Here is a 56,320-nt window from a genome sequence, read left to right as displayed (position 1 = left end):
CGGTCCAGTGCCGCTTGAATTGGCTCTGGATCTTCGGTACGCATCAGCCTACCAATGTACTGGAGCTGACGGCGTCGAGCTTCGTTTTTAAAGCGCTGGGCATCGGCGACCGCTTCTCTCAGATCTTCACTAAGAGGAAACTTGTCCAACACAGCTGGCTTTAGTCCAACTAACTCTTCACCGAGTTTTTGCAACTCTTCCATGTCGTTCTTCATTTCGGTTCTGCTCACCCAAATGATTTCTTCTTCCTCTTCCCAAGGCGCTTTCTGATTTTTGCGGGCCATGTTTATTGCCTATATCACTATCTCATTACGAATATCGGCTATTTTAGCAAGAAATCTGGGGAGAATGCGAAAACCTTGTTATTCTAGACTCAATTAAACGACAAAAGTTAGATGAATTATGGATGTTAGAGAGCAAGTTGCTCAGCAGCAAGCTGAGCTAGAGGCCGCAGTTGCAAAAGCACTAGATATGGCTTCTGAAAATTCAGATGCAGCTGAAGTCGCCATCACTAAAAGCACTGGCTTAAGTGTTTCTACGCGTATGTGTGAAGTGGAAAACGTTGAGTTTAATAGTGATGGAGCCCTTGGAATTACCGTCTACCGAGGGCAACGTAAGGGCAGTGCATCGACTTCAGATTTAAGCGAAAAGGCGATTGCTCAAACGGTGGCAGCAGCACTTGATATCGCTCAGTACACGTCAGAGGACCCTTTTGCAGGCCCTGCTCCTAAAGAGCTGTTGGTCAAAAATATTCCTGATCTTGATCTCTTCCATCCTGATGAGCCTAATCCAGATGTTGCAGCGCAAAAAGCGATCTCCGCAGAGAGAGCGGCGTTAGCGTATAGCGGCAAAATCAAACAAAGTGATGGTGCGAGCTACGACAGCCATTATGGCGTAAAAGTTTACGGTAACTCTCATGGTCTCCTGGCTGGTTATGCGTCTAGCCGTCATAGCATCAGCTGTAGCGTGATTGGTCAAGGTCAAAACGGTGATATGGAACGTGACTACAGCTATACCTTAGCGCGTCACCGTGATGACTTATGGACGCCAGAATCGGTTGGTGATCAAGCTGCAATGAAAACCGTTCAGCGTCTAGATCCGAGAAAGGTAAAAACAGGTAAGTACCCAGTGCTGTTTGCGAACGATGTTGCAACGGGCTTGATGGGGCACTTAGTAATGGGAATTAGTGGTGGCAATTTATACCGTAAGTCTTCATTCTTGTTAGATAAGCTAGGTGAGCAGATTCTTCCAGATTGGTTTGCTATCGAAGAAAAACCTCATGTATTAAAAGGCTTGGCGTCTAGTCCGTTTGATAACGAAGGAGTAGCGACGCAAGATATGGACATTATCACCGACGGTAAATTAGCGACGTATTTGCTAACGAGCTACGCCGCTCGCAAACTGAACATGACGCCAACAGGACACGCTGGTGGTATTCATAACTGGTTCGTTAAGTCGACGGGGCAGGATTTTGATGCCATGTTGAAAACACTGGGTACTGGCTTGTTAGTCACGGAAGTGATGGGGCAAGGGGTAAACATCGTGACCGGTGACTACTCTCGCGGCGCCGCTGGATTCTGGGTCGAAAATGGTGAGATTCAATACCCTGTCTCAGAACTTACTGTTGCAGGTAATCTGGCGCAAATGTTCAAGCAGATTGTGGCAGTTGGTAGTGATGTTGAAACGCGCTCACAAATCCAAACAGGGTCTATCTTATTAGAATCCATGAAAGTGGCGGGCGAGTAAGTCGAGAATATAGCGAAAGGGCGTACCCTCATGGTTACGCCCTTTTGTATGTCTTAGCTGAACATTATAGTGGCTAAGCCCAGGAATACCGAAAGACCAACCACATCGGTAATGGTTGTCAGCGCCATTCCACCTGCCAAGGCGGGGTCGATATTCATTTTCTTAAGTAGAATCGGAATGGTCACGCCAGCAATACCGGCCACCAGTAGATTGGTCATCATCGCAGCAGAGATAATGCCCCCAAGCATCCAATCGCCTTTCCAAGCCACGACGATACCACCGATGATTAATGCCCAAAGGATACCATTGAGAAATCCGATAGCGGCTTCTTTGAGTAGCAGTTCTCGGCGGTTACTTTCACCGATATGACCTAAGGCTAAGCCCCGAATAACCAGTGCAACGGTTTGGTTACCCGCAACCCCTCCCATAGAAGGAACAATGGTCATCAAAACGGCTATCGCCGCCATCTGTTCTAGCGTTGCTTCAAACATATTAGAGACTGAAGCGGCTGCCAAAGCCGCGAGTACGTTGGCACCTAGCCAAACGCTGCGTCGACGAGCCGACTTGACCACAGGTGCAAAGGTGTCTTCGTCATCGTCCATACCAGCCATACTCATCATTGAGTGCTCGGCATCTTCACGGATAATGTCGACCACGTCATCGATGGTAATACGGCCCACTAGGTGGTGTTCACTATCGACAACCGGCGCTGAAACCCAGTCGCGTCGTTCAAATAGTGAGGCCACGTCGGAATCGCTGGTTTCAACGTGGATCGCTTCATCGGCATCGTCCATCACGTCGACGACTTTGACATCGGGCTGAGTGGTTAAAAGTGTGGTCAAAGAAAGGTGACCAATCAGCATGTCTTCTTCGTCAATCACATACAGTGCGTCTGTCGCTTCTGGCAATTCACCTTTCATGCGCAGGTAACGCAAAACCACATCGACATCGACATCACCACGTATGGTGATCACGTCGGTATTCATAATACCGCCAGCGGTGTCTTCGGGATAAGAAAGCGCGGTTTCTACCCGCAAGCGGTCAGCGCTGTCCATCTGTGACAGAACTTCGCGTGATACGGTGTCAGGCAGACTACGTAGGACATAAGCTACGTCATCGGTATCCATCCCTTCCGTGGCTTCCGCCAGCTTTTCAGGTGCCATTTTGGAGACAAGGCTATCTTTGACGTCCTCATTGAGTTCATCAAGGATTTCACCATAATCTTCCGGGTCGGTGAGCTGCCACAAGACTTCACGGCTTTTGCGAGGTGAGGCTTCTAGAAGATGGGCGATATCTTCAGGTTCCATGTCCTGAAGTTGTCTTCTTACGTAAACGAAGCGGCCATTCTCAAGCGCTTCACTAACTTCTTGGAGGGTTTGGTGAGCTTGATCGAATTCTATTTGCTCTGCCATGGAGGCCCCTACACTCAACTGCTTTTTAATGTACTGAATAGTAGCTTAATTTTAGGTTCAAGTAACCTAAAGGCCACGAAGAAGTTATCGGAGAGTGGAAATAAAACAGAAATGAGTGCGGAAATTATTCGTCTTCGTCAAAGCGATGTTCAACCAGGTCACATACCGCTTGTAGCGCATCTTCAGCTTGGTGACCGGATGCTTTAATCGTGATGTTTTCTCCTTGCGCCGACTCAAGCATGAGTAGCCCCATAACGCTATCTGCGGTTGCTTCTTTCTGTTCGTGATTGCAAATCGTCACGGTTGCCTCGAAGCTCTGTGCTAATTCAACTAACTTTACGGCGGCACGAGCATGCAAACCAAGGCGATTTTGAATAAGAACCGTGCGAGAGAGTGACATATAAGTTCCTGTTAGCTGTTTTTTTCTAGCGATGTATGGCGAATTTTGACTTGATGGCCCAGTTGCTCAAAGTACTCTCCAATTTGTTGAGTAATATAAACTGAGCGATGTTTACCGCCGGTACAACCAATAGCAACAGTAAGGTAACTACGATTATTCTTTTCTAGCAGCGGTAACCAACGTTCCACAAAACCTTGGATCTGTTGTTTGAGCTCGATGACGTCGGGGTAGCTTTCTAAGAACGATTTGATTGGGGCATCCAAGCCTGTCATAGGTCTAAGCTCAGGTTGCCAATGTGGATTGGGGAGAAATCGCACATCAAACACATAATCGGCATCACTTGGCATACCATATTTAAAACCAAACGATTGAAACACCATGACAAGATCTTTCTTCTCTTGGCCTTCTAAGTCAAAACGAATGGTTTCACTTAAGTCGTGTATGGATTGTTCACTAGAGTCGATGATGTAGTCGGCATGCTCTTTAATTGGCTTAAGCAATGAGTGCTCTAAATCAATGGCTTGCTCTAGTGACAGTTTATCTTTGCGCTGTGAGAGAGGGTGAATACGACGAGTTTCACTGTAGCGCTTTAGCAACACAGGCTTTGAAGCATCAAGGAACAGTACTTTGACGTCGTGGTGTTTAGACAGTTGTTGTAACTTAGCGGTTAAACTACCCAGATTCTCCGGCAAGTTGCGGATATCAATACTGACAGCGACACTTTGTTGGGAATCTTTTGATGAATCCACAAAGGCTTCCAGTAAATCAATAGGTAGGTTATCGACGCAGTAGTAGCCAGAATCTTCCAGTACTCGTAGCGCTACGCTCTTACCTGCGCCTGAATGTCCACTCACAACGACTAATCGCATTTTTCTCTCAGTTGGCTTTAATGACTAACTATAATATCGTAAAGCTCTTGATCAGATTGAGCGTTACGAAGTTGCTTTAAGACAGTTTTATCATTTAATCGCTCCGCCATACATGACAATGTCTTTAAATGTTCTTTACATTGCGCATCTGGAACCAGCAGAGCGAACATTAAGTCAACCGGGCGGTTATCAATAGAGTCGAAGTCAACGGGCGCTTGGCACTGAAGTAGTACGGCCACGGCTTTATCGCTGTCATGCATTCTTGCATGAGGAATAGCAATCCCATTGCCAATACCAGTACTGCCTACTTTTTCACGACTTAGCATGCACTCAAACAATTCGGTAGAGTTTTGACCGGTATGCTCTGCAGCGATTTCGCTAATAATTTCTAAGGCGCGCTTTTTACTCGTACAAGGGACTGCACTTTTGGTGCAGTCCAGAGTTAATACTTCACTTATTTGCATTTTAGTGATTACTTAATTTTTCTTTATGCTTGTTCAATTGTCTGACGAGCTTATCGACGAGCGCGTCAATGGCGGCATACATACTTTCATCATTTGCCGCCGCATGAATTTCAGCTTGATTAACGTGGAGCGTAGCTTCTGCGATCTGGTTTAATTTTTCAACTTTTAATATGACGTTAATGCTATTTATATGATCGAAAAAACGTTCCAGTTTTTGGAATTTACTCTGAACATAGTCCTGCATTGACTCAGTGACATCGACGTGGTGGCCTTCAATTTGAATTTGCATAGACTTTCCTTCTTAGTTAATGGCCTTAAAGTAGGCGTTTACGCTGACTGGAAGGGGCAATGCCCAACGACTCACGGTATTTCGCTATTGTTCGTCTAGCAACCTGAATTCCTTGGTCAGCTAGTTGCGCTGCGATTTTACTATCGCTCAATGGCTTGGCTGGGTTTTCAGCAGCGACAAGCTTCTTGATTAGTGCTCGAATGGCGGTCGAGGAACACTCACCGCCATTGTCAGTCGATACATGGCTTGAGAAGAAATATTTCAGCTCAAAAATGCCGCGAGGGGTATGCATATATTTCTGAGTCGTGACTCGAGAAATGGTCGATTCATGCATATCGACAGCAAGGGCAACATCGTTGAGAACCATAGGTTTCATTGCTTCTTCACCGTATTCAAAAAAGTCGTGTTGATGTTCGACAATGCACTTCGCGACCTTGAGCAAAGTTTCATTACGACTTTCTAGGCTTTTTATTAGCCATTTCGCTTCTTGCAAATTAGAGCGAATATATTGGCTGTCTGCACTGTTACCAGTGCCCAACTTGGCATACTGCTGATTCACTTTCAGCCTTGGGACACTGTCAGGATTAATCTGAACAACCCACTTCCCGCAGTCTTTGAATACAGAGACATCAGGGACGACGTACTCAGTTTCATCGGGCGTAATTTTACTGCCTGGCCGAGGATCCAGCTGTTGGATGAGCTTCAAGACTTCTCGAAGATCCGCCTCTCTAAGCTTAGTCTCTTTTATCACCAGTTTGTAGTCGCGATTACCTAACTGATCGATGTGATTAGATAACACTAATTTCGCCTCAGCAAGCCACGGCGTGTCTTCTGGGAATGTAGCGAGTTGCAGTAGCAAACAATCTTGTAAGTTCAGTGAAGCGACACCTAGGGGATCAAATTGCTGAACGCGTTTTCTTACTGCTTCAATTTCATCGAGTTCGACGTCTTCAATATCGACACTCTCTAGAATGTCTTCACAGGATAGAGTCAAATAACCGTAATCATCGACGGCATCGATAATCGCGAGAGCAATAGCGCGATCGGTTTCTGTGAATGGAGTCAGATCGAGCTGCCAGATTAAATAATCTTGCAATGACTGGGTGGTTTCACCTTGATAAATAGGCATGTCATCGTCAACGGCAATACCTGTGTTACCCGTATTGGCACTGTAGACATCGTCCCATGTGGTGTCCATTTCCAGTTCCGTAGATATTTCAGAACTTTCGATTTGTTCAGAGCTATCTTTAGGCTCAGCTTCAATATTGGGTTCTGCAGAAGCGTCATCTTTACTTTCAGGGCTCGACTTTTCCTCATTCGACGGCGGGGCTTCTTCCGCGGCTTCTTCTACGTCAAGTAATGGATTTGAGTCTAGGGCCTCTTGAATCTCTTGTTGCAGATCGAGCGTCGACAATTGCAGTAAGCGAATGGCTTGTTGCAACTGAGGCGTCATTGCTAATTGTTGACCTAGCTTGAGTTGTAATGAGGGTTTCATGCAGTATTGCTAGCCTATTATTAAAATTGTATCCAAGCCTATTAAATCATAGTCTGAATTGTTCACCGAGATAAACCTGTTTTACGTGTTCATTATTGAGAACATCTTCAGGACTTCCTTCAGCAATCAGGTGGCCTTGGCTCACAATGTACGCTTTTTCACACACATCTAAGGTTTCTCGGACGTTATGGTCAGTGATCAATACGCCCAATCCTCTATCACGAAGATGCTCAATGATTTTCTTAATATCAATGACTGAAATTGGGTCAACACCGGCAAAGGGCTCGTCCAACAAAATGAATTGTGGATTGGCCGCTAGTGCTCGGGCAATTTCGACACGTCGACGTTCACCACCAGATAGCGCCATCCCCGCGCTTTTGCGAATGTGCTGAATATTAAACTCATCCAACAAGTCTTCGAGTTTATCTTGGCGCTGTTCTTGAGTGATTTCATTACGGGTTTCCAGAACCGCCATAATGTTATTCTCAACACTCAGTTTTCTGAAAATAGACGCTTCTTGTGGTAGGTATCCGATGCCCATTTTAGCTCGGCTATGCATGGGTAGAATACTGATGTCCTCACCATCGATAGTAATGCTACCTTCATCACGAGCCACTAGGCCGACAATCATATAAAACGATGTGGTTTTACCTGCACCATTAGGGCCGAGTAATCCGACAATTTGACCGGATTCTACCGAAAGGCTAACGTCGGAGACGACCTTGCGGTTTTTATAGCTCTTTGCTAAATGAGTCGCTTTCAATAACGCCATAAATACAATTACTTCTCTTGAACCTGTTGTGGCTGTAGTACGGTAGATACTCGACCTTTCGAGTCTCCGTCAGCGATAAGCTTCTGTGATGATATTCGGTATCGGATCACCGAACCGCGAATGATACTGTCATCTTGAGAAAGCATGGCTTTGTTCGTCATCGTCAACTGGTCATTTTTCAGTGAGTAATGCAGTTCTTTTGCTTCACCATAGAGCGTTTTTCCGTCATCGGTAAGCTGAGAGAACGTCGCTACATCACCAAATCCCTCGATGATTTGAATTGTGCCTGTTTCTGCTTCGCGCGTAACAATCACTTTGTCTGCATTGATGTTGATGCTGCCTTGTTTGAGCTTTACGTCGCCCTCGAAGGTCACTTTATTGCTTTTCATATCTAGCTGTTGGGAGTCAGAGTCAATATACACCGGTTGTTCTGAGTCCGTTGATAATGCCATTGCTGATATAGGTAAAAGTAAGCAAATACCTAAACTAAGGTGTGAGAGTTTCATATCTACTATTCACTTTGTTATAAACTTCGGCGATATTGTCAGCGAAATTTCCTTTCATTGCTTCACCGTGAGTTTCAAATTGAGGGCCGAGCATAATGACTTTGGTATCAGTCCAAAAGTCTCTGTTGGTTAGCTTAATACTCATTTTCTGTGATGATAGTGTATCAAATCCTGAGTCGGGTAATAGGTTCTGAGCCAGTACATTATCATATAGGGTGAGCACTTCATCTTTATCTAAAATGGCTTTGTCTGCAGAAATTTCCCACTCTTTCGTCGTCCCATTAGCATAAATAGATAACACCGGACTGTCGAAGACCGTACTCCCTTGTTGAGCGAAATGTTCTAAATGTACTGAGTTGATGGTATAGCTTCGGATACCAGTATCAGCATAGGAAATATTATGAACATTCACACCGCTGAAAGCAGGCAATTCAATATCAGGAACGATCTGGATTGTGCTCGACTCATCCTTGGTGTATAGGTAAATCGCACACCCGATAGATATCATGGCAAGTAAACTATAAAGAATACGAGACACACTCATATACTCAGACCTTTGTGATGCTCCAGTTCTCCTTTTGATTCTAGGATGAGATCACAAATTTCCCTAACTGCACCACGTCCTCCAGGAATCGTTGTGATGTGATCGGCTTTTTTTGCTAGTAACGGATGTCCATCTGCAACACAGACACTTAATCCAACCTGCTCCATAACAGGCCAGTCAATAAGGTCATCGCCGATGTAAGCGGTTTGAGCAGCTGGTACACCAAGCTTTTGGCAAATATCTTGGTAAGCAGCGACTTTGTCATCTTGGCCTTGATAAATCAAAGAAATGCCCAACGCTGTCATGCGATTTTCTACAATTTGCGAACGACGTCCGGTGATAATTGCAACGTCAATTCCGGCGCTCATTAGCGCCTTGATACCGTAACCGTCACGAGTATGAAAGGTTTTCAGTTCCTCTCCTTGGTTCCCCATATAAATCAGGCCGTCTGAGAAAACACCGTCGACGTCGCAAATCAGGAGTTTAATGTCTGCAGCTTTATTGTAGGTAGACGAAGCCACTGGGCCATAGAGCGTTTCAACTTGTTTAGACACTACATTACTCCTGCTTTTAATAGGTCATGCATATTGAGTGCGCCCACGACTTTACTGTCATCAAGAAGAACAAGACCGTTAATGTTCTTTGATTGCATTAAGTTTAAGCCTTCGGCAGCAAGCATGTTAGGGGCTGCGGTGGTCGGGTTGAGTGTCATGACTTCACCAATGGTGGTGTCATGAATATCGACTCGTTTATCAAGAATACGACGCAAGTCTCCATCGGTAAAGATACCAAGCAAGGTCATATTGTGGTCAACGATAGTCGTCATGCCGAGTCCTTTGTCGGAGATCTCTAATAGTGCATCACGAACTAAAGTTTGCGGACCCACAACGGGAAGGGCGTTGCCCGTGTGCATAATGTCACTGAGTTTCAGGAGTAGCTTACGACCTAACGCACCACCAGGATGAGAAAGGGCAAAATCTTCTTCACCAAAACCACGAGCCTCAAGTAAAGCAATAGCGAGAGCATCACCCATAACTAAAGTGGCTGTAGAGCTTGACGTTGGTGCCAGGCCAAGAGGGCATGCCTCTTTGGGTACGGTAATCTGCAGATGAAAATCCGACAGTCTCGCCATGCTTGATTCTGGCTTTCCGGTCATACTGACGGTAGTAACACCAAGTCGCTTAAATACCGGAAATAAACTGATGATTTCGTATGACTCACCAGAGTTAGAAATCGCGATCACAAGATCTCGCGCTTCTATCATACCTAGGTCACCGTGAGCCGCTTCTCCCGGATGAACAAAAAAGGCCGATGTTCCAGTACTGGCAAGTGTGGCGGCTATTTTTTTACCAATGTGCCCCGACTTACCCATCCCCATAACGATCACTTTACCTTGATGGTGAAGAATCGCATCGCAGACGGCTTCAAACTGAGCATCAAAGTAGCGCTCAAGGTGTTGAAGTGCTTGAACCTCTGTCGCTAAGACACGCTTGGCAGCGCTGACATAATCAAATCCAGACATGATAACCCCTGTTAAGCAGCCATATTAGCTAAGAGATAAACCTGATATCCAATGAATAACACAAGCAGGATGAAGCCTTCAATTCGACTGATGCTTTTCGATTTACCCAGTGCCATGACAACTAATAATAATGATACCGCGAGCATGACCCAGAAATCGCGACCCATGGCATGTTCACTGAGTATAGAAGGGTTAATGATGCCAGGAAGCCCCATAACCGCGAGAATATTGAACACATTTGAGCCGATGATATTACCAACGGCCATATCATCTTCACCTTTGAGAACCCCAGCAAGAGAGGCGGCAAGTTCAGGTAAACTGGTGCCAATAGCAATAATGGTTAGACCGATAACGAGGTCGCTCATACCGAAGTATTGCGCGATGGTTACCGCACTATCTACGAGTCTGTCAGCGGCAATTGGAAGAATAATTAAACCAATAACGACCCACATAGCCGCTTTCCAGTTACTCACACCTTCAGGAATTTCTGATTCTTGCTCTTCCAGCATAGCATCGCTATTGCCACTCTCTTTTTCAGTCTTGCTGATACGAAGCATCGCGAGAATAAAAGCGGCAAAGAGAGCAAATAAGATAATACCTTCATAAAATCCGAGATGGCTGTCCCAAAGGATGAGACCCGCGATGAGCGTAACTGCAACCATCAATGGTAATTCGCGTCTCAGAACGGCAGATGAAATAGACAATGGCTTGATCATGGCAGTAATACCAAGAATCAACGCGATATTGGCGATGTTGGAACCTAAAACATTACCTACCGCGGTATCGGTTTTTCCTTCTAGGGCTGCTGTGGCAGACACCATCATCTCTGGTGCTGATGAGCCCATTGCCAGAATCGTCATACCGATCACGAGTGGTGATATACCAAAGTTTCGGGCTAGTGCGGCAGAGCCATAGACTAACTTATCGGCACTCCAAACGAGAAAAACCAGTCCTATAATCAGAAACACCACGGCTTCAAGCATGTTTTTATCCACTTCTATTTTTCTGAGACATTTGGCGGCTAATTTTGACGCTTTGTCGGCCAAAATGGAAGCCAATCAACAAATAAAATAACAATAGTGTCCTGCAGCCAATACGCTAATAGATAGGTTAAGGTGGATAGAAAAGACATAAATGCGATGAATGGCGCAAGTTTGTCATAGCTGGGTACGGCTTTGGTAATTATCCAACCAATTGGATATAAGGGTTTTAATTGTCCGCCTGTATCATTATTATTGATTATAAGGCTATTGTTAAGATGATAAGGAAATGTATGTCAAACAATGACTTGGTTTCCGTAAAGGGACTGACTTTTGCGCGTGGCTCACATGTCATTTTTGATGATGTAGCGTTGCATGTGCCAAAGGGTAAGATAACTGCCATCATGGGGCCATCTGGAATTGGCAAAACCACACTACTTCGCTTGATCGGTGGACAAATTGTGCCTGAGCAAGGGGAGATTTGGTTCGAAGGCGATAATATTCCTGCGCTGTCTAGAAAACGCCTCTACCATGTTCGCAAGAAAATGAGCATGCTATTCCAATCCGGTGCACTGTTTACTGACCTTAATGTCTTTGACAATGTTGCGTTTCCTTTGCGAGAGCACACTGAACTGAGTGAGCCGATGATTCGCACGTTAGTTTTACTAAAGCTTGAGGCCGTCGGGTTACGTGGAGCATCTCAGCTTATGCCAAGCGAGCTTTCTGGTGGTATGGCAAGACGCGCCGCATTGGCAAGAGCGATTGCACTTGATCCTGAATTAATCATGTACGATGAACCATTTGTCGGCCAAGACCCTATAACCATGGGCGTGCTGGTAGAGCTCATCGGAAAATTGAACAAAGCCCTAGATCTTACTTCTATTGTCGTTTCTCACGACGTTCCCGAAGTCATGTCCATTGCTGATTGGGTTTATTTGCTCGCAGACGGTAAAGTAGTGGCTTGTGGTACTCCTGATGAACTGAGAAATAATCCTGACGCTCGAGTCCAACAGTTTTTACTTGGCGAAGCCGATGGACCCGTTCCATTCCGTTACCCAGCAAAGGCATTAACTGAGGAGCTATTCTAATATGTCGTTTCCATTGGTATGGATTCTAAAAGTCGGTCAGCGTACCTTATCTCTTTGCCAGGCATGGGGCAGGGCAACCTTTATGCTTTACGGCGTATTGTTTTCAAAACCACAGCCCAAAAAGCATTTTCCCCTGCTAATAAAGCAGCTACATAACGTTGGTGTGCAATCGCTGGCCATTATCATGGTATCTGGTCTGTTTATCGGTATGGTTCTCAGCCTACAAGGGTATGTCGTACTCGTGGATTATGGTGCAGAAGGCAGTCTAGGGCAGATGGTCGCGTTATCGCTGCTCAGAGAATTAGGTCCGGTGGTCACCGCGCTGTTATTTGCGGGTCGTGCAGGGTCGGCACTGACCGCCGAAATTGGTTTGATGAAAGCCACTGAACAGCTATCAAGCATGGAAATGATGGCCGTTGACCCGCTTAAACGCGTGATTTCGCCTCGTTTTTGGGCTGGTGTTATCTCTATGCCACTGCTAGCGATGATCTTCATGGCTATCGGTATTTGGGGTGGTCAGTTGGTTGGGGTGGATTGGAAAGGTATCGATCATGGCAGTTTTTGGTCAGCGATGCAGTCGTCAGTTGAGTTAGGCCGAGATATTGGTAACAGCGTCATCAAGTGTTTGGTGTTTGCTATCACAGTGACGTGGATTGCGCTATTTAATGGTTATGACGCCATACCGACCTCGGAAGGTATCAGTCAGGCAACAACAAGAACCGTCGTGCACTCATCATTGGCGGTATTAGGATTAGATTTTGTGCTGACAGCACTGATGTTTGGCAATTAAGAGTAAAGGACAATTCAATGCAACAAACCAGAAAGTTAGAATTGTGGGTCGGCAGTTTTGTCATCATCGGACTTTGCGCAATCTTGTTTATGATTTTTCAGGTTGCTGACGTGAAAGGGCTGGGCTCAGGGGATACTTATAAGCTTGAAGCTCGTTTCGATAATATAGGCAGTCTAAAAGTTCGTTCTCCAGTGAAAGTTGGTGGCGTCGTGATTGGCCGAGTGAGCGATATTAGCCTTGATAAAGAGAGCTATTTGCCAGTGGTCACCTTATCTATTAGCTCGGACTACCATTTCCCAGATACGTCAAGTGCACAAGTACTAACCTCAGGGTTGATTGGCGAGCAATACATCGGACTTGTTCCAGGGTTTATCTTTGATGATGAAGGATATCTAGCCGATGGTGACAGGATTGAGGATACTAAATCTGCCTTGGTGCTTGAAGACATGATTGGTCAAGTGCTGTATAGCATTGGCGGTTCTGATGAGAAAAAGGAGTAAAGTGATGTTCAACAAATGTTTACTGATGTTTAGTGCCTTGATGCTCTCATTGGGGTTACATGCTAATGAGATTGATGCTACCAAACCTTATGACATGATGCAGAAAGTGGCTGACAAAACGTTTACGCGTTTGGCCAATGAACAAGAGAAAATTCAAAAAGATCCCGATTATCTTAAGGTGGTGGTCGAAGAAGAATTGATGCCTTATGTCAATGACCGTTACGCCGCGCTGAAGCTACTTGGCCCTAACTTAAAAGGCGCGAAACGAGAAGACGTATTAGAGTTTGCTAGGGCATTTCGAGACTATTTGATTACTTCCTATGCACAAGTTCTGACGCAATATACCGGACAGGAAATTCAATTTGGTCCAGAACCCAAAATTGATGATAAGACTACCATTATTGGTGTTCGCGTCACAATTATGGACTCACCTAGACCAAATATTAACTTAGAGTTTAAGCTCAGAAAGGATAAGAAAACAGGCGAATGGAAAGCCTTTGATATGATTGCAGAAGGCATTAGTTTGCTCTCTAGCAAGCAATCTGAATGGAACAGTAAAATCCGTCAAGATGGCATCTTAGCGGTCGCCGAAGAACTTGAACAGTTGGCGCAAGCTCCGATTCGTTTTGAAGGCAGCAAAAAATAATGACCACAAAATTAGCGGTTCGTAATCCAGGTGTTTTAGAGTTGATAGGTAACGTCGATCGCGATACCGTCCCTGAGCTTTGGAAGAACATTCAAAGTGTTAATTTTGATCTGCCTGAGATGGAATTGGCGTTAGATAAAGTAAAACGCTTCGATTCTGCGGGATTGGTGATGCTAATTCACTTATTAGAGCATGCAAAAAATCGAAAGTGTCATATAATGCTCAGCTTCGTGCCCGATGAGCTGAAAATACTGTTTCAGCTATATAACGTTGAATCAGTTATTGAGAAACACATTTAGGAGTATCTTGTGGATAGCACAAAAGTACAGGAACTATTACAAAACGCATTGAACCTAGAAGAGCTACATGTAAAAGGTGAAGGTAGCCACTACGAAGTGATTGCGGTAGATGCTCAATTCGAAGGCATGAGCCGAGTTAAAAAGCAGCAGATGATCTATGGTCCTCTGATGGAATATATTCAGCGTAATGACATCCACGCAGTTTCAATTAAAGCCTACACTCCAGAAGAGTGGGCACGTGATAAAAAGCTGATGTCTTTGTAAGGTTTATTGATGGATAAGTTTCGAGTTATTGGATCGGATCAGCCGTTATCTGGCGAAGTGTCGATCTCTGGTGCTAAAAATGCAGCACTGCCTATTTTATTTGCTTCTATTCTGGCTGAAGAACCAGTTGAAGTCGCTAACGTACCTCACCTTCGCGACATTGATACTACAATGAAGCTACTTAGCCGTTTGGGTGCCAAAGTGCACCGCAACGGTTCTGTCCATGTTGATGGTAGTGAAATTAACGAACTCTGCGCGCCTTATGATTTGGTAAAAACCATGCGCGCCTCTATTTGGGCATTGGGGCCATTGGTGGCTCGTTTTGGTAAGGGACAAGTTTCTCTTCCAGGCGGTTGTGCTATTGGTGCTCGTCCAGTTGATTTACATATTCATGGCCTTGAACAGCTTGGTGCAACGATCACGTTGGAAGATGGTTATGTAAAAGCGGAAGTTGATGGCCGATTGAAAGGTGCTCACATTGTTATGGACAAAGTGAGTGTTGGCGCGACGATTACCGTGATGTGTGCAGCGACGCTAGCAGAAGGTAAAACAGTACTTGATAATGCGGCTCGTGAACCTGAAATCGTTGATACTGCTGAGTTCTTGAATAAGTTAGGCGCAAAAGTTACAGGTGCAGGCACAGATACTATTACTATCGAAGGGGTTGGGCGTCTTGGTGGTGGTAAACACTCTGTGGTTCCAGATCGTATTGAAACAGGTACTTTCCTAGTCGCGGCGGCGGTATCCGGTGGCAAGATCGTTTGCCGTAATACCCATGCTCATCTACTAGAAGCGGCGTTGGCGAAGCTTGAAGAGGCTGGAGCTAAAATCGAGACTGGCGATGATTGGATCTCATTGGATATGACCGGTAGAGAGCTAAAAGCGGTTTCAATTCGTACGGCGCCACATCCAGGTTTCCCTACAGATATGCAAGCGCAGTTCACTTTGCTCAATATGATGGCAAAAGGTGGTGGCGTGATTACGGAAACGATTTTTGAAAACCGTTTCATGCACGTACCTGAACTAATGCGTATGGGTGCAAAGGCGGAAATTGAAGGCAATACAGTCATCTGTGGTGATGTAGAGTCGCTAAGTGGTGCTCAAGTCATGGCTACAGACTTGCGTGCATCGGCGAGTTTAGTGATTGCTGGCTGTATCGCTCATGGCGAAACGATTGTTGATCGTATTTATCATATTGATCGTGGTTACGAGCGTATCGAAGACAAATTGTCGGCCTTGGGTGCGAACATTACGCGTATTGCAGGCTCTGCAGAATAACAACGATAGATTATAAATAGCCGAAATCTTAAGGTTTCGGCTTTTTTTGAAGCCATTATCGGAGACCAAAATGGTTGCTTTCCTACGCTGCATTGCAGTGGCTATATTTGCATTAATTATGTTCGTATTCGGATGTGGTTATTGCTTACTTAGCCCAAGAAACCCTAAACACGTATTTACGTTTGGACGTTATTTTGGTGCTATGTCGAAGATCTTTGGTATCAAACTTGATCTTCGCTTACCTGAAGATGCGTACAAGCGCGGTCAACATATCTATATCGCTAACCACCAGAACAACTGGGATTTGTTTACGGTATCTTCTGCTGTCACACCAAATGTAGTGACCGTTGGTAAAAAAAGCCTGCTCTGGATGCCATTTTTCGGTCAGCTTTATTACCTGACGGGCAATATCCTGATTGATCGTGGTAACCGCAGTAAAGCGAAAGGTACGATCGACCAGGTCGTTGATAGTATGAAGAAGAGTAACCTTTCAGTCTGGATGTTTCCTGAAGGTACGCGTTCTCGTGGACGTGGCTTGTTGCCATTTAAGACTGGCGCGTTTCACGCAGCAATTGGTGCCCAAACGCCAATCATTCCTATTGTGTGTAGCAGCACAAGCCACCTAAAGCTTAACAAGTGGGACAATGGGCATATTATCGTTGAAATGCTGCCTCCTATCTCAGTCGAAGGTTACGGTAAAGAAGACGTGAGAACGTTAGCGAATATATGCCGAGAGCAGATGGCAGAAAAGCTTGAGCAGCTTGATGCTGAAGTTGTTGAGCTAAATAGCAAAAAATAAAACTAAAAAAGGGTTGTCGATGACAACCCTTTTTTGATGCTTAACAGAACTTATTTACGTACTGCGATAGCTTCAATTTCAATCTTCACATCTTTAGGAAGACGAGCAACTTCAACACAAGAACGTGCAGGATAGTTAGCCACTTGGTGCTCATCAAAGAACTTGCCATAGACTTCGTTTACTGTGCCGAAATCGTTGAGATTTTTTACGAAAACCGTCATTTTTACGATGTCTGAAACAGTTAGACCAGAGGCTTCAACAACCGCTTTTACGTTGTCTAGAGACTGACGTGCTTGCTCGGCGATGTCTTCTGACACTTCACCCGTTTGAGGGTTGACTGGGATCTGACCTGAAGTCAGTACCATGTTACCAAGATCGACACCTTGTACGTAAGGACCGATTGCTGCTGGTGCAGATTCTGTATGAAGTACTTTTGTCATCGTTTTATCCATTGTTCTGTGAATTCAAAGAGAGTCTAGACTGCCTCTAGCCTCAATAAAAATCAAGCCTACAATGTGTAGGCTTGTTTAATAATCTTGTCATTCTTAGCTTTCAGTAACGATCTCACGTGAATAGACTTTTTCACAGTACTTACACTTGAGGTGAATATCTTGATGTTTCTCGAACACTTTGAAGCTGCTGTCTACTGGTTCATTGTGAGTAATGCAGTTGCTATTTGGGCACTCAAACACACCGGTAATCGTTTCAGGCAGTTTTAACGCTAACTTTTTGCAAACTTCATAGTTCTCAATCTGGTTCACGGTGGCATGAGGAGCGTAGAGTGCCAATTTGTTCGCTTGTTCTTCGGTGATAAATACGTTCTCTATTTTCAGCAGATCCTTACAACCTAATGCTGAAGAAGGTAAGTTAAGACCGATGGTGACACGCTGTTTGGATTGATCCATGGCGAACAGTTTGAGTACTTTGATACCAATGTTTGCTGGGATATGGTCGATGACCGTGCCATTTTTAATTGCTTCTACTTGCAACTGGGTTTCTTTAGACATGATCAATTCTCCTTAAAGCGTTTCGTTTAGAACTAGAGCGAGTAGAGCTTCACGGGCATAGACGCCGTTTTCTGCTTGTTGGAAATAGTACGCGTAAGGGGTTTTATCTACGTCTATAGTGATTTCATCAACACGAGGCAGAGGATGCAGAACTTTTAAATTATCCCGCGCGTCTTTTAAAGTGTCGGCCGAAAGAATGTAAGCTGATTTGATATGTGCATATTCAGATTCATCGAAACGCTCTTTCTGTACTCGTGTCATGTACAGGATATCAAGCTCGCCGACGACACTTTCCATGTCTGTGTGTAGACTAAAATCAATTCCTGCTTCCTCAAGTTCCTCACAGATATAATCCGGCATCGCTAAGGCGTCAGGAGCGATAAAGAAGAAGCGAACATTATTAAATTTTGCTAAGGCTTGCGTTAACGAGTGCACCGTACGCCCGTATTTCAAATCACCGACAAACGCCACATTGATATCATCCAGACGGCCTTGTGTTTCATAGATGCTATACAGGTCTAGTAGTGTTTGTGTCGGGTGTTGGTTGGAGCCATCTCCGGCATTGATAACTGGGACGCCGTTTGAAAACTCAGACGCTAGACGAGCTGCGCCTTCTTGTGGATGACGCATCACAAAAGCATCGACATAAGATGAAATAACCTGAACCGAGTCAGCTAACGTCTCGCCTTTCTTTGCAAGAGAGGTATTACCGCCACTATCGAAACCAATTACGTCTCCGCCGATACGTTGGATGGCAGTTTCAAATGACAGACGTGTACGAGTCGAAGGTTCAAAGAAGCAGCTAGCGACAACCTTGTTTTTAATAAGCTCAGGCTGAGGGTTTGATTTTAGTTGACCGGCTGTCTTTACAATGAGTTCCAGCTCCTCACGTGACAACTCTGGAATTGAGATAATGTGCTTTTGATAGAGCGTATTCGCCATGTTTATCTTCCCTATAGTTAAAACCAGACCAGATGGATATTCCCAGTGCGAAAGGCTAACGACCAATCACGGCTTGGAATGCAGGCATAAAAAAACCCCCCATAATGGGAGGTTTAGCAATCAATAGGAAATAATAACGGTGCATGATAAGCAAAAAGCTTATCGAGAGCGTGATATGTTGTAAAACTCGCTTGCGCCATTGATTGTTCCCCAGAAAAATTGCGAAGAATTATACGCCTAAAATTCGTGAGCGCAAGCGATTACATCAAAGGTTTATCGTTAAATTAGTCACGTTTTTGACTAGCTGCCTAACGTGGCAACCATGACAGCTTTGATGGTGTGCATCCGGTTTTCTGCTTCATCAAATACGATAGAGTACTCGGATTCGAACACATCATTAGTCACTTCAAGACCATTCAAACCATATTTCTCGGCGATTTCTTTGCCAATAGTGGTTTGGTCATCATGAAACGCTGGCAAGCAGTGCATAAATTTCACATCTTTGTTGCCCGTAGCCTTAATCGTATCCATGTTTACTTGATACGGTTTCATCAAAGCAATACGCTCTTCCCATGCCGATGCTGATTCGCCCATAGAAACCCAAACGTCCGTGTATAAGAAGTCACAATCAGCTACGCCTTGTTGTACGTCTTCGGTGAGAGTAATGGAAGCACCTGTTGATAAGGCGATGGTCTGACATTCATCGACGAGGCTTTGCTCGGGCCAAAACGCCTTTGGCGCAACCAGACGAATATCCATGCCCATTTTTGCGGCCCCAACCATTAGAGAGTTCCCCATGTTGTTGCGCGCATCGCCTAAATAGGCAAATTTAATTTGGTGTAACAGTTTGCCTTTGCCGTGTTCTAGCATAGTCAAAAAGTCTGCGAGAATTTGCGTGGGGTGAAACTCATTGGTTAGCCCGTTCCAAACGGGTACACCCGCATGAGCGCCTAGCTCTTCAACGATATCCTGACCAAAACCACGATACTCGATGCCATCGTACATACGACCTAGTACGCGAGCCGTATCTTTCATGGACTCTTTATGACCGATTTGCGAACCTGAAGGGCCAATATACGAGACCTGAGCACCTTGATCAAAAGCGGCAACTTCAAAAGCACATCGGGTACGAGTCGAGGCTTTTTCAAAGATCAATGCAATGTTTTTCCCTACCAGTTTTTTTTGCTCAGTGCCGGCATATTTAGCGGCTTTAAGATCTTTAGACAGGTCGAGAAGAAACTGAATCTCTTTTGGTGAATAGTCGAGAAGCTTGAGAAAATTCCTATTTCGTAAGTTGTAAGCCATGATTCGTACCCTTTTATTTAGTTTCTTGGTTTATTTATACATAAAAATTCTTTTAATGTGAATAAGTATTTTTATTTGATGCAAAAAAAGCCCCTTATAGGGGCTTTTGGTAAATAATTATGTTTATATACTGTCTCGCTCGATAGGACAGCTCATACAACGGGCTCCGCCCCGACCACGTCCTAGCTCATTGCCTGGAATAGTTAGGACCTGAATACCCGCCTTGTCGTACTTTTCATTAGTATACACATTTCTTTCATATCCGATTACGACACCCGGTTTGACGGTCAGCACATTATTCGCGTCATTCCACTGTTCACGCTCTGCTTCGTAGTTATCGCCACCTGTCGTAATGATCTTCAATTGATCGACCTTTAATGCACTCTCTAGGGCTTTAAGGTAGTTCGGTAACTTTTCAACTTGCATCTGGCCTTTACTGTCGGAGGTTAGACGCCAAGTGTCGAGTTTATCGTTGATGATCTCTGGATATACCGAGAAAGTATCGATATCCATATGAGTCATGACGGTATCAAGGTGCATACAAGAGCGATGTTTCGGAAGATCAATAGCAATAACCTGAGAGGCTTGTCCGGATTTAAACAGATTCGCGGCCAAGTTTTCCACCCCTTGCGGGGTGGTGCGCTCAGAAATACCAATCAGTACCGCGCCTTTACCGATAACAAGAACATCGCCGCCCTCAATGTTGGCGTTGTCATAATGAAGATCTTCATCACCGAAGTATTTAATGAAATCCTGACCAGCAAAGATTGGGTGCCAGCGATAAATGGCTCTTAGATGATTGGTTTCGCGTTGGCGCGCTGGTTTCATCATTGGGTTGAGTGATACGCCACCGTAAACCCAACAAGAGGTATCACGAGTGAAAAGGTGGTTTGGTAGCGGTTCAATTACAAAATCAAGCGGCTTGCTCATTTTGTGCAAGATAGACGGGGTTTTGATGGGCAGCTCAGAGTAAGCGAGGCCACCTAGTAAAATCGTCGCTAAGTGCTCGTCGTCCATTTCTGTCAGATACTTACGCAGCTCGTTAGCAAAGATAGGCCCATAACGGAAATCAGAAATTTGTGTTTCTAGAAGCCATTCCTTGGCTTCTGGGACGGCAAGCGTCTCAACCAGTAGATCGTGCAGAAGCAGTACTTCGACATCTTGGCTACGTAATGTATTGGCAAACGCATCATGTTCTTCACCTGCCGCTTCCACGGCTAACACGTCATCAAATAATAATTCATGACAGTTAGATGGCGTGAGGTGGGTGAGGGCGCGCTCTGGACGATTTAATAATACGCGACGTAACTGGCCAACTTCCGACCCAACGTACAACTTGCTCATTGTGATTCCTTTCAGTTTTGATTGCGCTATTTATGACAAGCTTGTTATCAAGATGCAAGTTAAAACATCAGTGTTTGTTACTGTTAAAAAGTTAAATTGCAGTGATATTGTGGAATAAACTAAAGAAATGCAGATGAATTTTTTATGCGTTTGCGAGGTTTAGCGTCACCAAACTGTGCTTGAGTATGCAGCATTATTGTGCAGTTTTAGCACAATATTCATGAGCGATATATGCATAAAAAAACGAAAATATGCAATAAAAGGCCAAGATAGTGACTAAAATAAACCAAGGATAAATCATAAATTGAGGGGGGGGATATGCAAAATAGACTCATAACCTTTCTGGTCGATATCGTTGCTACTATTTTAATCAGGAGCCTGCTTTATACTGAAATCAGAGAGGAATGACAAAATGTTAAGATTATGTTTCTGTGATCTCGATCTAAATCGGTTTGATTAAACCGAGAAAAAAATTGTCAGGAAAGATCTCGGTTTGATCTTTCGATTTTGGCTGACTTCTCGTATCATTCATGCCGATAACCTATTTATAGCTGGAGCACTTTATGTCTCAACAAGATGAGTATATGTCCGTTGAAGATTTGATCGAGATTCAAAAGGAAGAAACTCGCGATATTATTCAAGCCTTAATTGAAGATGGAAGTGATCCAGAGGCATTGTACGAGATCGAACACCACCTGTTTTCTGAAGACTTTGATCGTTTAGAGAAGGCCGTTGTTGAAGCATTCAAAATGGGTTTTGAAGTGCTAGAAGCAGAAGAAACCGAAGATGAAGACGGTAATAAACTGCTTTGCTGTGATGCGACAATGGAGTCGACGCTCAATGCTGAGCAGATTGACGCACAAGTGGAGAAGCTAGTGAACTTAGCTGAGAAGTACGACATCATTTATGATGGGTGGGGTACGTACTACGAAGGCGAAGATGCGCTTTATAGCGATGAAGATGAAGACGACGAAGAATAAGTCGTATTGATGCGTAAAGGCCGGCTCTGCTGGCCTTTACGCTATCTAGCGGGTTCAACCTATCTTTCGATAACGGATTTGATTATACTGCGCTAAATATGATCTAGGTCAATTCACACCATGAAGAAAAATTTGGCTGACCTATGGCAGCTGTCCCCGCTTACCGATCTTTCCATACCTCAGGATGATCTGTCTTTCCCTGGCGCTTTAAGTCTGGTTTTACCTTCCCATCTCTCCGAAGAAATGATTGCCAACCAAGAGTGGCACCTCATGCATGACTTTGAGTTAACAGAAGAAGAATTACGCCATCCTGCGGTCGATTTAGTGATTGGTGGTGTCGAGCATTATGCTGAAGTTCGTATCAATGGCCGTGCCGTGATGGATTGTGATGGCAATGAAGTAATATATCGCCGTGAAATAAGAGCTCACTTACAGCAAGGTCCTAATCGTATTGAAATTTTGTTCCTTAATTACGATGAAGAGGATTTATTGCTTGAGTCAGACGAAGCACCGCAGTGCTCTTTATGTGTCCCATCAGCGGTAACTGAAACGCGTATGGGAGTTTGGCAGACGCCCTATTTACAGTTTATTCCCCATGTGCGTTTGGAGCATGTGGTGATGGAACAAATTTGGCATCATGGTGGGGGCTGTGAATTTAAAGTTGATCTTCATTATCATACTTACCGTGCAGGTTTGGTGTCGGCAGCAGTCAGATTTAATGGTATGACATTGCACTTACCCATTGATGTTCGAGCAAATCAAGCGTCTGCTCTGTTTCAAGTAGAAGCGCCTAAATATGCCGATCTGGATCAGTTAAATTCAGATGATTTGTATCGCTTGGTCGTGACTTTAGATGGTCAAGTGCAAGAATTTGATGTGGCGCTCAGCCAGTCGTTGTGTGTCACACATCTAGCCATTTAGTGAAACACGTAGCGGTTAGATGGTTGGTGCACAACTTAGAGGGCTGTGATGCTTCTCTAAGCTGCTGTGCTCGATATGACATTGTCTCCCTTTAAACCGAATCAGCAGGAGACAATGTCTAAACCCTTATAACAAACGTTTTAGACGATACAGCTCTTCTAACGCTTGTCGTGGTGTCAGCTCATCCGGATCGAGTTTTGCCAGTGCCTCCTCTACTTCGCTTGGCTCTGGAATCAAACTCAATTGATTGGCAATATCGACTTGTGGGGCGTCTTTGCTCGTTGGCTTGTTGCCTATTTGCTCTAACTGAGTCAGTTTCTGTCTGGCATTCTTGATGACCGCTTTGGGAACTCCTGCCAATCCTGCGACAGCAAGACCGTAAGATTTGCTTGCAGCCCCTTCTTGAACCGCATGCATAAAGGCGATAGAGTCGCCGTGTTCCACTGCATCGAGGTGAACGTTGGCAAGGTGCGGTAGCTGATTTGGCATTTCCGTTAGCTCAAAATAGTGGGTAGCAAATAGAGTCATGGCACCCACTTTGGTTGCCAGCCATTCAGCACTTGCCCATGCTAGCGATAAACCATCGTAGGTACTGGTTCCGCGACCAATTTCATCCATTAGCACCAAACTGTTTTCTGTCGCATTGTGTAAGATATTTGCGGTTTCCGTCATCTCGACCATAAACGTAGAGCGACCAGAGGCCAGATCATCTGACGCCCCTATACGTGTGAAGATGCGATCCAGTGAACCGATCTCAGCAGATTCAGCCGGTACATAAGAGCCAATATGAGCCATCAGCGCAATCAGAGCAGTTTGACGCATATAGGTCGACTTACCTCCCATATTAGGCCCGGTAATGATCAACATTTTTCGCTCAGGGTTAAGTGAGATAGGGTTCGCAATGAATGGCTCATCCATCACCTGTTCTACGACTGGGTGACGGCCCCCCTGAATTCGAATACCAGTATTATCACTGAGAACAGGACGGCAATAATCAAGGCTTTCCGCGCGCTCTGCAAGGTTTTGCAAAACATCCAGTTGCGACAGGGCGGAAGCGAGGTTTTGTAGTTGCTCCAACTGAGGAAGTAACAGATCAAACAGTTGTTCCCATAATTTCTTCTCTAATGCGAGTGCTTTCGATTTTGAGTTAAGCACTTTGTCTTCATGCTCTTTTAACTCAGGGATAATGTAGCGCTCGGCATTCTTTAACGTCTGACGGCGAATATAGTGTGGAGGCACTAGGTGACTTTGACCGCGGCTGACTTGAATATAGAAGCCGTGGACATTGTTGTAACCAACCTTCAATGTATCGATGCCATGACGATCTCGCTCATCATGCTCCAGCTTCTCAAGATAAGCCGTCGCACCATTAGCTAAATCACGCCACTCGTCCAATTCAGCATTGTAGCCATCAGCAATAACGCCACCATCGCGAATGACCACTGGTGGATTTTCTTTGATAGCACGCTCTAGAAGTTCTGCCATGCTGTCCATGGGGGCAGAGTACTGAGCCAATTGCTGCAAGTACGGATGAGCAACGGTTTCAAGACTCAGTGCTAGTTCAGGCAAAAGGTTTAGCGCACTGCGTAATCGAGCCATATCTCGTGGTCTTGCAGAGCGAAGTGCTAAGCGTGCCAAGATACGTTCGATATCACCAATTTGCTTTAACGTTGGAGAAAGCTCAGTGTATAGCGCCTCTTGTTTGAGTTCTGAAATCGCATCTAAACGGTAGTTCAGGGTCTTAAAACAGCGCATCGGTTGATGGATCCAGCGTTTGAGCATACGGCTACCCATTGCCGTTGCTGTGTGATCCAAGACTTCCGCCAAGGTATTATCGTAACCACCTGACAAATTCTGAGTTAATTCAAGGTTGCGACGTGTGGCGGCATCGAGTACCACAGATTGATCTTGGCTGACCAGTGTCAATGAGCGGATGTGTGGGAGTGCAGTGCGCTGAGTATCTTTTACATACTGAATCAAACAGCCCGCTGCGCAAAGTCCGAGTTCGCATTTCTCAACCCCAAATCCAATGAGGTCTTTGGTACCAAATTGTTGATTCAGTTGCTGCCTTGCCGTGTCAATCTCAAATTCCCAGATTGGGCGACGACGATTCCCATGGCGACTCGCCATCAGTTCAACGGGTTCAAAATCCTCTGGGAATAACAATTCTTTAGGAGCTGTACGTTGCAGTTCGGCCAACATTGCTTCTTCGGTACTAGGTTCACAAAGTTGAAAGCGACCCGAGGTAATATCTAGCGTGGCATAGCCAAATTTACCGTTTTGGTGGTAGATTGCGGCAATGAGGTTATCCAATCGTTCCGATAGTAGGGCTTCATCTGAAACGGTTCCTGGCGTGACAATTCGAACCACGCGACGCTCTACCGGACCTTTACTGGTCGCCGGGTCGCCAACTTGCTCGCAGATGGCAACCGATTCGCCCAGTTGAACCAGTTTTGCTAAGTAGCCTTCTACGGCATGGAAAGGGACACCAGCCATTGGAATGGGCTCGCCCGCGGATGCGCCCCGTTTGGTTAGAGAAATATCGAGCAGTTGAGACGCACGTTTCGCATCGTCATAAAAGAGCTCGTAAAAATCACCCATTCGGTAGAAAAGCAGGATATCTGGATTCTCGGCTTTGAGTTTCAGATATTGCTGCATCATTGGCGTATGTTTTTGTTCCGCTTTCACTGTCACATCTTTAGCTGCTTGTTTCAATTGCTGCTTAGGATACGTGAAACCGACGTGAGCGAAAAGGGAATATAAAAAAGTGGCTCTATGGCTTGGGGTCGTTGTCAAACATTGAGTTGCTTAGGAGTTTGCTAGATGAACACTATTGAAGAGTTAAGTTTCAACCTAGGCGCGTTACTCGAACAGAAAGATCATATCCTGGTGACCGCGGAGTCTTGTACTGGTGGCGGTGTGGCGACGGCAATCACTGATATTGCTGGTAGCTCTGCGTGGTTTGATCGAGCATTTGTTACTTACAGTAATGACGCAAAAATCGATATGCTTGGCGTCGCAACTGAAACCCTTGGACAGAATGGAGCGGTGAGTGAAGCCGTTGTTGTTGAAATGGCACAGGGTGCGCTGCAACATTCTAAAGGGACGCTTAGCGTTGCCATTAGTGGAATTGCTGGTCCTGGAGGGGGGAGTGAAGACAAACCGGTAGGAACCGTTTGCTTTGCGTGGGCTTCACAACAAGGTTGGCTCAAGGTCGAAACCTGTTTGTTTGAAGGTGACCGAGCCGCAGTACGTCAGCAAGCTGTAATGCATGCGCTATTGATATTGTATCGTCACGTATTGGAAGACGAGCCTTACTGTTAACAAAATAACACTCGCGGCATCAACGATTTGCTGTTTGTGTCGGAAAAATTTTCATACAGGTATAGACACTGTATGAATCAACAGTATAATAAAACCATATCGCGATGCTTTTATGCATCGCTCACTAATTAGAAAACTGCCAAAGCAAGTAACTTGCGTAGAGCCTATATCCGTAAAGGATAGTTGTGGAGAAAGTAATGGACGAGAATAAACAAAAGGCGTTAGCCGCTGCATTAGGTCAGATTGAAAAGCAATTTGGTAAAGGCTCGATTATGCGCCTTGGTGATAACCGCACCATGGACGTTGAAACCATTTCAACAGGTTCACTTTCTCTAGACATCGCTCTAGGCGCTGGTGGTCTTCCTATGGGTCGTATCGTAGAAATCTACGGTCCTGAATCATCAGGTAAAACAACGCTAACACTTGAGTGTATCGCTGCGGCACAGAAACAAGGTAAGACATGTGCGTTTATCGATGCAGAACATGCTCTAGACCCAATCTACGCGAAGAAGCTTGGCGTAGATATTGATTCGCTGCTGGTATCTCAGCCGGACACGGGTGAGCAAGCGTTGGAAATTTGTGACGCACTAGCACGCTCTGGTGCTATTGATGTCATGGTTGTCGACTCTGTTGCAGCGCTAACACCAAAGGCAGAGATTGAAGGTGAAATGGGCGATAGCCACATGGGTCTTCAAGCTCGTATGCTTTCTCAAGCGATGCGTAAGTTAACCGGTAACCTTAAGCAATCTAACTGCATGTGTATCTTCATCAACCAAATCCGTATGAAGATTGGTGTGATGTTTGGTAACCCAGAAACTACAACTGGTGGTAACGCACTTAAGTTCTATGCGTCTGTTCGTCTTGATATTCGTCGCACTGGCTCTATCAAAGAAGGCGATGAAGTTGTCGGTAACGAAACTCGCATCAAGGTGGTTAAGAACAAGATTGCAGCACCATTTAAACAAGCTGAAACTCAAATTCTATACGGCCAAGGCTTTAACCGTTATGGTGAGCTAATCGACCTAGGTGTTAAGCATAAGCTAGTTGAAAAAGCGGGTGCTTGGTATAGCTACAATGGCGATAAAATCGGTCAAGGCAAAGCGAACGCATGTAAGTTCCTACGTGATAACCCAGAAGCGGCACAAGCTATTGATGCGAAACTTCGTGAAATGCTACTAACGCCAGCACTGGAAGAAGCGCCAGAACAAGGTGAAGCGCCAGCTGAAGAATTGTAAGCTTAGCGTCTAATTGAGATAAGCCCTGCTATGCAGGGCTTTGTTGTATCTGCACTGGTTTATCGAGAGATTATGTTTCAACGCAAACCGCCATCATTGTCAGCAAAAGAAGCGGCAATCCAATTATTAAGTCGTCGAGATCACGGTGAATATGAGCTTTATCAGAAGCTTGCTTTAAAAGGCTATGAAGAATCTGAGGTGGAAGCCGCGCTAGATTTTTGTCGTGACTGCCGTTACCTCGACGATTTACGCTTTGCCAAGAGTCAAATCCGTCAGCATGTTTATAAGGGACATGGGGAGCGTCGAATTCGTCAAGAGTTGAACCAAAAGCGTGTTTCAGATTCTATCGTTGATGAAGCAATGCTAGAGGAAGAAGTGGACTGGTTTGAGTTAGCTAAATCAACGGCGGCGAAAAAGTTTCGCCATGGGAAATCGCAAGATCCGAAAGAATACGCGAAACAAGTGCGCTTTTTACAATATCGAGGGTACACATTTGAGCAGATAAGCTATGCATTAAATGCCGCTGAAACCCCTTAGTTGACCTGCAACTACTTGTCCCAACGAGATTAATCTCTCATTTTTTTCAGTTTCCGTCCTTTTTTACCAGAAGACTAGGCGAATCCTTACTCATGGGGTTACAATACGTCCCCAAAATCTAACTCGAATTATTTCAGGAAGAGCTGCATGTACATGAGCACAGATGAGGTTCGCAACGCGTTCCTTAAGTTCTTTGAGAGCAAAGGGCATCAAATCGTAGACAGTTCATCGTTGGTTCCACACGATGACCCAACTCTGCTTTTCACTAACGCCGGTATGAACCAGTTTAAAGACTGTTTCCTTGGCTTAGAGAAGCGTAACTACACTCGTGCCACTACGGCCCAGCGTTGTGTTCGCGCTGGTGGTAAGCACAACGATTTAGAGAACGTTGGCTTCACTGCTCGTCACCATACTTTCTTTGAGATGCTGGGTAACTTCAGCTTCGGTGACTACTTCAAAGAAGATGCTATCAGCTTTGCTTGGGAGTTTTTAACAGAAACGTTGAAACTGCCAAAAGATCGCCTACTCGTGACGGTATATGAAACCGACGACGAAGCGTTTGAAATCTGGAACAAGCAAATCGGTATCCCGGCTGATCGTATTGTTCGCATCGGCGACAAGAAAGGCGGTAAGCCATACGAGTCAGACAACTTCTGGCAAATGGGTGATACGGGTCCTTGCGGTCCATGTACAGAAATATTCTATGATCACGGTGAGCACATTTGGGGCGGCCGTCCAGGTTCTCCTGAAGAAGATGGCGACCGTTTCATCGAGATCTGGAACAACGTATTTATGCAGTTCAACCGTCATGCCGACGGCACTATGGAGCCGCTACCAAAGCCATCGGTTGATACCGGTATGGGTATTGAACGTATCTCTGCGATTATGCAGGGCGTTCACTCAAACTACGAAATCGATGTTTTCCAAAGGCTGATCAAAGCAGCCGCTGACGTTATTGGCTACGAAGATCTTTCTAACCAGTCACTGCGCGTTATTGCTGACCATATTCGCTCGTGCTCATTCCTTATTGTTGATGGTGTTATGCCGTCGAACGAAGGTCGCGGTTATGTACTTCGTCGTATTATCCGCCGTGCAGTTCGTCATGGTAACAAGCTTGGTGCTCAAGGTGCTTTCTTCTACAAACTGGTGGGCACACTCGCATCAGTGATGGGCACTGCAGGTGAAGAACTTAAGAAGCAACAAGCGGTAGTAGAAAAAGTTCTGCGTATCGAAGAAGAGAACTTTGGTCGTACTCTTGAACGTGGTATGACAATCTTGACAGAAGCCCTTGATAACCTTGGCGATGAAAAGGTTCTTGATGGTGAAACAGTATTCAAACTTTATGACACCTATGGCTTCCCAGCTGATCTTACTAACGATGTTGCTCGTGAACGTGAGTTTGCGATCGATGAAGAAGGTTTTGAAAAAGCGATGGAAGCACAGCGTCAGCGTGCTCGTGAAGCCGGTCAATTTGGTACGGACTACAATGCTGCGATTAAAGTCGATACCGACACTGAATTCTGCGGCTACATAAGCACAGAAGGTTCAAGTTCGGTCGCGGCAATGTTTGTTGAAGGTGCAGAAGTTGAAGCACTATCAGCAGGCGATAAAGCGATAGTCGTTCTTGAGCAAACGCCTTTCTATGCAGAGTCAGGCGGTCAGTGTGGTGACGCGGGTGTGCTGAAAACGGCGGCAGGTATCTTTAAAGTTGAAGATACACAAAAACTGGGTAACGCGATTGCGCACCACGGTGAGCTTGTTGAAGGTGTTCTAGCGAAAGGTGACGAAGTGGAGGCGATCGTTGATGCGCAACGTCGTACTGCTATCTCATTGAATCATTCAGCGACTCACTTACTGCATGCAGCACTGCGTAAAGTTTTAGGCGAGCATGTTACACAAAAAGGCTCTTTGGTTAAGCCTGATAGCTTACGTTTTGACTTCTCTCATTTAGAAGCGATGACGAAAGCGGAAATCAAAGAAGTTGAACGTCTGGTGAATGCACAGATTCGTACTAACCACGTTATTGAAACTAACGTAATGGATATCGAATCAGCGAAAGCTAAAGGTGCGATGGCTCTGTTTGGCGAGAAGTACGATGATGAAGTGCGTGTCTTGTCTATGGGTGAGTTCTCAACCGAGCTTTGTGGTGGTATCCACGCAAGTAATACCGGTGATATTGGTCTATTCAAGATTATTTCAGAAAGCGGTATCGCTGCGGGTATTCGTCGTATTGAAGCCGTGACCGGTGAGGCAGCACTCGACGCTATCGAAACTCAAGCTTCTCAGTATGAAGATAAGCTAAGTGACGCGGCGAGCAAAGCTAAATCATTAGAAAAAGAGATTCAGCAACTGAAAGACAAACTTGCAGCGGTTGAAAGTGCCAACATCATGGGCAAAGTAGAAGAAATTGCGGGCACGAAAGTTCTGGTTACAGCTCTAGAAGGGGCAGATAGCAAGAACCTTCGTACTATGATGGACAATGCGAAAAACCAAATGGGCAGCGGCATTGCGTTTATTGCCAACGTGGCCGACGGCAAGGTTGGTTTTATTGCGGGTGTGACAAAAGACCTTACGGGCAAAGTTAAAGCTGGCGACCTCGTTAAGATGGTTGCAGAGCAAGTTGGCGGTAAGGGCGGTGGTCGTCCTGATATGGCGCAAGCTGGGGGCTCTGATGTTGAAGCGCTTCCAGAAGCGCTAAAATCAATTCGTAGTTGGTTAGAAGAGCGTCTATAACACGCGAATCGACATCATAAAATGCCCAATCAATGCACGTTGATTGGGCATTGTTGCTTTTGGTCTAGAACTATTTCAAAGATCAATTGCATAAGACGCTACTATAGAAATGATTGAACAAGTGCGTGTGTGGACGTGACTTACGATAAGGGAGCGACCAATTTGGTCGTAATTTCAACAAACGACAATATAACGTTGTCTTGGGAAGGTGAAGACTGGTGAAAAGACCACTAATCGTGCAAAAGTTCGGTGGAACTTCTGTTGGCTCTGTCGAGCGTATTCATAACGCGGCAGAACATGTAATTCGAGCGAAAACGTCTGGCAAACAAGTTGTCGTTGTCGTATCTGCTATGTCTGGTGAAACCAATCGATTGGTTGAGCTAGCCAAACAGATCGACAAAGTACCCAATGTTCGTGAACTGGATGTTCTGTTATCTACCGGAGAGCAGATCTCTATGGCATTGCTGTCGATGACGTTAAGCAAGCTGGGGCATGCTGCGGTTTCTCTCACTGGCGGACAGGCAAGAATTACCACCAACAACAATCATAATAATGCAACGATTAGTCACATTGATACCAGTGTGATCGATGACTATTTGGCTCAGGACAAAATTGTCATCGTCGCGGGCTTCCAAGGCATAAATGACATTGGCGATATTACTACGCTGGGTCGTGGTGGTTCCGATACCACGGCTGTCGCTCTCGCTGGTGCGCTAAATGCCCAAGAATGTCAGATATTTACTGATGTCGATGGTGTCTATAGTTGTGATCCTAGAATCGTATCCAAAGCACAAAAATTGGATACGATCGATTTCCCAACGATGCATGAAATGGCTCACAAGGGAGCAAAGGTCCTACATCTACCTTGTGTTGCTTATGCTTGGAAACATCAAGTACCACTTCGAGTTTTATCGAGTTTTGAGGACGGTGAGGGAACTTTAGTTGCCGGTATCGAATCCAAGCAAGGTATCAGTGGTTTAGCAATACGTAAGCAAATGGTAGCGTTAACCGTATTGGCTGAGCATGCCGACAACATTGACAAACAACGTAAGATGTTAGGGGTTGCTGACGGACATTGGGTGACAGATTCTACCTACAAGCGGTTGCTAGTGGGGGCAGACTGTTGTGATAAATTAAGAATGGTCATTGACGATAAAGTAGAGGCAACTCAAGACGTCGCCTTACTAACGCTTGTAGGTGCTAATACAAAGGAACAAGCGTCACAATATCAACAACTTCTCAACTTATCAGACATATCTGTTCTACACTTTTGTGAGGATAAGCACTCAATTACGTTAGTATTGGAACCGGGAACTATCGACAAAGCGGCTAACGTACTGCATGATAACTACATTATCGCCAGTGAATCCGTTCTGAGAGAAGAAAAACAGGTACATTTGGGGTAAATACTTTCCAGAAGATAGTTTACGAAAATATAACTTTTGTTGGATAATAAGTTTCGTAGCAAGAAAATTAGAGAATACTCAAGGAGCAAAGAATGCTGATTTTGACTCGCCGTGTTGGCGAAACGTTGATGATTGGTGATGAAGTCACTGTTACTGTACTAGGCGTTAAAGGTAACCAAGTTCGCATTGGTGTTAATGCTCCTAAAGAAGTGTCGGTGCATCGTGAAGAGATTTACATGCGCATTCAAGCTGAAAAAGGAAATGGTAACGTTGCTTCAGGTAACTACTAATCCAAACTGAGAGGGCTGGCATTATGCCGGCCTTTTTGTTGCGTAAAATTCGGCGATTAATAGAGGCGCTCAGTTGAATTTTGTGTAGGAAAGCTACGATTAAATGGTGGTTTGGTTAATTTGCCAACGCTTAGTCTGTTTTTTCCAAATTTTGCCAAGAAAATGTTTGACTTATTTTTGGTAAATCGTAATATGTGCCTCCGCAAGACGGTGAGGTGGCCGAGAGGCTGAAGGCGCTCCCCTGCTAAGGGAGTATACGGTTTGTAGCCGTATCGAGGGTTCGAATCCCTCCCTCACCGCCATTCTTGCGATGTGTTGTATAACACTGTTCTTTTTGAACAATATTGCGCGCTCGTAGCTCAGCTGGATAGAGTACCTGGCTACGAACCAGGCGGTCGAAGGTTCGAATCCTTCCGAGCGCGCCATTTCTTTCTTCGGAGAGAAATAGAGTGGTGAGGTGGCCGAGAGGCTGAAGGCGCTCCCCTGCTAAGGGAGTATACGGTTTGTAGCCGTATCGAGGGTTCGAATCCCTCCCTCACCGCCATTTATTGACTGTTTCAGTCAATTTTTTTGTTTAAAAAGAAATTAAATGTGATATGCTTCACAACCTTGCGCGCTCGTAGCTCAGCTGGATAGAGTACCTGGCTACGAACCAGGCGGTCGAAGGTTCGAATCCTTCCGAGCGCGCCATTCTTTTTGAATGATGAGGTTAGGTAAAAGAGTTAAGTAATGACTTAATTCAACACCTGTTATAGCGAAGGCTGTACAAAGACTTGTTGCGCGCTCGTAGCTCAGCTGGATAGAGTACCTGGCTACGAACCAGGCGGTCGAAGGTTCGAATCCTTCCGAGCGCGCCATTCTTTTCGAATGAAGAGGTTAGGTAAAAGAGTTAAGCAACCACTTAATTCAACGCCTGTTATAGCGAAAGCTGTACAAAGACTTGTTGCGCGCTCGTAGCTCAGCTGGATAGAGTACCTGGCTACGAACCAGGCGGTCGAAGGTTCGAATCCTTCCGAGCGCGCCATTCATTTAGGTAAAAGAGTTAAGCAACCACTTAATTCAACGCCTGTTATAGCGAAAGCTTTACAAAGACTTGTTGCGCGCTCGTAGCTCAGCTGGATAGAGTACCTGGCTACGAACCAGGCGGTCGAAGGTTCGAATCCTTCCGAGCGCGCCATTCATTTAGGTAAAAGAGTTAAGCAACCACTTAATTCAACACCTGTTATAGCGAAAGCTGTACAAAGACTTATTGCGCGCTCGTAGCTCAGCTGGATAGAGTACCTGGCTACGAACCAGGCGGTCGAAGGTTCGAATCCTTCCGAGCGCGCCATTATTTTAAAACCTCGCTTCGGCGGGGTTTTTTATTAACAAAAATTTATCATTCCAACAATCTTTTAATTACAACGTGATGTTTTTTAAGGATAAATTACGGTAATTTTAAGCCTGTCTCAGTTTTCCAATCCCAGTTTGTTTATGTTGAAATCTATGGTTGAGTCATAGTATGAAGTTCTGTGTAAGTACACATACACCATAAATTGTTGTGCTCATCATAGTTTTTCATCTGAATGACGTTTTAATGACGGCTGTAGATTAAACAAAATTGACAAACTTTCACCAATCGAGATAATCCTAGATCTCTTGCAATGGATCAATGCAAGAACCATTGCTTGTCAATCTGTGCGCAGTGACGCCACGTTTTATGATTGAGTAACTTGTCAGGATGACAAAGAAAGGACGCAACATGACTAATATTGGAAGCCTGCTAGGAGACGCAGCTACCCTAATGTTCACGGGTATGGCTGTAGTATTTTTGTTCCTAACAATCCTCGTTTATCTCGTTCGGTTAATGTCGAAATTGGTACCAGAAGAAGTGCCCGAACCGATCGCAGTTCCTACACAAATTAAAACACAACAATCCCCCTCAAATGGTGTTAGCCCAAGTGTTGTTGCAGCGATTTCTGCTGCTGTACATCAATACCGCACTTCGGCCGCTAAATAGATTGAGTTAAAGCTTAAAAAGGAGTTAATGAGCATGTCTAAACCACTAGCTATTACGGACGTGGTACTTCGTGACGCCCACCAATCTCTGTTCGCAACTCGAATGCGTATTGAAGATATGTTACCTATCGCAGCAGAGCTGGATAAAGTGGGGTATTGGTCTTTAGAAACTTGGGGGGGCGCAACCTTTGATGCGTGTATTCGTTTCTTAGGGGAGGATCCTTGGGAACGTCTACGTGAATTGAAAAAAGCGATGCCAAACACACCCATGCAAATGCTACTGCGTGGACAAAACCTGCTGGGTTACCGCCATTATGCAGATGATGTGGTGGAAAAATTCGTAGAACGCGCTCACGCCAACGGTATGGACGTGTTCCGCATTTTTGATGCGATGAACGATGTACGCAACTTTGAGAAGGCGGTAAAAGCGACCGTAGATGTGGGCGCGCATGCGCAAGGTACGCTGTCTTATACAACAAGCCCTGTACATAACACGGAAACTTGGGTTGACCTTGCCAAACGCCTTGAAGATTTGGGCTGCCATTCACTATGTATTAAAGACATGTCAGGCTTGCTTAAGCCTTATGAAGCCGAAGAGCTGATATCTCGTATTAAATCATCTTGTGATGTGCCATTAGCGCTGCATTGTCATGCTACAACAGGGCTGTCTACGGCAACAGCAGTCAAAGCCGTTGAAGCGGGTATCGACATCCTAGATACCGCGATTTCTTCGATGAGTCAGACATACGGACACACGCCGACAGAAACCGTGGTAGCAATGCTACAAGGCACTGAGCGCGATACCAATCTTAAACTGGAGCAAATTGAACCTATCGCCGCCTACTTCCGTGAAGTGCGTAAGAAGTATGCAAAATGGGAAGGTCAGTTGAAAGGTGTTGATTCACGCATTCTGATTGCGCAAGTGCCGGGTGGTATGTTAACCAACATGGAAGGGCAACTAAAAGAGCAAGGTGCTGCTGATCGTATTGACGAAGTTCTTGAGGAGATCCCAAGAGTTCGTGAAGACCTTGGCTTTATTCCTTTGGTGACACCAACGTCGCAGATCGTTGGGACCCAAGCGGTGATCAACGTCTTAACGGGTGAACGCTATAAGAGTATTACCAAAGAAACCGCAGGGGTGCTAAAAGGGGAATACGGTAAGGCACCCGCTGAAGTGAATGCTGAACTGCAAGCGAAAGTGTTGGATGGCGCTCAAGCGATTACCTGTCGTCCGGCCGACTTGCTAGAAGCGGAGCTTAATACATTGACCGAGGATCTGCTTCAAAAAGCCAAATCTGAGGGCATCTCACTGGCTGAAGACACCGTTGATGATGTTCTTACCTATGCATTGTTCCCACAAGTAGGTCTCAAATTCCTGAAAAACCGCCATAACCCTGACGCATTTGAACCTGCTCCGGGTAAAGAAGAAGCCAAACCAGCCGCGGCGGTTGCAGCTCCAGTAGTTAGTGCTGCAGGTATTGAGTCTTATAGCGTAAAAGTGGACGGTCAGGTTTATGAGGTTGAAGTGGGGCCCAAAGGCGAACTTACTTCAGTGACACCTGTATCTGCCGCCGTTCCTGCACCATTACCTGCTGCTGCAACAAATGTTGAAGCAGTTTCCGCTCCATTAGCTGGCAATATCTTTAAGGTCAATGTTGCTTCGGGTGCGCAAGTTCAAGAAGGCGATGTACTGCTTATCTTAGAAGCGATGAAGATGGAAACGGAAGTACGTGCTGCGCAAAGCGGCGTGGTTCAAGATGTACACGTGAAAGAAGGTGATGCTGTTGTCGTCGGCGCGCCTCTTGTTAGCTTAGCGTAAGGGAGCACCATGGAAGGATTGATGACCTTATGGTCAGAAACAGGGATCGCTAACTTTGAATTCGGCCAAATCTGTATGATTTTGGTCGGAGGCATCTTGTTGTTCTTAGCGATTCGCAAGGGCTTTGAACCACTGCTACTGTTGCCGATCGGTTTTGGCGCTATTCTAGCCAACATTCCGAATGCGGGCTTCACCGAGCCAGGCGGTTTGTTGTACTACGTCTATTATGTCGGTATCGAGTCTGGGGTTTTCCCACTGCTTATCTTTATGGGTGTTGGGGCGATGACAGATTTCGGGGCATTAATCGCTAACCCGAAAACCTTGTGGCTAGGGGCGGCAGCTCAGTTTGGTATCTTTGCTACCTTGTTTGGTGCGATCTTACTGAACTATGTGCCGGGTATGGAGTTTTCCATGCAAGATGCGGCATCCATTGCCATCATCGGTGGTGCTGATGGTCCAACCGCTATCTTCTTAGCAAGCCGACTTTCGCCGGATCTTCTCGGTGCCATTGCCGTCGCTGCTTATAGCTACATGGCGTTGGTTCCGATTATCCAGCCACCAATTATGAAGGCTTTGACCACGCCAGAAGAGCGCACTATCAAGATGGCGCAACTTCGTCACGTCAGCAAAGGTGAAAAGATCTTATTCCCCCTTGCTGTGTTATTGATGACCATCTTGTTCTTACCGTCTGCAACGCCTTTGGTCGGTATGTTCTGTTTGGGGAATTTGATGCGAGAAGCGGGCGTAGTCGACCGACTATCGAAAACGGCACAAAATGAGCTTATCAATATTGTGACGATTTTCTTAGGTCTTGGTGTTGGCTCAAAGCTTCAAGCAGAAGAGTTTTTGAACTTTGAAACCCTAGGTATTCTTGCTCTTGGTGCGGTGGCCTTTAGCATTGGAACTGGCGCTGGGGTACTAATGGCGAAGCTACTTAACAAATACTCAAAAGAAGATATTAACCCGCTGATTGGGGCTGCAGGGGTTTCTGCGGTACCTATGGCAGCACGTGTTGTTAATAAGGTTGGTCTACAAGCGAATCCACAAAACTTCTTGTTGATGCATGCCATGGGTCCTAATGTTGCTGGTGTATTAGGCTCGGCAGTTGCCGCGGGTATTTTGCTCGCTTTAGTCGGCTAACGACAATCTGTATGTGATGACTAAGGGGAGCTGAGATAAGGCTCCCTTTTTTATCTTTGGTTATCAGTACTCAGACAGAGTCACAAAAGTGATTGAATTTGTTACATACTGAGTGCGGGATGACGAAAAGATAATCTAGACTCATACGGGTATTTCGTTACTATGGAACCTAGAATTGGAAAAGGAAGCCGCGATGAAGTGTAAACAAATAGTCATCCCAGAATTTGGTTCAGCAGAAGTATTAGCATTTCAGGAGATCGATATTCCTCAGCCTAACGCTGGCGAGGTATTGGTGAAAATCGCTTATGCTGGTGTCAACCCGATTGATGTCAAGACCCGTGCTGGATTAGGGTGGGCGGCGGCCGAAAACAAAGATAACTTACCTTGGGTCCCAGGTTATGACATTTCGGGTGTTATCGCGGGCTTAGGTGAAGGCGCACAAGCGTTTGAAGTGGGTCAAGAAGTCGTTGGATTTATCGGTTTCCCTCTTCGGGCTGGGGGCTATAGCCAATATGTGTGTGTGCCAGAAACAGAACTGACAGCGTTACCTAAGACGGTTGCGTTGGACGCCGCCGCTGCATTGCCATTGGCGGGACAAACGGCAGCCCAAGCCATCAATAAAGCGCAAGTGCAAGAAGGTGAACGAGTATTGATACTCGCCGGGGCTGGTGGCGTTGGACACATTGCCGTTCAGTTGGCTGTCGCCACTAAAGCAGAGGTGTACACGACGTGCAGTGAACGCAATCTCGATTACTTGGCTACATTGGGCGCCCATGCTATCAATTATGAATTCGCTCCCGCTTCCGAGCGTCTAAGCGATGTCGATGTGTTAATTGACCTAGTTGGTGGCGATGTTGCACTAGATGCGCTCAAGTGTTTAAAAGACAACGCTCGAGTCATCACCACTCCTACGATTACTGCCGAGTTGGTATGCGAAAAAGCCAAGCTGCTTGGTTTTGAAGCGAGTGGAATGCTAGTGTCTCCCGATACAAAACAAATGGAAACCTTGCTGTACATGGTAGGCGTTGGGTTGCTCAAAACTGAAATTCAGCATGTTTTGCCTTATTTACAAGTGGTTGAGGCTCATCAACAAGTCGAAACCAGCCGAACTCGCGGCAAAGTCTTACTTGATATGCAATGCTAGAAACGTTTTCTCAATATCTCGCGGAGTCATGGTTTGCCGACTCCGCACTCGCCGTCCTTTTTATTTCTGGTTTTTTAAGTGCGACCTTGCTCCCAGGAGGCTCAGAAGCAGGGTTAGTCGCGACATTAAGTCTGCAACAATACGCCCCAGCGATGGTGATTTTGGTTGCCACCATAGGTAATACTCTTGGGGGATTAACCAACTACTGGATTGGTATTTGGTTGCCAAATCGAACTCAGAACGAGAAACATGGTCATAAGGCCATAGCATGGATACAGAAATACGGTTACTGGACGTTATTGTTTAGCTGGTTGCCTATCATTGGCGATCCCCTGTGTTTAGCGGCAGGTTGGTTGCGGATGAAGTTCTTACCGTGTGTTGTGCTAATTACTATTGGTAAAGCGCTACGTTATATCGCGCTGACCGCTATCTTCTACGGTCTTTTCTAAGGAGCTTTTATGAAAAAGATTTGGCTCGGCGCTTTGTCGCTGATCTTTCTATACGGTTGCAGTAGTTATGAATCGTCAAATCAAGCCAGTAGCGCTTTACCTAAAGGGGTAACGCTAATTGAAGAAACAAAAGCGGACCCAAACAAGGTCATGATCCCTTATTCGAAGTATCGCTTAGATAACGGTTTAACCGTCATTTTAGCACCAGATGACTCCGACCCATTGGTGCATGTGGATGTTACCTATCATGTAGGCTCGGCACGCGAAGAAGTAGGAAAATCCGGCTTTGCGCATTTCTTTGAACATATGATGTTTCAAGGCTCAGAGCACGTTGGTGACCAGCAACATTTTAAGATCATTACCGAAGCTGGTGGGACTTTAAACGGTACAACGACTCGCGATCGAACCAATTATTTTGAAACGGTTCCTTCTAACCAATTAGAGAAGATGCTGTGGTTAGAGGCGGATCGTATGGGTTTTTTACTCGGAGCGGTCTCTCAGAAAAAATTTGAAATTCAGCGTGATACGGTTAAAAACGAACGTGCTCAAAACTACGACAACCGCCCTTATGGGCTGATTTGGGAGAAAATGGGTGAAGCCATGTTCCCAGAGGGACACCCATACTCTTGGCAGCCAATTGGCTACGTTGAAGATCTTGATCGTGTTGACGTGAATGATCTCAAAGCGTTCTTCCTACGCTGGTACGGACCAAACAATGCGGTGCTGACTATTGGTGGTGACATCGACAAAGCGCAAACATTGGCATGGGTAGAAAAATATTTTGGCTCTATCCCCAAAGGTCCTGAAGTCGATAAAGCACCGAAACAGCCAGCTGTGCTGCCCAATGATCGTTATGTCACATTAGAAGATCGCATTCGTCAGCCGATGGTCGTCATTGGTTGGCCTACGACAAGCTATCGAGGCGCAAAAGACCAAGCTGTACTTGAAGCAATGGCTGATGCCATTGGTGGTGGCACCAATAGTTTGCTGTATCAGAAGTTGATCAAAACGCAAAAGGCGCTCGATGCTGGAGCATTCAATGATTGTAATGAGTTGGCTTGTAACTTTTACGTGTACGCCATGGGCGCTTCTACAGATAAAGATGGCCTAAAAACACTATACAATGAGTTGCTAGCAGCGTTGAATGAGTTTGAAAAACAAGGCATCAGCGAAGAAAGACTGAAACAGATCACAGGCCTTTCCGAGTCTGGAGCCGTGTTTGCGCTACAAAGTGTCAAGGGTAAAGTCTCGCAGTTAGCTTCGAACGAAACCTTCTTTGGTCAGCCCGATCGTTTAGAGCAGCAATTGCAGCAAATACGTGCAGTGACTCCAAAGGATGTGGCGACTGCCTATGACACCTTCATTAATGGTAAGCATAAAGTCACGCTAAGTGTGGTGCCGAAAGGTCGCAAGGATATGGCAGTCGAACCAGATAACTTTGTGACACCGCCGAGAACGCTACCTAATTACAGTAAAATCACAGAAGAAGAATTGGTGTTACGACGACCTGTTGACAGCTTTGATCGCAGTGTGATGCCGAAAGTCGCACAAGGGGTGAAAGCCAAGATGCCAGAGCTGTATAGTTTACAGTTTGATAATGGTAGTGAACTGCTAGGCACTGAGACGCGAGAAACGCCAACGGTGGAGATTCACTTCCAGTTACCCGCTGGCGATCGCTACGTTGCGGAGGGCAAAGAAGGCTTAGCGGGACTGACCGCTTCTATGATGGAAGAAGGAACCACCACACGCAGTGTGGAAGAGCTGCAAGCAGAGCTTGACCGCTTGGGTAGCCGAATCGGATTTAGTGCTGGTGCGTACACAACTCGCGTCTCCGTGTCAGCATTATCGAAAAACCTGCCTGAGACCTTAACGCTGCTCGAAGATACCCTGTTTCATCCGGCAATGAAGCAGCAAGATTTTGACCGATTAAAAGCACAAACGTTAGAAGGCTTGGTGTATCAACATCAAAAACCAAGTTGGATGGCATCACAAGCGACAAGGGAAGTGTTATTTGGCGACTCAGTATTTGGTCGCTCATCTGATGGTACTGAAGCATCGATTGCTTCAATTACGCTTGATGACGTGAAGCGCTTTTATCGTAAACATTACACACCACAAGGTGCACAAATCGTAGTGGTTGGTGACATCTCCCCAAAACAGATCAAGAAGCAACTGGCCTTTTGGCAATCTTGGAAAGGCGAAGCTGCACCCTTGATTCGTCCGGAAGCCGTAGCGCCTATAACGGGTCAACACATATTCTTGGTAGACAAACCAGCAGCGCCGCAAAGTATTGTGCGTTTGGTGCGTCGAGGATTGCCGTTTGATGCAACGGGTGAGCTGTATTTAAGTCGATTGGCTAACTTTAATCTGGCGGGCAACTTTAATAGTCGTATCAATCAAAATTTACGAGAGGATAAAGGCTACACGTACGGCGCGAGCGGTTATTTCGCAAGTAACCGTGAAGTTGGGGCGATAGTCTTTAGTGCTCAAGTGAGAGCAAATGCTACGATTCCTTCGATTGAAGAGTTGCTCAAAGAGCTAAAAAACTACAGCAAAAATGGCATGACTGATGACGAGTTGGAGTTTATGCGTCTTGCGGTAGGACAACAAGATGCATTGACATACGAAACGCCAAGTCAAAAAGCCAGTTTGTTATCGTCAATTTTAACCTATAGTTTGGATAAGGATTACCTTAAGCAGCGTAATGACATCGTTGAGTCGGTAGATAAAACGACACTCGATAAGTTGGCTGCTAAGTGGTTTGATCCAAGCCAATATCAAATCATAGTTGTGGGAGACGCGAAGAGTCTAAAACCGCAACTTGAGAAACTGAATATTCCAATTGAAGAACTTGAAATCACGCAATAGAGTGACCATATAGAAGGGATGGGGAACGGCAGCACCTGTTGATTCAATAACATAGCTTACGTCGTATCCCCAGCTCTCAACTGGAATAACAAACTATAAGCGAATCGCATTGTGACTAAATTTGCTGCGCGACTGGATCAAGTTGCTAAAGACCAAGCCATTTTCAAACAGTTTGGACGAGGTGTGGAAAGAGAAACGTTGCGTTATACCGACGATGGTCGCCTAGCGACAACACCACATCCAAAGGCACTAGGCTCAGCCCTAACGAACCAATACATTACGACGGATTTCTCCGAGTCACTACTGGAATTTATCACACCAGTTTCTCGTGATGTTGATACGCTGATTCATCAGTTATCCGATATCCATCATTTTACTCAGGCCAAAATAGGTAACGAGAAATTGTGGCCATTATCAATGCCTTGCTATGTAGGTGATGAAGATGATATCGCGTTAGCTCAGTACGGTAGTTCAAACTCTGGACGGATGAAGACACTTTATCGTCAAGGGCTAAAGCATCGTTATGGCAGCTTAATGCAGATCATTTCAGGTGTGCACTTTAACTTCTCATTTCCTGAGTCATTTTGGGATGCGCTATTTGGCGAACAAGATGAAAAAGCACGTCAGGATGCGAAGTCAGAAGCCTATTTCGGTCTTATTCGCAACTATTACCGTTTTGGTTGGTTAATCCCATACTTCTTTGGTGCGTCCCCTGCAATTTGTTCGTCGTTCCTGCAAGGGAAAGAGACCAAACTGCCATTTGAGAAAGTAGGCGGTACGCTGTATTTACCCAAAGCAACGTCGCTTAGATTGAGTGATTTGGGTTATACCAATAGTGCTCAGAGTGCACTAAAGATTGGTTTCAACGGCCTTGAGCAATATCTTGAAGGATTAAATCAAGCAATCCATACCCCTTCTGAGGACTTCGCGAAAATTGGTGTCAAAGTGGACGGTGAGTATCGTCAACTTAACGACTATGTTTTACAGATTGAAAATGAACTGTATGCACCTATTCGTCCTAAACGTGTCGCTAAAAGTGGCGAAAAGCCATCGGAAGCATTATCACGTGGTGGGGTCGAATACATCGAAGTTCGTTCTCTGGATGTTAACCCATTTAGCCCGATTGGTATCACCGCTGATCAGATTCGTTTCTTAGACTTGTTCTTAACTTGGTGTGCTCTTAAAGACTCTGAGCCGATGGACAATTGTGAGCTTGAGTGCTGGCGTGAAAACTGGAACAAGGTGATTATTGAAGGCCGCCAGGTTGGTCTTGAGCTGAAAATAGGCTGTGATGGTGAAGTGCTTGATAGCCAGTCATGGGTAAAACGTGTGTTTATGGATCTTAGGGAGATCGCTAAACATATGGATGCCGCTCATGGTGGAAATGAGTACCAAAGTGTTTGCGACACCTTGGAGGCTTGGAATGAAAATCCTGAGCTATCCATTTCAGGCCGCATACTGGAAAAAACGAAAGCATTAGGTGGGTTAGGAAAAGTAGGGTGCGAGCTCGGTAAAGAGTATCGTCAGAAGAACGTAGACCACCAATATCAAGCGTATTCGTCCGATTTTATGGAAACTGAGGTCATTCGTTCCGTTGAGGTGCAAAAAGTGATTGAAGCATCGGATAAGGAAAGCTTTGATGATTTCCTAACCCATTATTTTGCTTACCTCACCCCAGAACGTATGCCGGCGATGAACAAGTAAGTGAGGTTGCACCATACGGTGTAGCCACTTACAATCGAGCCACTAATCACTTACTCACTGCGTTAGCGGTGAGTAACGCTAAGGAGAATGAATTATGCCACTACTGGATAGCTTTACGGTAGACCACACAAAAATGCACGCACCAGCAGTACGTGTCGCGAAAACAATGCAAACCCCTAAAGGCGACACCATCACGGTATTTGACCTACGTTTTACGGCGCCAAACAAAGATATCCTTTCTGAGAAAGGCATCCACACACTTGAGCATCTTTACGCAGGCTTTATGCGTGCTCACTTGAATGGCGATGCAGTGGAAATCATCGATATTTCCCCGATGGGTTGCCGCACCGGTTTTTACATGAGCTTGATTGGTACGCCTTCAGAGCAGCAAGTGGCGGATGCGTGGTTAAGCGCGATGCAAGATGTGCTGAAAGTAGAAAGCCAGAACAAGATTCCTGAGCTGAATGAGTATCAGTGTGGTACGGCGGCTATGCACTCGTTAGAAGAAGCAAAAGCGATTGCTGAAGCGATTATTGCGGCGGGTATTCAAGTAAACAAAAACGACGAACTGGCTCTGCCAGAGTCAATGCTTCAAGAATTGAAAGTCGATTAATTCACTGTCTAATCAATGACCTTAATAGGTTGAGTAGACATCATCGATTAAAAGGATGACTCTTTGGTCATCCTTTTTTGTTACTGAGCTTAAGCCCACTGAGTTTCAAACCAGCTTTCTAAAATCACTACTGCTGACTGACAGTCGATATTACCCTTTGACAAAGCTTTATAGCCGCCCATCTCAAACAGTTCTGCGCGCGCTTCCGCGGTGGATAGACGTTCATCGTGCAGCTCTACTTGAAGTCCAAATCGACCATGAATTCGATTAGCAAACTTTTTCGCTCGTGCAGTAATGTCTTCCAGAGCTTTGCCATGTAGGTCAGTAGGCAAACCAACAACGATCAGGTCGGGTTGCCATTCTTTAAGCATAGCTTCAATATCATCCCAGTTTGGAATGCCATCTTTGGCCTTGAAGGCTTTCAGTGGACTGGCAGTGCCAGTGACTTCTTGGCCAATGGCGCTACCAATACTCTTGGTTCCAAAATCGAAGGCGATAATGGTTCTGGATGTCATAGTGTCTTGTCTCTTACGTCGTGCTGTAAAGGGGTTAGGCATGCCCAACTTGTGTGGATAACTGGGCAATATCGATGCCAAGCATAGCAATGGCGGTACTCCATCTTTCTTCAACTGGAGTGTTGAAGATAATGCTAGGGTCAGCTTCGATCGTTAACCAAGAGTTTTCAGCCAACTCTGATTCAAGTTGACCAGCACTCCATCCAGAGTAGCCTAGAGCAACTAGATAGTTATCCGGTTGGGCATCAGTACCCAGCACCGCCAAAATATCTTTTGATGTCGTAACAGAAACCTTATCAGTGATCTGTATGCTTGACTGATATTTATCTTTGGGGTTATGGAGGATAAAGCCTCGATCTTCAGAAACCGGGCCACCATTTAGTACCGCTTGATCGAGACTTTTACTGTAAGTGGTTTGAGAGGCAATGGGTAACTCAACCTGCACTTGCTTAAGCATATTGGCAACGGTGACATCAATAGGGGTATTGATCATAATCCCCATTGCGCCTTCTTCATTATGTTCACATACATAAATAACGCTGCGCTGAAAGTAGGGGTCTTGCATCCCCGGCATAGCGACAAGAAAATGGTTGGCTAGGTTCATCATGGCCTCTCCCACAGTTACTTCCCTAAACGGCGCTCGATGGCATCCATCAGCTTACCAGTAATAGAGATGTCAAAGGCTGCCTCAATCTCACGAATGCAAGTTGGGCTGGTGACATTGATTTCAGTTAGTTTGTCGCCAATCACATCCAGACCTACCAATATTAGGCCTTTCTCTTTTAAAGTTGGAGCAACGGCTTCGGCTATTTGCTTATCCGTCTCACTCAAGGGACGAGCTTCACCACGCCCCCCTGCAGCCAGGTTACCACGCGTTTCGCCTTTTGCCGGAATGCGAGCTAAGCAATATGGCATAGGCTCTCCATCGACAACGAGAATGCGTTTGTCACCATTGCTGATGTCAGGAACAAAGGTTTGTGCCATGGCATAGTTTTGGCCGTGATTGGTTAACGTTTCAATTATGACTGACACGTTAGGGTCGTCTTGCTTAACGCGGAAAATGGAGGCACCGCCCATACCATCGAGTGGTTTAAGAATGATATCACCGTGCTGGTCACGGAACTGCTTAATCTTTTCGGCTTTACGAGTCACAATCGTTGTTGGCGTTAGTTCAGGGAACCAAGCGGTGAATAGCTTCTCGTTACAATCACGTAGGCTTTGTGGTTTGTTAACGATTAATGTGCCTTTCTCTTCGGCGCGCTCAAGGATGTATGTCGCGTAGATATATTCTGTATCAAACGGCGGATCCTTACGCATCAAAACCACCTCCAGTTCTGACAGCTCAATCGTTTGTTCAGAAGTGAATTCATACCAACCATTTGGGTCTTCTTTCAGCGTCACAATCTTGGTATCGGCAACGGCCGTGCCTTGATCCAAATGTAGATCGTTCATTTCCATATAGTGGATTTCGTAACCACGACGTTGGGCTTCCAACATCATCGCAAAGCTAGAATCTTTTTTGATGTTGATGGACGAAATTGGATCCATCACGATACCGAGTTTGAGCATTATTTTTCTCCCGTTAACCTAAATCGCCAAAGCGTACTTGCAGTGCAGTAATGGCGGTTAATGCTGCCGTTTCTGTTCGCAAAACACGAGGACCAAGCAGGGTTTCTTCGAATTGATATTGTTCTGTCATTTCAATTTCTTGCGCTGACAAGCCACCTTCTGGACCAATAAGCAGGCGAACTTTAGTCACAGGTTCAGGCAAGGTATTGATTGAGTATTTCGCTCTTGGGTGCAGATTGAGCTTAAGGGCTTCTGAGGGCTCGGCACACCATTGCTCTAGTGACATAATGGGTCGAATTTCAGGTATGGTGTTACGTCCGCATTGTTCACAAGCACTGATAGCAATTTTCTGCCATTGCTGCAGTTTCTTTTCAAAGCGTTTCGCATCGAGTTTAACGCCACAGCGCTCTGAGATAAGCGGGGTGATCGTATTAACGCCTAACTCAACCGATTTTTGAATCGTGAACTCCATTTTATCGCCGCGAGACACAACTTGGCCTAAATGCAGGTCCAAAGGCGATTCTATACTGGCAGAGACTTTCTCCAGTACTTCGACATCCACATTCTTTTTGCCAATCTGCGTAATGGTGGCTGGAAACTCATGGCCCGAGCCATCAAACAATAGCACTTCTTGACCTTCTTTCATGCGCAATACGCGGCCTAAATGGCCTGCGGCATCTTCACTTAGTGTAAGAGACCCTAAAGCGTGAATTGGTTCAGGGTGATAGATACGAGGTATACGCATAAAAACTTCCAAAGAACAAAACTGTATAGAGGTATAAGATGGATGCCCGCCCTTAAAATTACAAGGGCTGGCGTAGCGATTTAACTAGGATTTTTACAGGCTTCCGCCACAAATGGGTTGTCGTTACCTTGGATGCGCTTGATGCGTTCGTTGCGAGTGCACTCCCAAGCATCGACTGGGTAGGTTTTATTCCAGGCCTGCATGAGTTGCGTTTGCTGTTTAGAGAGCTTAAATCCGTACTCTTTACTCATATATAAGTAGGTGCGAGCGATGGAGCCTTTCGCTCTGTCTGGCGGCATAACCTTGCGCTGTTTGAAATTAACTTGCATGTCACAACGTCCATAACTGACGCCATCCATACCATTCCACTGTGAGAAATTGTAATTAGAACGGTCGCCATTGACTTCACCGATAGCCGGAGTGAGGTTGTGGAGGTCTGCTTCCATCAATTTGAAAGCGTTGTCGTTTCTGGTGCAGTTTTTACGACCGCCTTCCTGCCAACACTGGCGCTGGTGGCCAAATTGCCATGCGGGTACGACATGTTCCCACTCGATACGACTTGCGCGTTTTTGCTGTTTGCGTACTTGGTAACCACAAGATGATAGATCAGGAATACCTTTCTTCCCTTGCCACTGAATGTTGCACCCACAGTAAAAACTAATAGGGTGATCCGCATAGATTTTAACGGCTTCTTTCTTGGCTTTACTAAAGCTACTAGGTGGGGCACTGAGTGCTGAAAATGAGATTAAGCTAACAAGTAGGGCTACAGCAAAAGAGAGATAACGGTACATTACAAGTCTTTAAAAAGGTTGAGATAACCTAGTTTAACTCGCAAAAATTACTCGATCTACAGATAGATCTATAGATTATTAAGGGTAAACCTAAACTTAGCTGAGCTGTTTGCCGGTGAATTCAATTTGGCTGCCACATTTTCGGCACCGATAACTCGCTTGCTGACGCATTACTTTGTTATGTCGTCTTATGGAAACGGAGAAAGTGTCACACTGGCAGCGATATTCGAAGGTACGACCCTGAACAGATTGGACGTTCATCGAATGTGTGGTCTTGGGGGCTAACGAAAAGACTTGGCTCATGAGCATTTGCCATTCAGCTCCGTGAGGACGCACTCTGCCGAAGCAGGCAAACGTAATGAGGTGAGCGACCTCATGGGGAATCACCTCGCTGATAAAAGCTTGTTGGTTCTCGGCAAATAGTACTGGGTTTAAACGTATTTCCCATGTTTGCAAATAGGCTTTACCAGCAGCTTTGCCACGAAGCTGATAATTGAGGGCTGGCATGGGAAAGTCTCGCTCAAAATAGCGACGGGCCAGTCCGATACATTGTGCTAGCTTTTTCGCCGCCAAGTAGTGTAGCTCTTCGGATGGAGATGACTTCATTTAACTCAATCATAAAATAACGCCCAAATGAGGGCGCTATTCTAGAGACATTGGTTGGGTTTGCAATATATTGCTCTTTGCCTTATGAATTATGTTTTTTCTTAATGGTTTCATGATAAGCGTGCCACGTACCATACCCAAGAATTGGCATGGTAATGATCATGCCAATGCCGTAGGTGGCGAAACCAATCAAGATGCCACCGCAGATAACCAACGCCCACACAATCATGGCGGGTATGTTCGACTTCACTGCATTAAAGCTGGTAAATACGGCCGTCATTACATCGACGCGTCTCTCCATCATGAGTGGAATCGAGAACGCTGAAATGCTGAAGATAATCGAAGCAATCACAGCGCCTACAACGCTACCCGTAATCAGAAATGGGGCAAAATCAGTCAAGGGTGCACCTTGAACAGAAGGATACAGAGCGTGGAGCAGAGCAGCGATTCTCATCCAGAAAATCATCGCGACAGCGAGCAGCACGGCAAAGGCCCATTGTGAGGTGGAGTTTCTGCCGATGGCTTTCATAGAATGGAATAAACTGGGTTTGTGTCCTTTTTCTCTTTCCCATGCTGCATCGTATAACCCGAGCGCCAAGAATGGCCCAATGAGCATATAGACGACGAGACTTGGCATGATAACCAAATGGGTTCCTTGCCACTGAACTAATAGCACAATGGCGACAGAGGCAGCAGTAAAGCACAAGCCGTAAAACGCACTAATGATGGGCATGCGAATAAGATCGTGCAACCCAAGTGCTAACCAGTGAAATGGTGCTGAGACACTGAGTTCGTTGCATGGAATAGTTTTAGCGTAATCTTGATCCCTGACTTCGTGTTTCTTGTGGAAGTCGTCGGTATTTACAGTTCGAGGCATATGTCCTCCCTGATTTGACAAACTGGCCTACGTTTCTCAGGGCATGGCGCTAACGATGCTGTTTTATGAAGCATGAACAAGCTTAGCAAAGCGTCGTTGTGTAGCGTCTTCCCCTCATAAGTGCTCTATTTACAGTACGAAACTCAGACCTAAAGGGTCTGGTTACAAGGGCACTTTTGATTAACTATTGACCGAGTTGTGAGAAAACACAATTTTCAAAAGGGTATAAATCGCGTGCTGCAAAAGATGGATTTAACAGTTATGTAACGAAGTAATTGAAATAGTTAGTAATAAAAACAAAAAAGCCTTCAAAAGATATTTTGAAGGCTTTTTTAGAGTATTAACTCAGGCCTGGCAGATTATAAACCAGCGAAGTCGCGCAGGATTGCTGCTTTATCTGTCGCTTCCCAAGGGAATTCTTCGCGACCGAAGTGACCGTATGCTGCAGTCTTCTTATAAATCGGCTGTAGCAGGTTTAGCATTTCTTGTAGACCGTATGGGCGTAGGTCGAAATGTTGACGCACTGCTTCTACGATGATGTCGTGAGATACTTTCTCAGTACCGAATGTTTCCACCATGATAGAAGTTGGATCAGCAACACCGATAGCGTAAGAAAGTTGGATTTCACAACGATCAGCCATACCCGCAGCGACAATGTTTTTCGCCACATAACGTGCTGCGTATGCTGCACTGCGATCTACTTTTGATGGATCTTTACCAGAGAATGCACCACCACCGTGACGAGCTGCGCCGCCGTAGGTGTCAACAATGATCTTACGACCAGTTAGACCACAGTCACCCATTGGGCCACCGATAACGAAACGACCGGTTGGGTTGATGAAGAAGTTAGTCTCTTTGTTGATCCACTCAGATGGTAGAACTGGCTTGATGATCTCTTCCATTACCGCTTCACGTAGATCTGGCGTAGAGATTGAATCACAGTGTTGAGTTGAAAGAACAACTGCATCGATACCAACGATCTTACCTTGATCGTATTGGAACGTTACTTGAGATTTAGCGTCTGGACGCAACCAAGGTAGCGTGCCGTTCTTACGTACTTCAGCTTGCTTTTGAACAAGACGGTGAGAGTAGGTAATAGGTGCTGGCATAAGAATTTCAGTTTCGTTAGTCGCGTAACCGAACATGATACCTTGGTCACCAGCGCCTTGCTCTTTAGGGTCAGCTTTATCAACGCCCTGGTTGATGTCAGGAGACTGCTTACCGATAGTATTAAGAACTGCACAAGAATTGGCATCGAAACCCATGTCAGAGTGAACGTAACCGATTTCACGAACGGTTTCACGAGTTAACTCTTCGATATCAACCCATGCTGAAGTAGTGATCTCACCACCTACCATCACCATGCCAGTCTTAACGTAAGTTTCACACGCAACGCGTGCTTTAGGGTCTTGTTCTAGAATTGCATCAAGTACCGCGTCTGAAATTTGGTCAGCGATTTTATCTGGATGGCCTTCTGATACAGATTCAGAAGTAAACAGGTGCTTAGCCATGAGAGCTCCAATTACATTTTTAAGCGAACCTATTGAGCCCGCTTATTGAAAAATCAACGATATATTGTAGGTGTATCTACATCTAGACGTCTATTCTAGTCATCGATGTGCGTTTAGCAAGCGATTTTTGTTTTTAACTTATAGCCAATCGTTTGCCCATTTTTGTTGAATAAACGTGTTTTGGTACCACATTATCGCAGTAAAAAGCCAAAAAATGACGGTAAAACGTTTGCAGAGACTATGGGGCTTTGCGACAATAGCGCCGCTGACTATTCGCTCAGCCTATGAAAAACTTGGAATTCGCTTAATGCACTCAGGAGCCTACATGTCTTCTCGTAAACAACTCGCTAATGCAATCCGCGCGCTAAGCATGGATGGTGTTCAACAAGCTAACTCAGGTCACCCAGGTGCGCCAATGGGTATGGCTGATATCGCTGAAGTTCTTTGGCGTTCTCATCTAAATCACAACCCATCAAACCCAGAGTGGGCTGATCGCGACCGTTTCGTACTTTCTAACGGCCATGGCTCTATGCTGATTTACTCTCTGCTTCACCTAAGCGGTTACGAGCTATCGATTGATGATTTGAAAAACTTCCGTCAACTGCACTCAAAAACACCAGGTCACCCAGAGTATGGCTATGCACCCGGTATCGAGACGACAACAGGTCCTCTAGGTCAAGGCATCACCAACGCAGTGGGTATGGCGATTGCTGAGAAATCTCTTGCAGCGCAATTTAACAAAGAAGGCCACGACATCGTAGACCACTTCACTTATGTGTTCATGGGTGATGGTTGCTTAATGGAAGGTATTTCTCACGAAGCGTGTTCTTTAGCAGGTACTCTAGGTCTTGGTAAGCTGATTGCTTTCTGGGATGACAACGGTATCTCTATCGACGGTGAAGTTGAAGGTTGGTTCTCTGACGATACGCCTAAGCGCTTCGAAGCGTACGGCTGGCACGTTATCCCAGCGGTAGACGGCCACGATGCAGACGCAATCAATGCTGCTATTGAAGCGGCAAAAGCGGATCCACGTCCAACACTTATTTGTACTAAAACCATCATCGGTTTTGGTTCTCCGAACAAAGCGGGTTCACACGATTGTCACGGTGCACCACTTGGTCACGACGAAATTGCAGCGGCACGCGAATTCCTAGGTTGGGAATACGGTCCATTCGAAATTCCAGCTGACATTAAAGCACAGTGGGATGCGAAAGAAGCGGGTAGTGCAAAAGAAGCGGCTTGGAACGAGAAGTTAGCGGCTTATGAAGCGGCATACCCAGAGCTAGCTGCAGAATTCAAGCGTCGTGTAAACGGTGAGCTTCCAGCTCAGTGGGAGCAAGAAGCAAGCAAGATCATCGCAGACCTTCAAGCTAACCCGGCAAACATTGCATCTCGTAAAGCGTCTCAAAACGCGCTTGAAGCGTTTGGTAAGATGCTTCCAGAATTCATGGGCGGCTCAGCTGACCTAGCGCCTTCTAACCTAACCATGTGGTCTGGTTCTAAGTCTCTAACCGCAGATGATGCGTCTGGTAACTACATTCACTACGGTGTACGCGAATTCGGTATGACGGCTATCATCAATGGTATCGCGCTACACGGTGGTTTTGTTCCTTACGGTGCTACATTCCTAATGTTTATGGAATACGCTCGTAACGCAATGCGTATGGCGGCACTAATGAAAGTGCAAAACATCCAAGTTTACACTCACGATTCTATTGGTCTGGGTGAAGATGGTCCGACGCACCAACCGGTTGAGCAAATTGCATCATTACGTGTGACGCCAAACATGAGCACATGGCGCCCATGTGACCAAGTTGAGTCTGCGGTGGCTTGGAAATACGCCATTGAGCGTAAAGACGGTCCGACCTCACTGATCTTCTCTCGTCAAAACCTAACGCAGCAAGAGCGTGATGCAGAGCAGTTAGCCAACGTTGCTAAGGGTGGTTACATCCTGAAAGACTGTGAAGGTACGCCAGAGCTGATTCTTATCGCAACAGGTTCTGAAGTTGAGCTAGCGACTAACGCTTATGCTGAATTAACGGCTGAAGGTAAAAAAGTACGCGTAGTGTCTCTTCCTTCTACTGACGTGTTTGACGCGCAAGATGCAGCATACCGCGAAGCGGTGCTTCCAGCGTCAGTGACTAAGCGTATCGCAGTTGAAGCAGGTATCGCGGATTACTGGTACAAGTATGTTGGCTTTGGTGGCAAGATCATCGGCATGACGACATTCGGTGAGTCTGCACCGGCAGATGAGCTATTCAAAATGTTTGGTTTCACAACTGAAAACGTTGTAAACACAGCAAAAGAACTGCTTGCTTAATTTGAGGTAACATTAAGTTACTTTGAACGATGAAAAGCCGAGCTCTACAGCTCGGCTTTTTAAATGACTATTCAAATTCACTACCTTTGTTGTCCAACTCGCGCCTGCCACAGGTTTGGCAGGTGACATAGCGGTCCATATCGTAGTAGTGCCCACCATTGATAAACGCATGCAGCAATAACTTAATTCGACCAAAGATCGTTGGATCGTTGTCATAGCGACTTGGCTTACGTATCAAGACTTCGTTATGAATAGTTTCTTTGTTACATGATTGGCAGTAATACTGACCAGTAAACATAAGGGCACCTCCTGTGTAGTGAAATCGAGGTCGTTAAATGGTATGCGAGAAGCCTCTTCAATCATGGTAGCAGAGTGAATTCTTAGCGATGACGTGTTTGGGAGACTTGCCTCGCAACTGTTAATGCGAAATGACAGTTGATCGGTTACTATGCACACCACCATAACGTGAACTAAGGATGTAGTGCGATGTTAAAAGTGGCTATTAATGGCTTTGGTCGCATTGGACGAAATGTACTTCGAGCAATTTATGAAAGCGGCAAGAACGATAAAATACAAGTCGTCGCAGTCAACGAACTTGCTCAACCTGAAGCAATGGCTCATTTGCTTCAGTATGACACCAGTCATGGTCGGTTTGCCAAAAAGGTTTCCCATGACCAAGAGCATTTATATATCAATCATTGCGACGGTAAGTTTGATACGATTCGCATTCTACATTCTGCAGACATCAGCTTACTACCATGGCGCAACTTAGATGTAGACATTGTCCTTGATTGCACAGGGGTCTTCGGCAGTCGCGCAGATGGTCTCGAGCACATTGCAGCTGGTGCCAAAAAAGTTCTATTTTCACACCCCGGTTCGCATGACTTGGATAACACCATTATTTATGGTGTGAATCATGACTCACTGACGCAACAGCAGTTGATCGTGTCTAATGGTTCTTGTACCACCAATTGTATTGTTCCTATCATTCAAGCGTTAGATGAAGCGTTCGGGATCGACTCCGGTACGATTACCACTATCCACTCAGCAATGAATGATCAACAAGTGATTGATGCCTACCACAGTGACTTACGAAGAACGCGCGCGGCGAGCCACTCCATTATTCCGGTTGATACTAAGTTACATAAAGGTATTGAACGTATCTTTCCGAAATTTTATAACAAATTTGAAGCAATTTCTGTCAGAGTGCCAACAATTAACGTTACCGCTATGGATTTAAGTGTAACTATAAATACGAATGTGAAAGTTAATGACGTAAATCAAGTCATTATTAACGCATCTCGGTGTACATTAGACGGCATTGTTGACTATACTGAAGCACCGCTAGTTTCAATCGACTTTAACCACGATCCACACAGTGCCATTGTTGACGGGACACAGACCCGAGTGAGCGATGGTCGTTTGGTCAAAATGTTAGTCTGGTGTGACAACGAGTGGGGCTTTGCTAATCGTATGTTAGACACTGCTTTAGCAATGCAGGCGTCCAAGTAGTATCAAGGGCGCAATTTGGGAAAATATTAATTTTGAAGCTTGAAATTAATATCGTTAAGCCCAATATAAGTAAGCAGTTGATGAATTTCAAAACTTGGCAAGAAGCCGGGTTTTCAAAAACTTTATTTATTTTTTAGTTGAGAGGACTAAACATGTCTGTAATCAAGATGACTGACCTGGAACTAGCAGGTAAACGCGTATTTATCCGTGCGGATCTGAACGTACCTGTCAAAGACGGTAAAGTAACTTCTGACGCGCGTATCCTAGCGTCTCTACCAACCATCAAGCACTGCCTAGAAGCTGGCGCTAAAGTAATGGTAACGTCTCACCTAGGTCGTCCTACTGAAGGCGAGTACGCAGAAGAGTTCTCTCTACAACCTGTAGTTAACTACCTAAACGACGCGCTTGATTGCGAAGTTAAGCTAGCAAAAGATTACCTAGATGGCCTAGAGCTAAATACAGGTGAGCTAGTTGTTCTTGAAAACGTTCGTTTCAACAACGGAGAAAAGAAGAACGAAGAAGAGCTTTCTAAGAAATACGCTGCACTATGTGACGTATTCGTAATGGACGCATTCGGTACGGCTCACCGTGCTCAAGCTTCTACTCATGGTGTAGGTATGCACGCACCTGTAGCTTGTGCTGGTCCTCTACTTGCTAATGAACTAGAAGCGCTAGGCAAAGCAATGGACAAGCCTGCTCGTCCAATGGTTGCTATCGTAGGTGGTTCAAAAGTTTCAACTAAGCTAACGGTTCTTGAATCTCTATCTAAAATTGCTGACCAGCTTGTTGTTGGTGGTGGTATCGCAAACACGTTCATCGCAGCGGCGGGTCACAACGTAGGTAAGTCTCTATACGAAGCAGACCTAGTAGAGACTGCTAAGAAGCTAATGGATGAGTGTGCAATTCCAGTGGCAACGGATGTAGCTTGTGCAAAAGCATTCGATGAGAACGCAGAAGCAGAAATCAAACACGTTTCTGAAGTTCAAGACGACGACATGATTTTCGACCTAGGTCCAGACTCAACAGCGGAACTAGCGAAAATCCTAAAAGATGCTAAAACTATCCTGTGGAACGGCCCTGTAGGTGTATTCGAATTCAAGAACTTCGAAGCAGGTACTGAAGGCATTTCTAAAGCGATCGCTGAATCAGAAGGTTTCTCTGTAGCAGGTGGTGGTGACACGCTAGCAGCTATCGACAAGTTCGGTATCAAAGCTGACGTTTCTTACATCTCTACAGGTGGCGGTGCATTCCTTGAATTCGTTGAAGGTAAAGTACTACCAGCAGTAGCAATGCTAGAAGAGCGTGCGAAAGCATAATCAATCTTTTATAGAGCGGGCTGATTGGTCCGCTTTTATCTATGCTGCAATGGCGGATTAACTCTGATACAATGCCGCGCATTGTGAGCAAACGATTGCCAACTTTTATTTAAAACGACAGAAAATAGGACTTATT

Annotated in this window: 56 protein-coding genes and 8 tRNA genes (1 of these 64 only partly in view); 36 read left to right on the top strand and 28 right to left on the bottom strand. The window is 45.4% G+C overall.

Annotated features, from left to right (window positions below; translation table 11 throughout):
* A protein-coding gene (gene yjgA / locus VTH8203_RS02125; RefSeq protein WP_096992144.1) for a ribosome biogenesis factor YjgA crosses the window boundary here: on the bottom strand, window positions 1–284 show its 5' portion. Its footprint begins 244 nt before the window's first position; only the first 284 of its 528 coding nucleotides appear in the window; the start codon lies at window positions 282–284; its stop codon lies off the left edge, out of view.
* Window positions 285–402: 118 nt separating this feature from the next.
* Here yjgA and pmbA point away from each other — a divergent pair, with 118 nt between their 5' ends.
* Window positions 403–1,746 (top strand): metalloprotease PmbA, encoded by a 1,344-nt coding sequence (pmbA, locus tag VTH8203_RS02120; RefSeq protein WP_096992143.1) that lies wholly within the window; start codon window positions 403–405, stop codon window positions 1,744–1,746.
* A 53-nt stretch (window positions 1,747–1,799) separates the two neighbouring features.
* Here the strand turns inward: pmbA and mgtE are convergent, their stop codons facing one another.
* From mgtE to VTH8203_RS02060, 12 genes are all read right to left on the bottom strand, one after another.
* A complete protein-coding gene (gene mgtE / locus VTH8203_RS02115) occupies window positions 1,800–3,158 on the bottom strand; it encodes a magnesium transporter (RefSeq protein WP_096992142.1) in 1,359 nt (452 codons plus the stop codon).
* A 124-nt stretch (window positions 3,159–3,282) separates the two neighbouring features.
* Complete coding sequence (locus VTH8203_RS02110; protein ID WP_096992141.1) at window positions 3,283–3,558, bottom strand: HPr family phosphocarrier protein; 276 nt, start codon at window positions 3,556–3,558, stop codon at window positions 3,283–3,285.
* Window positions 3,559–3,569: 11 nt separating this feature from the next.
* On the bottom strand, window positions 3,570–4,427 hold the full coding sequence (rapZ, locus tag VTH8203_RS02105) for an RNase adapter RapZ (RefSeq protein WP_096992140.1): 858 nt from the start codon (window positions 4,425–4,427) through the stop codon (window positions 3,570–3,572).
* A 17-nt stretch (window positions 4,428–4,444) separates the two neighbouring features.
* Window positions 4,445–4,891, bottom strand: coding sequence for a PTS IIA-like nitrogen regulatory protein PtsN (gene ptsN, locus VTH8203_RS02100; RefSeq protein WP_006073263.1), 447 nt, complete (start codon window positions 4,889–4,891; stop codon window positions 4,445–4,447).
* 1 nt (window position 4,892) lies between these two features.
* Window positions 4,893–5,180: a ribosome hibernation promoting factor gene (gene hpf / locus VTH8203_RS02095; protein ID WP_006073271.1), complete on the bottom strand. Its 288-nt coding sequence runs from the start codon at window positions 5,178–5,180 to the stop codon at window positions 4,893–4,895.
* Window positions 5,181–5,205: 25 nt separating this feature from the next.
* Window positions 5,206–6,675 (bottom strand): RNA polymerase factor sigma-54, encoded by a 1,470-nt coding sequence (locus VTH8203_RS02090; RefSeq protein WP_096992139.1) that lies wholly within the window; start codon window positions 6,673–6,675, stop codon window positions 5,206–5,208.
* Window positions 6,676–6,721: 46 nt separating this feature from the next.
* Complete coding sequence (gene lptB, locus VTH8203_RS02085) at window positions 6,722–7,447, bottom strand: LPS export ABC transporter ATP-binding protein (protein WP_096992138.1); 726 nt, start codon at window positions 7,445–7,447, stop codon at window positions 6,722–6,724.
* A gap of 8 nt (window positions 7,448–7,455) precedes the next feature.
* Window positions 7,456–7,953 (bottom strand): lipopolysaccharide transport periplasmic protein LptA, encoded by a 498-nt coding sequence (gene lptA / locus VTH8203_RS02080; RefSeq protein WP_096992137.1) that lies wholly within the window; start codon window positions 7,951–7,953, stop codon window positions 7,456–7,458.
* The gene (gene lptC / locus VTH8203_RS02075) at window positions 7,934–8,497 is read right to left on the bottom strand and encodes an LPS export ABC transporter periplasmic protein LptC (RefSeq protein WP_096992136.1); all 564 of its coding nucleotides are present in this window, start codon (window positions 8,495–8,497) and stop codon (window positions 7,934–7,936) included. Before lptC ends, lptA begins: the two co-directional genes overlap by 20 nt.
* A complete protein-coding gene (gene kdsC, locus VTH8203_RS02070) occupies window positions 8,494–9,051 on the bottom strand; it encodes a 3-deoxy-manno-octulosonate-8-phosphatase KdsC (RefSeq protein WP_096992135.1) in 558 nt (185 codons plus the stop codon). Before kdsC ends, lptC begins: the two co-directional genes overlap by 4 nt.
* Complete coding sequence (locus VTH8203_RS02065) at window positions 9,051–10,022, bottom strand: KpsF/GutQ family sugar-phosphate isomerase (protein WP_096992134.1); 972 nt, start codon at window positions 10,020–10,022, stop codon at window positions 9,051–9,053. Before VTH8203_RS02065 ends, kdsC begins: the two co-directional genes overlap by 1 nt.
* 8 nt (window positions 10,023–10,030) lie before the next feature.
* Window positions 10,031–11,002, bottom strand: coding sequence for a calcium/sodium antiporter (locus VTH8203_RS02060; RefSeq protein ID WP_096992133.1), 972 nt, complete (start codon window positions 11,000–11,002; stop codon window positions 10,031–10,033).
* A gap of 290 nt (window positions 11,003–11,292) precedes the next feature.
* On the opposite strand from VTH8203_RS02060, the gene mlaF reads away from it, so the two are divergent.
* From mlaF to VTH8203_RS02020, 8 genes are all read left to right on the top strand, one after another.
* On the top strand, window positions 11,293–12,087 hold the full coding sequence (gene mlaF / locus VTH8203_RS02055; protein WP_096992132.1) for a phospholipid ABC transporter ATP-binding protein MlaF: 795 nt from the start codon (window positions 11,293–11,295) through the stop codon (window positions 12,085–12,087).
* A 1-nt stretch (window position 12,088) separates the two neighbouring features.
* A complete protein-coding gene (gene mlaE, locus VTH8203_RS02050; RefSeq protein WP_096992131.1) occupies window positions 12,089–12,877 on the top strand; it encodes a lipid asymmetry maintenance ABC transporter permease subunit MlaE in 789 nt (262 codons plus the stop codon).
* A gap of 17 nt (window positions 12,878–12,894) precedes the next feature.
* Entirely contained in the window at window positions 12,895–13,377 is a 483-nt protein-coding gene (mlaD, locus tag VTH8203_RS02045) for an outer membrane lipid asymmetry maintenance protein MlaD (protein ID WP_062462264.1), read from the top strand.
* Window positions 13,378–13,381: 4 nt separating this feature from the next.
* Complete coding sequence (gene mlaC / locus VTH8203_RS02040; protein WP_096992130.1) at window positions 13,382–14,023, top strand: phospholipid-binding protein MlaC; 642 nt, start codon at window positions 13,382–13,384, stop codon at window positions 14,021–14,023.
* On the top strand, window positions 14,023–14,322 hold the full coding sequence (locus tag VTH8203_RS02035) for an STAS domain-containing protein (protein WP_096992129.1): 300 nt from the start codon (window positions 14,023–14,025) through the stop codon (window positions 14,320–14,322). Before mlaC ends, VTH8203_RS02035 begins: the two co-directional genes overlap by 1 nt.
* Before the next feature lie 9 nt (window positions 14,323–14,331).
* Window positions 14,332–14,586, top strand: coding sequence for a BolA family iron metabolism protein IbaG (gene ibaG / locus VTH8203_RS02030; protein ID WP_042473211.1), 255 nt, complete (start codon window positions 14,332–14,334; stop codon window positions 14,584–14,586).
* 9 nt (window positions 14,587–14,595) lie between these two features.
* Window positions 14,596–15,864 (top strand): UDP-N-acetylglucosamine 1-carboxyvinyltransferase, encoded by a 1,269-nt coding sequence (gene murA, locus VTH8203_RS02025; RefSeq protein WP_096992128.1) that lies wholly within the window; start codon window positions 14,596–14,598, stop codon window positions 15,862–15,864.
* Window positions 15,865–15,934: 70 nt separating this feature from the next.
* Window positions 15,935–16,663, top strand: coding sequence for a 1-acylglycerol-3-phosphate O-acyltransferase (locus tag VTH8203_RS02020; protein ID WP_096992127.1), 729 nt, complete (start codon window positions 15,935–15,937; stop codon window positions 16,661–16,663).
* A 50-nt stretch (window positions 16,664–16,713) separates the two neighbouring features.
* On the opposite strand, the gene VTH8203_RS02015 is transcribed toward VTH8203_RS02020, so the two are convergent.
* From VTH8203_RS02015 to arcA, 5 genes are all read right to left on the bottom strand, one after another.
* Window positions 16,714–17,103, bottom strand: a complete 390-nt coding sequence (locus VTH8203_RS02015; protein ID WP_096992126.1) for a RidA family protein — start codon at window positions 17,101–17,103, stop codon at window positions 16,714–16,716.
* Window positions 17,104–17,208: 105 nt separating this feature from the next.
* A complete protein-coding gene (gene pyrI / locus VTH8203_RS02010) occupies window positions 17,209–17,670 on the bottom strand; it encodes an aspartate carbamoyltransferase regulatory subunit (protein WP_096992125.1) in 462 nt (153 codons plus the stop codon).
* A 12-nt stretch (window positions 17,671–17,682) separates the two neighbouring features.
* Window positions 17,683–18,612 (bottom strand): aspartate carbamoyltransferase, encoded by a 930-nt coding sequence (gene pyrB / locus VTH8203_RS02005; protein ID WP_096992124.1) that lies wholly within the window; start codon window positions 18,610–18,612, stop codon window positions 17,683–17,685.
* A 300-nt stretch (window positions 18,613–18,912) separates the two neighbouring features.
* A complete protein-coding gene (gene argF / locus VTH8203_RS02000) occupies window positions 18,913–19,917 on the bottom strand; it encodes an ornithine carbamoyltransferase (protein WP_096992123.1) in 1,005 nt (334 codons plus the stop codon).
* Between the two features lie 123 nt (window positions 19,918–20,040).
* On the bottom strand, window positions 20,041–21,261 hold the full coding sequence (gene arcA, locus VTH8203_RS01995) for an arginine deiminase (protein WP_096992122.1): 1,221 nt from the start codon (window positions 21,259–21,261) through the stop codon (window positions 20,041–20,043).
* A 563-nt stretch (window positions 21,262–21,824) separates the two neighbouring features.
* Here arcA and rraB point away from each other — a divergent pair.
* On the top strand, window positions 21,825–22,241 hold the full coding sequence (gene rraB / locus VTH8203_RS01990) for a ribonuclease E inhibitor RraB (protein WP_096992121.1): 417 nt from the start codon (window positions 21,825–21,827) through the stop codon (window positions 22,239–22,241).
* Between the two features lie 120 nt (window positions 22,242–22,361).
* Window positions 22,362–23,162 carry a glycosyl hydrolase 2 galactose-binding domain-containing protein gene (locus VTH8203_RS01985; protein ID WP_096992120.1) on the top strand — a complete coding sequence of 267 codons (801 nt, stop codon included), beginning with the start codon at window positions 22,362–22,364 and terminating at the stop codon, window positions 23,160–23,162.
* Between the two features lie 126 nt (window positions 23,163–23,288).
* On the opposite strand, the gene mutS is transcribed toward VTH8203_RS01985, so the two are convergent.
* Window positions 23,289–25,850, bottom strand: coding sequence for a DNA mismatch repair protein MutS (mutS, locus tag VTH8203_RS01980; RefSeq protein ID WP_096992119.1), 2,562 nt, complete (start codon window positions 25,848–25,850; stop codon window positions 23,289–23,291).
* A gap of 135 nt (window positions 25,851–25,985) precedes the next feature.
* Here mutS and pncC point away from each other — a divergent pair, with 135 nt between their 5' ends.
* The 22 genes from pncC to luxS all read left to right on the top strand — a co-directional run bounded on the left by pncC (window position 25,986) and on the right by luxS (window position 44,422).
* Window positions 25,986–26,486 carry a nicotinamide-nucleotide amidase gene (gene pncC / locus VTH8203_RS01975; RefSeq protein ID WP_006073327.1) on the top strand — a complete coding sequence of 167 codons (501 nt, stop codon included), beginning with the start codon at window positions 25,986–25,988 and terminating at the stop codon, window positions 26,484–26,486.
* A 197-nt stretch (window positions 26,487–26,683) separates the two neighbouring features.
* On the top strand, window positions 26,684–27,721 hold the full coding sequence (recA, locus tag VTH8203_RS01970) for a recombinase RecA (RefSeq protein ID WP_096992118.1): 1,038 nt from the start codon (window positions 26,684–26,686) through the stop codon (window positions 27,719–27,721).
* A 72-nt stretch (window positions 27,722–27,793) separates the two neighbouring features.
* Window positions 27,794–28,258, top strand: a complete 465-nt coding sequence (gene recX, locus VTH8203_RS01965) for a recombination regulator RecX (RefSeq protein ID WP_096992185.1) — start codon at window positions 27,794–27,796, stop codon at window positions 28,256–28,258.
* A 147-nt stretch (window positions 28,259–28,405) separates the two neighbouring features.
* A complete protein-coding gene (gene alaS / locus VTH8203_RS01960) occupies window positions 28,406–30,991 on the top strand; it encodes an alanine--tRNA ligase (RefSeq protein WP_096992117.1) in 2,586 nt (861 codons plus the stop codon).
* Between the two features lie 218 nt (window positions 30,992–31,209).
* Window positions 31,210–32,397 (top strand): aspartate kinase, encoded by a 1,188-nt coding sequence (locus tag VTH8203_RS01955; protein ID WP_096992116.1) that lies wholly within the window; start codon window positions 31,210–31,212, stop codon window positions 32,395–32,397.
* Window positions 32,398–32,489: 92 nt separating this feature from the next.
* On the top strand, window positions 32,490–32,687 hold the full coding sequence (csrA, locus tag VTH8203_RS01950) for a carbon storage regulator CsrA (RefSeq protein ID WP_004415691.1): 198 nt from the start codon (window positions 32,490–32,492) through the stop codon (window positions 32,685–32,687).
* Window positions 32,688–32,896: 209 nt separating this feature from the next.
* Window positions 32,897–32,989: transfer RNA gene (locus VTH8203_RS01945), tRNA-Ser, on the top strand.
* 46 nt (window positions 32,990–33,035) lie between these two features.
* Window positions 33,036–33,112 (top strand) — tRNA-Arg (locus tag VTH8203_RS01940).
* 26 nt (window positions 33,113–33,138) lie between these two features.
* Window positions 33,139–33,231, top strand: a tRNA-Ser gene (locus VTH8203_RS01935).
* Between the two features lie 69 nt (window positions 33,232–33,300).
* A tRNA-Arg gene (locus VTH8203_RS01930) sits at window positions 33,301–33,377 on the top strand.
* Between the two features lie 90 nt (window positions 33,378–33,467).
* Window positions 33,468–33,544 (top strand) — tRNA-Arg (locus VTH8203_RS01925).
* 90 nt (window positions 33,545–33,634) lie between these two features.
* Window positions 33,635–33,711 (top strand) — tRNA-Arg (locus VTH8203_RS01920).
* A 76-nt stretch (window positions 33,712–33,787) separates the two neighbouring features.
* Window positions 33,788–33,864: transfer RNA gene (locus VTH8203_RS01915), tRNA-Arg, on the top strand.
* 76 nt (window positions 33,865–33,940) lie between these two features.
* Window positions 33,941–34,017, top strand: a tRNA-Arg gene (locus VTH8203_RS01910).
* Between the two features lie 411 nt (window positions 34,018–34,428).
* Window positions 34,429–34,686 (top strand): oxaloacetate decarboxylase subunit gamma, encoded by a 258-nt coding sequence (locus VTH8203_RS01905; RefSeq protein WP_096992115.1) that lies wholly within the window; start codon window positions 34,429–34,431, stop codon window positions 34,684–34,686.
* A gap of 33 nt (window positions 34,687–34,719) precedes the next feature.
* Complete coding sequence (gene oadA / locus VTH8203_RS01900) at window positions 34,720–36,504, top strand: sodium-extruding oxaloacetate decarboxylase subunit alpha (RefSeq protein ID WP_096992114.1); 1,785 nt, start codon at window positions 34,720–34,722, stop codon at window positions 36,502–36,504.
* A 9-nt stretch (window positions 36,505–36,513) separates the two neighbouring features.
* The gene (locus VTH8203_RS01895) at window positions 36,514–37,644 is read left to right on the top strand and encodes a sodium ion-translocating decarboxylase subunit beta (RefSeq protein ID WP_096992113.1); all 1,131 of its coding nucleotides are present in this window, start codon (window positions 36,514–36,516) and stop codon (window positions 37,642–37,644) included.
* Between the two features lie 193 nt (window positions 37,645–37,837).
* Complete coding sequence (locus tag VTH8203_RS01890; protein WP_096992112.1) at window positions 37,838–38,788, top strand: NADP-dependent oxidoreductase; 951 nt, start codon at window positions 37,838–37,840, stop codon at window positions 38,786–38,788.
* Entirely contained in the window at window positions 38,782–39,237 is a 456-nt protein-coding gene (locus tag VTH8203_RS01885; RefSeq protein WP_096992111.1) for a YqaA family protein, read from the top strand. Before VTH8203_RS01890 ends, VTH8203_RS01885 begins: the two co-directional genes overlap by 7 nt.
* 9 nt (window positions 39,238–39,246) lie before the next feature.
* Window positions 39,247–42,105, top strand: coding sequence for a M16 family metallopeptidase (locus VTH8203_RS01880; protein WP_096992110.1), 2,859 nt, complete (start codon window positions 39,247–39,249; stop codon window positions 42,103–42,105).
* Between the two features lie 111 nt (window positions 42,106–42,216).
* A complete protein-coding gene (gshA, locus tag VTH8203_RS01875; RefSeq protein WP_096992109.1) occupies window positions 42,217–43,809 on the top strand; it encodes a glutamate--cysteine ligase in 1,593 nt (530 codons plus the stop codon).
* 94 nt (window positions 43,810–43,903) lie between these two features.
* On the top strand, window positions 43,904–44,422 hold the full coding sequence (gene luxS, locus VTH8203_RS01870) for an S-ribosylhomocysteine lyase (RefSeq protein WP_031493706.1): 519 nt from the start codon (window positions 43,904–43,906) through the stop codon (window positions 44,420–44,422).
* Window positions 44,423–44,511: 89 nt separating this feature from the next.
* Here the strand turns inward: luxS and ruvX are convergent, their stop codons facing one another.
* The 8 genes from ruvX to metK all read right to left on the bottom strand — a co-directional run bounded on the left by ruvX (window position 44,512) and on the right by metK (window position 51,036).
* A complete protein-coding gene (gene ruvX, locus VTH8203_RS01865; RefSeq protein ID WP_096992108.1) occupies window positions 44,512–44,937 on the bottom strand; it encodes a Holliday junction resolvase RuvX in 426 nt (141 codons plus the stop codon).
* 34 nt (window positions 44,938–44,971) lie between these two features.
* The gene (locus tag VTH8203_RS01860; RefSeq protein WP_096992184.1) at window positions 44,972–45,541 is read right to left on the bottom strand and encodes a YqgE/AlgH family protein; all 570 of its coding nucleotides are present in this window, start codon (window positions 45,539–45,541) and stop codon (window positions 44,972–44,974) included.
* A 17-nt stretch (window positions 45,542–45,558) separates the two neighbouring features.
* The gene (gshB, locus tag VTH8203_RS01855) at window positions 45,559–46,506 is read right to left on the bottom strand and encodes a glutathione synthase (RefSeq protein ID WP_096992107.1); all 948 of its coding nucleotides are present in this window, start codon (window positions 46,504–46,506) and stop codon (window positions 45,559–45,561) included.
* A gap of 13 nt (window positions 46,507–46,519) precedes the next feature.
* Entirely contained in the window at window positions 46,520–47,251 is a 732-nt protein-coding gene (gene rsmE / locus VTH8203_RS01850) for a 16S rRNA (uracil(1498)-N(3))-methyltransferase (RefSeq protein WP_096992106.1), read from the bottom strand.
* An 80-nt stretch (window positions 47,252–47,331) separates the two neighbouring features.
* Window positions 47,332–48,042: a deoxyribonuclease I gene (gene endA / locus VTH8203_RS01845; RefSeq protein WP_096992105.1), complete on the bottom strand. Its 711-nt coding sequence runs from the start codon at window positions 48,040–48,042 to the stop codon at window positions 47,332–47,334.
* A 96-nt stretch (window positions 48,043–48,138) separates the two neighbouring features.
* Complete coding sequence (locus VTH8203_RS01840) at window positions 48,139–48,648, bottom strand: SprT family zinc-dependent metalloprotease (protein WP_096992104.1); 510 nt, start codon at window positions 48,646–48,648, stop codon at window positions 48,139–48,141.
* Window positions 48,649–48,730: 82 nt separating this feature from the next.
* On the bottom strand, window positions 48,731–49,525 hold the full coding sequence (locus VTH8203_RS01835) for a DUF2189 domain-containing protein (protein ID WP_096992103.1): 795 nt from the start codon (window positions 49,523–49,525) through the stop codon (window positions 48,731–48,733).
* A gap of 359 nt (window positions 49,526–49,884) precedes the next feature.
* Window positions 49,885–51,036 (bottom strand): methionine adenosyltransferase, encoded by a 1,152-nt coding sequence (metK, locus tag VTH8203_RS01830; RefSeq protein WP_096992102.1) that lies wholly within the window; start codon window positions 51,034–51,036, stop codon window positions 49,885–49,887.
* A gap of 307 nt (window positions 51,037–51,343) precedes the next feature.
* Here metK and tkt point away from each other — a divergent pair, with 307 nt between their 5' ends.
* Complete coding sequence (gene tkt / locus VTH8203_RS01825) at window positions 51,344–53,356, top strand: transketolase (RefSeq protein ID WP_158296041.1); 2,013 nt, start codon at window positions 51,344–51,346, stop codon at window positions 53,354–53,356.
* A 67-nt stretch (window positions 53,357–53,423) separates the two neighbouring features.
* Here the strand turns inward: tkt and VTH8203_RS01820 are convergent, their stop codons facing one another.
* Window positions 53,424–53,654, bottom strand: a complete 231-nt coding sequence (locus tag VTH8203_RS01820; RefSeq protein WP_096992101.1) for a hypothetical protein — start codon at window positions 53,652–53,654, stop codon at window positions 53,424–53,426.
* Between the two features lie 188 nt (window positions 53,655–53,842).
* Between VTH8203_RS01820 and epd the strand changes: the two genes are divergently transcribed.
* Window positions 53,843–54,868, top strand: coding sequence for an erythrose-4-phosphate dehydrogenase (epd, locus tag VTH8203_RS01815; protein WP_096992100.1), 1,026 nt, complete (start codon window positions 53,843–53,845; stop codon window positions 54,866–54,868).
* Between the two features lie 152 nt (window positions 54,869–55,020).
* Window positions 55,021–56,184, top strand: a complete 1,164-nt coding sequence (locus VTH8203_RS01810; protein WP_096992099.1) for a phosphoglycerate kinase — start codon at window positions 55,021–55,023, stop codon at window positions 56,182–56,184.
* The last annotated feature ends 136 nt before the right edge of the window (window positions 56,185–56,320 follow it).

Origin of the sequence: Vibrio thalassae (genome assembly GCF_900089835.1) — a bacterium.
In the GTDB taxonomy this organism is placed as follows: Bacteria; Pseudomonadota; Gammaproteobacteria; order Enterobacterales; family Vibrionaceae; genus Vibrio; species Vibrio thalassae.
This window is presented reverse-complemented; position numbering and strand designations above follow the sequence as displayed.

What these genes read in the sequence shown, in the direction of transcription:
- pmbA (WP_096992143.1), top strand. Translation starts at nt 403, where the DNA reads ATGGATGTTAGAGAGCAAGTTGCTCAGCAGCAAGCTGAGCTAGAGGCC.
- mgtE (WP_096992142.1), bottom strand. Translation starts at nt 3,158, where the DNA reads ATGGCAGAGCAAATAGAATTCGATCAAGCTCACCAAACCCTCCAAGAA.
- VTH8203_RS02110 (WP_096992141.1), bottom strand. Translation starts at nt 3,558, where the DNA reads ATGTCACTCTCTCGCACGGTTCTTATTCAAAATCGCCTTGGTTTGCAT.
- rapZ (WP_096992140.1), bottom strand. Translation starts at nt 4,427, where the DNA reads ATGCGATTAGTCGTTGTGAGTGGACATTCAGGCGCAGGTAAGAGCGTA.
- ptsN (WP_006073263.1), bottom strand. Translation starts at nt 4,891, where the DNA reads ATGCAAATAAGTGAAGTATTAACTCTGGACTGCACCAAAAGTGCAGTC.
- hpf (WP_006073271.1), bottom strand. Translation starts at nt 5,180, where the DNA reads ATGCAAATTCAAATTGAAGGCCACCACGTCGATGTCACTGAGTCAATG.
- VTH8203_RS02090 (WP_096992139.1), bottom strand. Translation starts at nt 6,675, where the DNA reads ATGAAACCCTCATTACAACTCAAGCTAGGTCAACAATTAGCAATGACG.
- lptB (WP_096992138.1), bottom strand. Translation starts at nt 7,447, where the DNA reads ATGGCGTTATTGAAAGCGACTCATTTAGCAAAGAGCTATAAAAACCGC.
- lptA (WP_096992137.1), bottom strand. Translation starts at nt 7,953, where the DNA reads ATGAAACTCTCACACCTTAGTTTAGGTATTTGCTTACTTTTACCTATA.
- lptC (WP_096992136.1), bottom strand. Translation starts at nt 8,497, where the DNA reads ATGAGTGTGTCTCGTATTCTTTATAGTTTACTTGCCATGATATCTATC.
- VTH8203_RS02060 (WP_096992133.1), bottom strand. Translation starts at nt 11,002, where the DNA reads ATGCTTGAAGCCGTGGTGTTTCTGATTATAGGACTGGTTTTTCTCGTT.
- mlaF (WP_096992132.1), top strand. Translation starts at nt 11,293, where the DNA reads ATGTCAAACAATGACTTGGTTTCCGTAAAGGGACTGACTTTTGCGCGT.
- mlaE (WP_096992131.1), top strand. Translation starts at nt 12,089, where the DNA reads ATGTCGTTTCCATTGGTATGGATTCTAAAAGTCGGTCAGCGTACCTTA.
- mlaD (WP_062462264.1), top strand. Translation starts at nt 12,895, where the DNA reads ATGCAACAAACCAGAAAGTTAGAATTGTGGGTCGGCAGTTTTGTCATC.
- mlaC (WP_096992130.1), top strand. Translation starts at nt 13,382, where the DNA reads ATGTTCAACAAATGTTTACTGATGTTTAGTGCCTTGATGCTCTCATTG.
- VTH8203_RS02035 (WP_096992129.1), top strand. Translation starts at nt 14,023, where the DNA reads ATGACCACAAAATTAGCGGTTCGTAATCCAGGTGTTTTAGAGTTGATA.
- murA (WP_096992128.1), top strand. Translation starts at nt 14,596, where the DNA reads ATGGATAAGTTTCGAGTTATTGGATCGGATCAGCCGTTATCTGGCGAA.
- VTH8203_RS02020 (WP_096992127.1), top strand. Translation starts at nt 15,935, where the DNA reads ATGGTTGCTTTCCTACGCTGCATTGCAGTGGCTATATTTGCATTAATT.
- VTH8203_RS02015 (WP_096992126.1), bottom strand. Translation starts at nt 17,103, where the DNA reads ATGACAAAAGTACTTCATACAGAATCTGCACCAGCAGCAATCGGTCCT.
- pyrI (WP_096992125.1), bottom strand. Translation starts at nt 17,670, where the DNA reads ATGTCTAAAGAAACCCAGTTGCAAGTAGAAGCAATTAAAAATGGCACG.
- pyrB (WP_096992124.1), bottom strand. Translation starts at nt 18,612, where the DNA reads ATGGCGAATACGCTCTATCAAAAGCACATTATCTCAATTCCAGAGTTG.
- argF (WP_096992123.1), bottom strand. Translation starts at nt 19,917, where the DNA reads ATGGCTTACAACTTACGAAATAGGAATTTTCTCAAGCTTCTCGACTAT.
- arcA (WP_096992122.1), bottom strand. Translation starts at nt 21,261, where the DNA reads ATGAGCAAGTTGTACGTTGGGTCGGAAGTTGGCCAGTTACGTCGCGTA.
- rraB (WP_096992121.1), top strand. Translation starts at nt 21,825, where the DNA reads ATGTCTCAACAAGATGAGTATATGTCCGTTGAAGATTTGATCGAGATT.
- VTH8203_RS01985 (WP_096992120.1), top strand. Translation starts at nt 22,362, where the DNA reads ATGAAGAAAAATTTGGCTGACCTATGGCAGCTGTCCCCGCTTACCGAT.
- pncC (WP_006073327.1), top strand. Translation starts at nt 25,986, where the DNA reads ATGAACACTATTGAAGAGTTAAGTTTCAACCTAGGCGCGTTACTCGAA.
- recA (WP_096992118.1), top strand. Translation starts at nt 26,684, where the DNA reads ATGGACGAGAATAAACAAAAGGCGTTAGCCGCTGCATTAGGTCAGATT.
- recX (WP_096992185.1), top strand. Translation starts at nt 27,794, where the DNA reads ATGTTTCAACGCAAACCGCCATCATTGTCAGCAAAAGAAGCGGCAATC.
- alaS (WP_096992117.1), top strand. Translation starts at nt 28,406, where the DNA reads ATGTACATGAGCACAGATGAGGTTCGCAACGCGTTCCTTAAGTTCTTT.
- csrA (WP_004415691.1), top strand. Translation starts at nt 32,490, where the DNA reads ATGCTGATTTTGACTCGCCGTGTTGGCGAAACGTTGATGATTGGTGAT.
- VTH8203_RS01905 (WP_096992115.1), top strand. Translation starts at nt 34,429, where the DNA reads ATGACTAATATTGGAAGCCTGCTAGGAGACGCAGCTACCCTAATGTTC.
- oadA (WP_096992114.1), top strand. Translation starts at nt 34,720, where the DNA reads ATGTCTAAACCACTAGCTATTACGGACGTGGTACTTCGTGACGCCCAC.
- VTH8203_RS01895 (WP_096992113.1), top strand. Translation starts at nt 36,514, where the DNA reads ATGGAAGGATTGATGACCTTATGGTCAGAAACAGGGATCGCTAACTTT.
- VTH8203_RS01890 (WP_096992112.1), top strand. Translation starts at nt 37,838, where the DNA reads ATGAAGTGTAAACAAATAGTCATCCCAGAATTTGGTTCAGCAGAAGTA.
- VTH8203_RS01885 (WP_096992111.1), top strand. Translation starts at nt 38,782, where the DNA reads ATGCTAGAAACGTTTTCTCAATATCTCGCGGAGTCATGGTTTGCCGAC.
- VTH8203_RS01880 (WP_096992110.1), top strand. Translation starts at nt 39,247, where the DNA reads ATGAAAAAGATTTGGCTCGGCGCTTTGTCGCTGATCTTTCTATACGGT.
- luxS (WP_031493706.1), top strand. Translation starts at nt 43,904, where the DNA reads ATGCCACTACTGGATAGCTTTACGGTAGACCACACAAAAATGCACGCA.
- ruvX (WP_096992108.1), bottom strand. Translation starts at nt 44,937, where the DNA reads ATGACATCCAGAACCATTATCGCCTTCGATTTTGGAACCAAGAGTATT.
- VTH8203_RS01860 (WP_096992184.1), bottom strand. Translation starts at nt 45,541, where the DNA reads ATGAACCTAGCCAACCATTTTCTTGTCGCTATGCCGGGGATGCAAGAC.
- gshB (WP_096992107.1), bottom strand. Translation starts at nt 46,506, where the DNA reads ATGCTCAAACTCGGTATCGTGATGGATCCAATTTCGTCCATCAACATC.
- rsmE (WP_096992106.1), bottom strand. Translation starts at nt 47,251, where the DNA reads ATGCGTATACCTCGTATCTATCACCCTGAACCAATTCACGCTTTAGGG.
- endA (WP_096992105.1), bottom strand. Translation starts at nt 48,042, where the DNA reads ATGTACCGTTATCTCTCTTTTGCTGTAGCCCTACTTGTTAGCTTAATC.
- VTH8203_RS01840 (WP_096992104.1), bottom strand. Translation starts at nt 48,648, where the DNA reads ATGAAGTCATCTCCATCCGAAGAGCTACACTACTTGGCGGCGAAAAAG.
- VTH8203_RS01835 (WP_096992103.1), bottom strand. Translation starts at nt 49,525, where the DNA reads ATGCCTCGAACTGTAAATACCGACGACTTCCACAAGAAACACGAAGTC.
- metK (WP_096992102.1), bottom strand. Translation starts at nt 51,036, where the DNA reads ATGGCTAAGCACCTGTTTACTTCTGAATCTGTATCAGAAGGCCATCCA.
- tkt (WP_158296041.1), top strand. Translation starts at nt 51,344, where the DNA reads ATGCACTCAGGAGCCTACATGTCTTCTCGTAAACAACTCGCTAATGCA.
- VTH8203_RS01820 (WP_096992101.1), bottom strand. Translation starts at nt 53,654, where the DNA reads ATGTTTACTGGTCAGTATTACTGCCAATCATGTAACAAAGAAACTATT.
- epd (WP_096992100.1), top strand. Translation starts at nt 53,843, where the DNA reads ATGTTAAAAGTGGCTATTAATGGCTTTGGTCGCATTGGACGAAATGTA.
- VTH8203_RS01810 (WP_096992099.1), top strand. Translation starts at nt 55,021, where the DNA reads ATGTCTGTAATCAAGATGACTGACCTGGAACTAGCAGGTAAACGCGTA.